The organism is Streptococcus sp. BS35b (assembly GCF_000286475.1).
Lineage (GTDB): Bacteria > Bacillota > Bacilli > Lactobacillales > Streptococcaceae > Streptococcus > Streptococcus oralis_W.
In genome coordinates this window covers 56,271-113,941 of sequence record NZ_ALKH01000008.1, presented here as the reverse complement: position 1 = coordinate 113,941, position 57,671 = coordinate 56,271, and the positions used below count along the sequence as shown (strand labels likewise).

Below are 57,671 nucleotides of genomic sequence, written 5' to 3'. Positions count from 1 at the left end.
TTAGGATGAGCCAATTCAGACAAAAGATGGATATCTCCCAAGTGATCCTGCCCCATCTCCAAGACCAACTTTTCTGTCCCTTCAGGCATGTGGAGAACTGTGTAGGGAAGTCCAATCTCGTTATTGTAATTGCCCTGAGTTTTGTAGGTCTTGTAGGTTGTTGATAGCAAGTGCGCCAGCATATCCTTGGTCGTTGTCTTGCCATTTGAACCTGTGACCGCAAAGACATCAACTGCCGTTTTTTCAAGATAGTAGGCTGCGAGGGTTTGAAAAGCAGTCAACACGTCGTCTACTAAAATGTAGGGATGACCTTCTACTCCCTTCTCAGACAGGGTTACTGCTGCACCATTTTCAAAAGCTGTTTCGATAAAGTCATGACCATCACGCGCACCTTTGAGTGGCACAAACAAATCTCCCGTCCCAATCAAACGACTGTCAAACTCAGCCTTTTCTAACTGGGCATCCTCAAAGATACTGACATCATTTTTAGCTCCAACAGCTTGGGCAACTTCATGGATTGTTAATTTCATTTCTACTCCTTTAAAAAGGGTTGAAGTCCGAGAACTCTAATCACCTACAGTGACGGTTCTGGCTTCTACCCTCTCTTTCATTTTTATAGCAAATGCGCTTCGTGCTTATTAAAACTTTCCTTGGCAAAGTCAACCAAATGCTCGATTAGGTCTGGGTAACTGATTCCCATATTGTCCCAAAGTAGTGGGTACATAGACCACTGGGTAAAACCTGGCATGGTATTGAGCTCGTTTAGGAAAACCTCGCCCTTATCTGTATAGAAGAAATCACAACGAGATAAACCAAGGCCACCGATCGCACGGAAGGCAGTTTCTGCATTTTGACGCATGACAGCTACTACATCATCACTAATCTTGGCTGGGATATCCATTGTAATCTTGTTGTCAATATACTTGGCATCATAGTCATAAAAGGCAACATCCTTGACCACTTCACCAGGAAGTGTACTCTTGACATCGTAGTTCCCCAAGAGACCAACCTCAATTTCACGAGCATTCACTCCTTGCTCAACCAAGACACGGCTGTCATACTGGAAGGCAAGTTCCAAAGCTTGACGGAGTTCTTCTTGGTTTTCAGACTTAGAAATACCGACACTTGAACCCATGTTTGACGGTTTCGTGAAGACTGGATAAGTCAATTTTTCTTCAACTTCAGCGATTTTAGAAGTCACATCATCACCTTCAACGATGGCCACATAAGGAACTTGGGCAATCCCTACAGATTCTAAAACTCGCTTGGTCGTGATTTTATCCATGGCAAGGCTTGATGACAAGATATTGCAGCCGACATAGGGCATTTTCAAAACTTCCAAGAATCCTTGAACAGAGCCATCTTCTCCCATTGGACCATGAAGGACTGGAAAGACTACTGCACCTTCTTCGTAGATGGCACTTGGCGCTATTTTCTTGCCCCAGTCAATAGTCGCATTTGTCATGAGACGATCCTCTTGACCTGGAGTCCGGCTAAATTCCTGTGTTTTGATAAAGTCACCTGACTGGCTGATAAAGAAAGTCTTGACTGTGAAACGGTCGTAGTTGACCGCACGCATAACACTTTCAGCTGACAATACAGACACTTCACGTTCTGCACTGCGTCCGCCGTATAAAAGAATAATTGTTTGTTTCATATTGTTTGTCCTAATTCTAATAGAATATTCGTTCTTTAGTATATCATATTTACTTTTTTTTTAAAACTTGAAGCTAATACTGATCTTCAAAAAACATAAAAAGAGACCGATAAAAACAAAGTCGGCCTCCTTGATTTTTTGTATAGATGAATGGAGTTAGTAAATTGCTCTACACTTACAACTCTGTCCGATTTTCAATGGCTCGTAAGAGTGTGACTTCGTCCGCATACTCGATATCTGCTCCCACGGCTAGTCCTCGCGCTAGGCGAGTGACCTTGATACCAGCTGGCTTGAGGAGACGAGAGAGGTACATGGAGGTTGCTTCCCCATCTGCTGTCGCATTGGTTGCCACGATCACCTCTGAAACCTCACTATCCATGAGACGGGTCATGAGACTCTTGAGGTTGATATCGTCTGGACTGATACCATTCATAGGAGAAATGAGACCGTGCAAGACATGATAGAGTCCGTGGTATTCTTGGATATTTTCCATAGCAGCCACATCGCGACTATCCTCTAGCACCAAGATGGTTGTCTGGTCTCGAGTCGGATCTGTACAGATCGAGCAAGGGTCATCATCCGTCAAGCGACCACAGATGGAACAATAGGTCAATTCCCGCTTGGCAGATAGAAGGTTTTTGGCAAATTCATTGACATCGTCATCAGACATTCCAATGGTATAAAAGGCGAGACGAGTAGCCGTTTTGATCCCGATACCTGGTAACTTTGAATAGCTATCAATTAACTTGGCAATAGGTGTTGGATACAGCATAAGTTCCTTTCTAATTCATTGGATGTTGTTGATTATAAAGATTGATGATATCACGCGCAATTGAAGGTCCGACACCATTTGTTAGGTTGGTGTTGTGAGGAAAGACGACTGCGACCGCGATTTGAGGATTATCAGACGGAGCATAAGCAACTGCGTTGGTATTATTGGCTTTTTGACCACCATTGACATAACTTTCGGCAGTACCTGTCTTCCCACTGATGGAAACGGATGAGCCATTTGAAAAGGCACGACCAGTTGTTAGAGCGCTCGTTCCATGCGAAACTTGATAGAAACCTTGGTGCAAGAGAGCCATATCCGCTTCTGAGATATTGATCTTGTTCAGTTCCTTGATGGCTGTTTCTTGAACTAGATTTCCTAAGCCACCTTGTTCATTGTTTCCATAAACTCCCTCAACGATGTGAGGAGCCAATCGTACGCCATTGTTTGCAATGGTTGCGACATACTGGGCTAACTGCATAGGTGTGTAGTTATCAAACTGGCCAAAGGCGTTATTAATATAGTTGGCTAAATCAAATTCTTTTGGTGTAAATCCTGTAGATTCATCTGGGAGGTCAATCTCCGTTGAAGCTCCGAGTCCATATTCCCCAAAAGTTGATCGCAATTTGCCCATTGCAGTCTCTAACTGATCAGTTGCGACTATCATATTTGGCTGGTAGGACTGTCCCATGATCCCTAGCGCAGTCTGAACCATGTAGGTATTAGAAGAGTACTCCAAAGCTTCAACTGCTGTGATAGGGAAGGAGCCATAGGATAAGGTATACCATGAATTGATCGGAGCCGAACCTTGGAAAACAATCGGCTGATCTGTCAAGGTTTGATTGCCTGACAAGACCCCATTTTCCCAACCAGAGCTAAGGGTTGCCGCCTTAACGACAGATCCTGGAACAAAGACATTGGTTATCGTTCCAAGCGAATCTGAACTTAATTCACCGGATTCGACATTATGCTTGACACCCGACATCGCTAGAACTGCACCGGTTTTAGGATTGAGGGCTACAGCGTAGACTCCTTCAGAGTATTTAGCTCCACCGTTACCCAACTCTGAGTTGAAGTAGCTCTTGAGTAGGTCATCTACACCATTCTGGAAAGTTAGGTCAATCGTTAGTTTGATGTTGTTTCCTTTGCTTCCTTCTTCGACATTTTCTACACTTTCCATATTTCCGTGTTTGTCAAGGTGGATTTCCTTGACGGAGCGTTTGCCTTGAAGAACATCTTCATATTGCTTTTCAAGATAGGAAGTTCCCACTCGGTCATTGAGAGAATATCCTTTTTTCAAATAAGCGTCCACTTCCTCCGCTGGAAGACCTGATTTTTCACTTGATACACTACCTACAATTGAAGACAAAGAAGTGTCTAGGACTTTTCTATCCCATGAGGTTGAAATACTGATACCTGGTAATTCCTTGGATGCTGATGCAACGAGAGCAACTTGGGTATCATTCAAGGCATCCGTAGAAATGGTTCCTGTCGCAAAATTTTCAACGGCATTGAGCTGACTAAAGAGATAGATTTCCTTTTTCTGGTCATCTGTATAATTGAGTTGACTCACGTCAATACTTTCAACTGCATTATTGTAGAGAGTTGCTTCTGATAAACGATTTCCATCTGAATCCAGGCGTTTATCACTTGGCAAGGATTCGACTGTTTTTTTGTAAACGTCCTGGTCCGCCAAGTAGTAGTCTGCAATCTGACGGTCTGTCAAATTAGGGGAGGTTACATTCACATATGTGAGAAGTTTCTTGGCTGTCTCCTTCAATTCAGCTGCTGTCATTTTATTGTTTCGGGTGAAAGAAACAACCTGCTTGACAGTGTTTTCTACCAAGGGTTTCCCTGATGCATCATAGATCTGTCCACGAGCTGAACTGGTTGTTACCCTTGTCTGGCTGGCTGAAGCCAATTTTGTTTCATAGAAATCTTTATTGAGCACCTGCATGTATAACAATCGACCAATAATGGCCATAAACAACAGGATAACAATGGCAAACAGTAAATTAAGCCGAATAGGAATCGAATGGCTATTGAATTTTCTCATACAACTAAGACTCTTTTCTAGAAAAATTTCCAATTTTCACCTTTATTTACATATAAAACAATAGAGCAAACAGGTGAAGCTCAGTACTTTTCATTGTACCATATTTTACGGAGAAACTCCTGGAAAAGTCGAAGCATTTTTTGACTTTCAACTGAAAATGCCTTTTTATTTGGTTATCCTAACTTCTATGATATAATGATAGTAATAGTTAGGAAAGCGTTAACCTTTAAGACTTTGACTCATAAAAAGGAGCCTCATGAACAAGCCAGACATCGCAACCATAATCGACCTCCATTTTGAAGAATTAACCGAGCTCGAGCAAGAAATCGCTCGCTATTTTTTACAACCTGAAACGATCCAAGATGATCTCTCTTCTCAGCAAGTCACCCAGAAATTACACATCTCCCAAGCAGCGCTGACCCGCTTTGCCAAAAAGTGTGGTTTTACAGGTTACCGAGAATTCGTCTTTCAATACCAGCATCAGGCTAGTAAACCGGACACTCATTCCCACAAACATAGTCCTTTGACCAAACGTGTTTTGCGAAGCTACAGTATCATGCGAGAACAAACGCAGGATTTGATTGACGAAGAACAACTGGAACGAGTTGCCCAGTTAATCGAAGATGCTGAGCATGTCTACTTCTTTGGAACAGGCAGTTCCGGTCTTGTCGCTCGTGAAATGAAATTGCGTTTCATGCGTCTGGGTGTGGTCTGTGAAGCCTTAACCGATCAGGACGGCTTTGCATGGACGACCAGCATCATGGATGAAAATTGTCTAGTACTCGGTTTCTCACTTTCTGGTACAACTCCTTCTATTTTAGACAGTCTATTAGACGCAAAAGAGATGGGGGCTAAGACCATCCTCTTTACCAGCGCTCCAAACAAAAATAGTCAGGCCTATACAGAGACCGTTCTTGTTGCTAGCCACAGCCAGCCTTCCTACATTCAACGGATATCTGCTCAACTCCCCATGCTCTTCCTTATAGATTTGGTTTATGCCTACTTTTTGGAAATCAATCGTGAAAGCAAGGAGAAAATCTTTAATAGCTATTGGGAAAATAAAAAACTCAATGGCTATCGTAGACAAAAACGCGTTAGAAAATCCTAGTTTGGTTGAACCAAACTAGGATTGTTTTGTTTTGAAATGATAATAGGCTCCCAACATCCCTGCTGTATTTTGGTGATGGGCAAATTCTAATCGTGTTTTTTCAGCTAGGCTTGGCACCAAGGCCGCCTTCAAGGCTGTGCGGATCTTCGGTTTAAGGATAGCCTCTTGCCCCATGATACCGCCACCGAGAATGACCACTTCTGGATTGGCAACGTAGCAAATATTTGCCAGACCTTTTCCTAGATAGTCTACCATGCGGTCAATCCCAGCCATACAGATCTTGTTACCTTCAGTAGCTTCCTTGAAAATGCGCCGGCCATTCCACTGATCAACTGAATCTCCATGAGCTGTTGCTACATACTCCACCAAGGCTGTCGTAGAGGCGAGGTCTTGGAAAGCTCCATCCTGCATGTGCATATAACCAACTTCGCAAGCTGAGTTGCTAAATCCATGGAAGACTTTCCCATCCATAATCAAGCAACCACCGATACCGGTTCCAATGGTCAAGCAAAGTGTGACACTCGCTCCCTTGCCTGAACCAGATACTGCCTCAGCCAGACCTGCACAGTTGACATCATTTTCAATCTCACAAGGAATAGCAAAACTCGTCTCGATTTCCTTCTTGAACTGGGTTCCTGCATAGTTAGGGATTTGCGGTCCGGCATAGAAAATCTCACCCTTATCAGGATCCACCATCCCTGCTGAAGAAATGGCAACACCTGCTACTGGACCTTTTTCTAAATAGCTGGCTACGATATCTTTTGTCTTTTGTAAGATATGAGGTCCACCCTTATGCGCCTCTGTTGGCATTTCATGCGATTCAACAAGTTGGCCTTCTTGGTCAATCAAGCCATATTTGATATTGGTTCCACCGATATCAATTGCAACGTAGTGTGTCATAAATACCTCCTTATGGATTAGAGGAAGCGCTCCTTGGTTTCACGAATCAAGGCTGCAGCTGCTTCTACAACTGGTCGATCTTCTTCAGTCACTGGTGTCAATGGTGAACGAACAGAACCAATATTCAAGCCTTCATTAATTTTCAAGACTTCTTTGATCACACCGTACATATTTCCATGTGCAGAAGTGAGTTTACCGATGATTGCATTGATAGCGTATTGCAATTTACGCGCTGTTTCCAAATCTTTCTCTGCAATCAACTCATTGAGTTTCAAGAAGAGTTCTGGCATCGCACCATAAGTACCACCGATACCAGCTTTAGCACCCATGAGGCGTCCACCTAGGAACTGTTCATCTGGACCATTAAAGACGATGTGGTCTTCTCCACCAAGGCTGACAAAGGTTTGGATATCTTGAACTGGCATAGAAGAGTTCTTAACACCGATAACACGAGGATTCTTCAACATTTCTGTGTAGAGACTTGGAGTCAAAGCAACACCTGCCAATTGAGGAATATTGTAGATAACGTAGTCTGTATTTGGAGCTGCAGAACTGATATCATTCCAGTATTTGGCAACTGAGTATTCTGGCAAGCGGAAGTAAATCGGTGGAATCGTTGCAATGGCATCTACTCCCAAGCTTTCTGCGTGGCGGGCAAGTTCCATACTATCTTTGGTATTGTTGCAAGCAACGTGAACAATGATGGTCAATTTCCCTTTAGCAACTGCCATGACTTCTTCCAAAATCAACTTGCGGTCTGCCACACTTTGGTAGATACATTCACCAGAAGAACCGTTGACATAGAGACCTTGAACTCCCTTATCAATAAAGTATTGAACCAAGGCGCGCGTACGCTCTGGACTGACTTCTCCTTGATCATCATAACATGCGTAGAAGGCTGGAATGACACCTTCGTATTTTTTTAAATCTGACATAGATTTTCTCCTAAGATTTCTTTTTTCTGCTAAGAGCAGTTCTATTTTTTACAAGTTTAGTATACACCTTGTGAAAATCGCTTTCAATATCTTGTATACACTTAGATTTTAGTTTCTACTTGTATTTTAGAAACTGTAACGATTGAAAGTAGTTTCAGAAACGAGCCATCCTACTGGTATTTGGCGAAGATTTTCTCCATCAATCCTGCTTGGAGAAAGACCAGCAAACCAAAACCAAAGAGGATAAAGGCCGATCCACCCAAAAGGAGAGTGAAGGCGGATAGATAAAGAACCATCACTATGAGAAAGAGAATGGCTAACATGAGGAAGAACCATGGAAAGTTAAAACTTGCCAAGATAAGCCCTTTTTGCAGCACTTCTTTCCAAGACAAATCATAGCGGGCAGCGATGGGATAACTAGCCAGCATCACGAGAGTGAGGAAGATGAGAATCCCCAAACAAATAGCTTTCACAATCTGGAAAGGCAAAGCTGTCTGTCCCCAGAAGAGATAGAGATCTAAAAGGCTTAATGACACAATGCCCAACTCTAGCAAACCTAACTGAAGCCCCAGTTTCAGATTTTGCTTGACGGCTCTTAGATAAGTTCTAAAGACTGGTACCCGTCTGCTTCTCTTAATCTCAAACATGGTTTCATAGAGGCTGATTTTCGCCACTCCAATCGTCACAATGGGCAAACAAGAGACGACAAAAAGAAGATTGACTGTCACAATATCCAAGACCTTCTCACTGAAACGCATGAGAAAATTATCTGTATCAAATGCTGCCTTGATAAGGCTTACTCCTTTTTGTGCCATGTTTGCTCCTCCTGATTCTTTTAATCAATCAAAATTTTAAAGAGATATTTGCGAACTTTTTCTTCCATCCCTGCGTAGCCATTTGGCTGGTGTGGTTCTCCTGGGAAGAAAATTGCAAAATTGTGATAGCCCAACAAGAGTGGGTATTTTTCATGACAATGGACAAAGCCAATGTCGCTCGCTTCGTCGAATGCTACTGCTTCGTCTTTGATACGTGAACCGTAGCTCGAATATTCATGTCCTTCTACCAGCAAATGCAAGTCTGCATAGTTCTTATGGTGTTCAAATTGATCATTTTCAGCTTGATTGAGGACATTTTCCTGAACAACTAGAAAGACCTTGTCCCCGTCAATCTCATACTTACCGAGTTCGAAAGAATCCTTACGGTGCTGATAGAGATAGTCGATAGCCTTGTCTAGATTGGGATGAATTCCCCTGTAAAAGGCGATGTTTTTCAAATCGTCAAAAATCATACTGTTTCCTTCGTTTCTGATAGTTAACTAAAATCATAAATTAAGTTGATAAGTGTCTGACAAAACTTCACGAAGTAACTGCATACTCTCCATTTTGTAGACACTTATAACTCTATATTCTCTTATACTTAATGAAAATCGAAGAACAAACTAGGAAGCTAACCGCAGGCAATACTTAAGTATGGCAAGGTGATGCTGACGTAGTTTAAATTCGATTTTCGCAAGATCTTAACCTTTGACAGCTCCCATAGTGATACCCTGAGTGAAGGATTTTTGGAATACTAGGAAGACGGTTACGATTGGCACGGCTGCAAGAGCTGCACCTGCCATGATCAAACCATAGTTGGTCGCCATTTCGGCCTGCATGGTCGCAACCCCGAGTGAGATAGTCAAGTTTTGACGTGAAGTCAACATAACCAACTGCATAAAGTAGTCGTTCCAAGTATTGATGAAGGTAAAGATCGCAAGAGCTGCAAATCCTGGTTTCACGATAGGGAAGGCTACGCTCCAGAAGGTACGAATCTCACCACAACCGTCGATTTTGGCTGATTCAAGCAATTCTGTAGGGATATTTTCGCTGAACTGTTTCATGAGGAAGACCCCGAATGGCCATCCGATCAAAGGCAAGATAACTGCCCAGAGAGTATCGTGAATTCCCATGAAGTTGACGATACGTACCAATGGTACAAGGACAACTTGTTTTGGAAGTGCCATGGCAGCGATAAAGACTGCAAAGAGGATGCGTTGACCATAGAAACGTTTTTTAGCCAAGACATAACCTGCTAGAGAAGAGGTTGCACAGACTAGGAACATGGTTACCAGTGAGATAAATACAGAGTTCCACATCCACTGCATAGCAGGGTTTTGCACCATGAGTTGTTGGAAGTTTTCCATGGTTGGCATTTTAGGGAACCACTGTGGCGGAATCATAATGGTATCAGGCTGTGATTTGAAGGCCCCTGTCAAGATCCAGTAGAATGGAAAGATGAACAGTACGGTCAACAAGAGCAAGATAATCGTTGAAATAACAGTGAAAGCTGTTAAAGGTTTCTTTTGTGTAGGTTGCATAACTGTCTCCTTTCTTTAGTATTCTACGTCGTTTCCGAGGATCTTGAATTGAGCAAAGCTGACAATGGCAATCATCACTGCCAAGAAGACACCGATAGTATTGGCATAGCCGTATTCTGTCAATTGGAAGGCTTTTTCGTAAAGGTAGTACATCAAGGTACTTGTTGAATAGTTTGGACCACCAGAAGTCAAGAGCTGAATCAAAGCGAAACATTGGAATGAGTTGATGGTTGTAATAATCGCGATGTAAAGAGTTGTTGGAAGAAGGCTAGGCCATTTGATCTTCCAGAAGACTTGAAATTCAGTCGCACCGTCAACACGCGCTGCTTCAACAAGTGAGTTGTCAATATTTCCCATGGCAGCGATATAAAGGATAATCGGTTGACCAACAGATGTTGTCAAAAGGATAATCATAATCGCTAGCAAGGCCCAGTTTTTGTCACCCAACCAAGAAATATTTTGGCTGATGATGTGGCTTGACTTAAGGACAAAGTTTAGAATCCCTGATAGGGGGTCATAGATCCATTTCCATACAACCGTTACGGCAACACTACCTGTAACTACAGGCAGGAAGAAGACGAAACGATAGAAAGAACGGGCAATAGCATTTTGATGATAGGTTTGAGATGCTACAAAGAGCGAGAAGAGAACCACAATCGGAACAGATCCAATAACCAGGATAACGGTATTGATTAAAGACTTCATAAAGACAGGGTCTTTAAACATGCGAATGTAGTTGTCCAAGCCCACAAACTCAAATTTAGTCATGGAGTAGTTAAAGAAACTTGTAATGAATCCCATAATCATAGGAGCCAAGACAAAGATGACAAAGAAGAATAACACTGGTGCTAGGAAAGCGTAGGAAATCACTGTTTCCCGCATACGAATTTTATTGACTTTCACAGTCGGCACCTCTCTTTCAAATAGAATAGTTTTTGATTTTCTTGAACTGTTTTAAAACCAAAATGAAATTTTTTAAGATTCGCTTATGTAAGAACTTCATTTTAATTTCGTGACAGTTCCTACCATTTCAAACAAAAGTCCCCCTTTTCTTACACCGTGGTGCTCAGGGAAAAGGGGGGAATCAATCTGACTTAGTGCTTATTGTTTTGTAGCTTTTTTGATGGTTTCATTAGCTTTTTCAGTGAAGGCTTTCAAAGCATCCGCTGGTTTTTCATCACCATTTGATACAGATTGCAACATTGGGAACCAAAGTGTTCTCATTTCAGCAAATCCATCGATAGTGTTGTAGTATGGTGAGTAGTATTTAGTCCAGCTGCTGATTGTTTCCATACGTTTGTCATCATAAAGTTTGCCAAATGATGTACGAACTGGGAAGGCACCTGTACGAACAACGTCTTTAGGACCCCATTCTTTGTCATCTGCGATGAATTGAACGAATTTCTTAGCAGCAGCGATTTTCTTATCGTCTTTGTTGTTAAACACTGCAAATCCGTTTACAAGGTATTCAAGAGATGGTTTACCAGAGTCTGATGGGAATGGTACTTCTACCACGTCTACCTTACTTGCTTCCAAGAGTTTCGCTTGGATACCGTTTTGAGCTGGTGCCCAAAGAATTGTGTATGAAGTTTGACCGTTCGCAAAGTTTTGGATGTCTGCTCCACCGTCAAATTGTGAACCATTGTTCAACAAACCGTCTTTAATCCAGCTAGCAGCTTTTTCAAGACCTTTGACGAATTTAGGATCGTCTGTTGTGTATTTGGTTACGTCTTTGTCTGTTACAGAACCGCCATAAAGGTTTGCGATGAAGGCACGTGTTCCTTGGTCTCCCCCTTGACCAGAACTGAACAATGAACCTGGTGTATAGCCTTTATCTTTAAGCGCTTTCAAAACTTTTTCAAAATCATCAGTTGTCCAACCTTCTTTTACAAGGTTTGCAACTCCAGCATCTTCCAACATTTTCTTGTTCATAGCCATGTAGAATGGAGCTGAACTGATTGGATACATGTAAGCTTTGTCACCAGCCTTACTTGCTTGTACGATGTTTTCGTTGTTGACATCTTTGACAAATTCGTCTGTGAAGAGGTCGTTCAACTCAGCCAATTTACCATTTTTACCATATTGGATGATACGTCCTGGTGCGTCAAAAAGTACGTCTGGCGCTGTTCCTGCTTCAATGGCTGTTGTGATCTTTTCAGGTCCTGACTTGAAGTCGATGGTTTCCAATTTCACTTTTACATCTGGGTTTGCTTTTTCGAAAGCTTCGATGATTGATTTTTCATAAGTTCCAACACCATCGCCAGTCTTTTCTTGTGTGAAGACTGGGAATGCCCACCAAGTGATTTCTGTTTTTCCACTATCGCTACCAGAATTTCCAGCATCTTTACTTCCACCAGAGTTACCACAAGCTGCAAGGCCAAGAATCGCAGCACCCGCAAGTACTGTACAAGCTAGTTTTCTAAATTTCATTTGTATTCTCCTAATTGATAAGCGTATCCATATTGGATAATGAGCAAGTTTATATTTGTATACATTTTCATTTTATCCGACGCATCGACCACTCTCCTCTGTTTTGAGATTGTGTTATTTAAGACCGGCAACAAAGCGTTCCGTAATCTCTTTTGGTCTAGTAATCGCTCCACCAACAACGATACCTCGCACCCCATATTCAAGGATTTGCTTAGCTTGTTCTGGTGTGTGAATTTTCCCTTCAGCGATGACATCCACACCGGCATCGCAGAGTTTTTTGATCAGTTCAAAGTCTGGACCATCTACTTTGGGACTATAAGAGGTATAACCTGATAGGGTTGTTCCAACAAAATCAACACCTGCCTCAACTGCCGCTATTCCTTCTTCAAACGTGCTGGTATCAGCCATTAAGAGTTGATGCGGATATTTTTCTTTGACTTGTCGGATAAAGTCTTGGATTTCCAAACCGTCGTAACGTTCACGTTTTGTACAATCCAGAGCAATGACCTCAATATCTAGTTCAGCCAGTTCATCAACTTCTCTCATCGTAGCTGTAATGAAAGGCTCCTGTGGCGGATAGTCACGTTTGATAATCCCGATAATTGGGAGTTTCGTGACCTCCTTAATCTCCTTGATATCGCGAATACTGTTTGCTCGGATACCGACTGCTCCACCTTGCTCAGCCGCTTTGACTAGCAAGGGAATGACTCCTCCCGCTTCTGTATAAAGCGGTTCGTGAGGAAGTGCCTGGCAAGAGACAATGATTCCATCTTTGATTTGTTCAATCAAGGCTTCTTTGCTGATCTGTGGCATCCTCTTTCCTCCCTTTCTTGTTCTTATGGGCTTATTATATATTATTTGTTAAGCGCTTTCAATAGCTTGTAGTAGAATAGATTTCAGTTTCAAAAGTATTTTATAGAACAGCCGTTCCTGAAAGTAGTTTCAGGCCTCTTATGATTTCGAATCAACCTGAATGTCATCAAAAAAGATAGCAGGCTTAAAAACCTGCTATCTCTTCTGAGACTTGCTATAATAGCTTTTGCTTATTATTCTCTTCTCTTCTTTCCAAATGCAAAGAGTGATAAAAGGACGCCCGCAAGGCCAAGGGAAATTAGTGAGCTGGTTTCCTTGCTTCCCGTATTTGGAAGTTCATCTTGTTTAGCTGCTGGCGCTTGATAGGTCACATCTTGGCCTAGAGACAGTTTGTTGTCTGCAGCTGCTAATACTAGATTGGTGTCTCCCTTGTACTCTGGCACTTCATGGACTGCTGCCTCAGCGCCATTGACTCCACCCTTATAGTCTGGAAGGCCATTTGAAGCTGCCAAGACAAAGTTAGCACCTCCGCTATATTCCGGAACCTCATTTGAAGCCGCTTGAACTGCATTGACACCACCCTTGAACTCTGGAATCTCATGGACTGCTGCCTCAACTGCATTGACACCACCTGTGAATTCTGGTTTTTCTACCGTTGGAGCCGGTTCTTCACCTACCGTTGCCAATGGATCGGTGTACTCTGGTACCTCTGCTACAGCCGCTTCTTCTGCATTGACACCACCCGTAAATTCCGGTTTTTCTACTGTTGGAGCTGGTTCTTCACCTGCTGTTGCCAATGGTCCCGTGTACTCTGGTACCTCTGCCACAGCCGCTTCTTCTGCATTGACACCACCTGTGAACTCTGGGACTTCATGGATAGCAGCTTCACTGCCATTAATACCATCGCTTAGTTTAGAGCCAGCTAAAGAAACTGGTAAATTGTGCATGCTTTCAATTGCACCCTCAGCTAGACCTGTAATCCTTTGTCCCATATCCTCTGGATCTATTGTGAATAAGAGAGTTTTTGTATCGTACTGGGTCATAAAGGTTGCTGTCTTGCCATTTGCCAATTGAAGGGTCGGAGCCTTGTTTACCAATACTTCCGAATCGAACTCCATGGCAATGATACCTGGCCATTTTTGGATAGCATATTTTACTTTTGCTTCTTTAGGAGAAATTCTTTCCTTAGTCAAGAAATCCCAGTTAAATTTCTTAAAGGAAAGTGTGTACGGAACTCCTCCAGGAGCATGGTGTTCATATAAAAGTCCAAATTCATCTGGCCCGATTTGTTGAAGTGAGTTATAAGCATACTCACCTTCTTGAATCAAATGGTGGTGCAACCAAGTTAACTGGCCATCTTCTTCAACACGAGCCACTCGAATATACCCATTTTTACGACCTGGACCGTTCGCATTTGCCAAGAGAATATACTCTTTACCATTTTGAACCGTGTGAGTCGCAGCCATTTGAACATAAACGTCTGGCACGTCGTAACGTTCAACGTTATTGTCCCAAGTTAGACCACCGTCATGACTGGTCGCAACCTGTAGATCCTCAGTCAAACCACGCATAAAGAGTTTGAGGTCCCCATTGTTTAACTGAACAACAGAAGCCTCTGTATTTTGAGCATAATAATTGCTCATGGTGCTTGAATCAACTACTGTACCATCATAAAGTGTACGATTGTCGTTGACACCACCACCCATATGCCAAGTCTTACCATGGTCGTCTGAGTAGATGATTCGAGATGATTGAGAACCATTGAGGTGGTTAGCCCGGTTGGTCGTATAGACAGGAACGACGATTCGACCTTTATGCGGTCCAGTACGAAGGGTAATCCCCACTCCAGGCCCAACACCTAAAAATTTCATCCAATCGGCTTTGACCATCGGAGTAATATCTTGAGGCGCTGACCAGGTCTTCCCGTCGTCATCACTATAGGACATCCATAGGTAGCTATCCTTCGCAATTCTAAATGGAGAAGTTTTGTTTGTTGTGAAGTAGATATTGCCTAGTAGCTGATCACCTTTGTATAGATCACCCTTGTCACTATAGGCTGGTTTAACAGGATCTACAACAACGCGGTAGTCTGTTGCCTTGCCATCTGGAGTGTAAACTGTACCATTTTCTCGAATAGTATAGGCTCCCTGTTCACCTTCTCGATAGAGGAGTTGATAGGTTTTACCATTGATTTCTTTATAGGCTTCTTCTTTTTGTGAAGACATTCCAAAGATCCCTTTTCCTTCTGGGAACATGTCATAAATGGCAAAGATGCGTTTGGTTTCAGGATCTTGAGTTAAGGTCATATCAATATTCACTGGTGAACCGATTGATGGGTCAGAAGCTTTTGGATTGTCCCGTAAGTTGGTAATGGTTACTCGGTCTCCCCATGTATTCCCATTATCTTCGCTACGTCTGATGACCATACCGATATCTCCCCAGTCACTTGAATGGAGACGGCGTTCATCTGCACCAGCAATTAAAGTTCCTTTATCTGTCTTGAGAAGAGCTGGGATACGATAACTCTTGATACCATCTTTATTTGGTTGATTGTTCCTACCACCTTCAAAGACATCTTCTTTCTCAGAGATTTTCGCACCTTCTGGAAGTTTCTTTTCCAAATCACCTCTTTCAAATAGTTGACTCCGTGTTTGAACTTCATCTGGGCTTAAGGCACGATCATAAACGGTTAGGTTTCGAACTTGTAGATTTGATGCCCAAACTGTTTTATTGCCCCGTTTGGTTGCTCCAAGTTGAGCTTGATTAACATCTGGCATATCTTTGATAAAGTTACCAGATTTGAGGCTAGTTCGAGATAAGACACCGTTCACATAGAGACGAACTCGACCATGAGGTAACTCCGCTGTCGGTTGTTCGACAGTAAAGGTCACGGAATTCCATTGTCCTGGGCGAACTTTCAAAGGAGCATCTGTATACTTATCATAGAACTGCTCTCCATTAGCGCCACGCCCTTCAATAAGAGCTGTATTATCAAGGACCGACATAGTAAAGTACTCATTTTCCTTGGTGTCACTGGATACAGAGAAGAGATTGTAAAAGCGTGGAGCTGATGCATCTGGTTTGAACTCCATGTGAACTGTAGCATTTTTTAGTTGCTTTAGTTTGTCTAGTTCACTTGATAAATCAACTCTCTGACCATTTGCTGCATTGGTTTCAACATCTTCTTTTTCAAGGACAGGATTGGCATTTTTTAAATCTCTTGAGTAATAGTCACGAGGAATAGCCCCCTGATCCTCTGATTTCTCTTCCTTATTTGCTTCTTCTGCAGGGGTTCCCGTAGAGGATGGGGTTTCTGACTCTGCACTCTCATTTTTTTTCAAATGGTCTTGGTCCACCTCAACGCCGTTGTCTTGAGCTGCTGCCAATTTACCAGCCAAATCCTTATCCAAATGAGCAAGATCTCCCGAGGACGCTTCTTTTGGCAATTCTGATAAACCTTGACCAGGTTCGACAGTTTCTGTATTGGCTCCTGCTGCATTGGCTTGCTCTTGAGCTAAGACTGGATTTGCTCCAAATACTACTGTACCAATCACTACCGATGCTGCACCAACTGCAAATTTTCGAATTCCGTATCGCTGTTTCCGATCTAAAGATTTGTAATTCATGTTTGTCCTTTCATTTTTCATAAAATAAAGCGCTTTCTTTTTCTTTAAAAATTTTTATTGTCTCCCAAGAGACAAGTTTTACAAGAAAGTATCCAACTTAATGAGAGCTCCCAATCCTCTCCCATTTTCTGCTGAGCCCGAGTTTTTAATCCTCCAGCAGCCTTTTTCCTCCTTTCACAAGTGACTTTTCCTTTATTATACAACAAAGTCTTATATTTATATCTGTGTTCCCACAGAATAGATTTTACTTTTAAGAATATTTTAATATTTTAAATTTTCTAAAAGTACTTTCAGATTTTGGACATAAAAAGAGAGCTCCTGGGCTCTCTCATTCATTATCTTACGTACTTAAAAGGAATCTCACTGCCACAGAGCCAGTTATAGACTTGGTCATTGACAAAAACATTCATGGCTTCGTGAGCATACTCTGGCATGATGCGATAGGCCTTGTCGCAAGTTAGGCGGTTGTAAATCGCAAACTGGGTAATAGGATAGCAGACATCGTCATCCAAGCCCGTAATCATCTTGACCTCACCTTGAATGCGATGGGCAAGATTTTTCACATCGATATAGGCAAGGGTCGCCATGATTTCCTCCTCTGTTTCATGGAAGGGATCGTGAAACTTGAAATAACGGAAGAGTTCATCATAGGCCTCACTGGTATTGCCAATCTCAAGCACTCGTCTAAAGTCAGACAAGAAAGGATAGATGGCAACTGTTCGCCGAATCCGAGGATTGAGCGCTGCTGCAACTAGTGCTAGAGCTCCTCCTTGTGAGGCACCATAGCTAGAAAGTCGCTTCTCATCCACCTGAGGCAGACTAGCAACAATTTCAACCAACTGGTAAATATCCAGATAAACATCCTTATAAAAGAGATGATTCCGACCTTCCACAGCACCACGGATGATATGCCCCTTCACCGTATTTCCTAGTGGAGAACGCAAGCCGTCTTGTGAATAGCCCGACTGGCCACGAACGTCCATGGAAACAACACCGTAACCAGCCACGGTGAAGGCCAACATGTCGGCCCAGTCCCAGCCACGTCCCATATAACCATGAAAGTGGAAGATTACCGGAACTTTCCCTTCACTTTTTGGAAGGACGACGCGTGCATAGACCTTGCCTTCATTGGTTCCTTCAAAAGTGAGTTCATAGCACTTGACTTGAGAAATATGGAAATCTCTTTCCTCCAACTGGTAGGCTGGAAGAGATGAAACTTTTTTCACTTCCTCATCCCAGAAAGCATCAAAATCTTCTGGCACCTCATCCCGTCCTAGATAGGTCTTGATTTCTTCTAACAAAGCTGGATTTTTCATAGCATGCTCCTTTTATTTTGTAATCGCTATCATAACTCTAGCATATCTAGGAAAGCAATGCAAGAAAGAACGGTAAACAGAAAGTGATTTTAGATTCTCTTTCCTCAAACCTATTGTCTGAAAGTAGTTTTAAAATCTTAAACTTCTAATCTTCCGTTTTACATATGATCCTTCACAGCAACTGCTACCATTTTGGCTTTGGCACGGACTTTAGTAGCCACTGTCATCTCCATAGCAATAATTGCTTTTCTTTCCCCTAATTCCTCCAGAGTAGAAGTGACCACAATTTCATCTTCAATTGGACTAGGACTAAGGTAATCAATCTCCAAGTGAGCAGTAATAAAACGTCCTATCACAGTTGATTTCGTCAGTTCCAACCCTTTTTGATGATGGGCAAACCAAGCTGCTGAGGCCGTGCCATGGCAATCAAAAATAGTCGCTATCATTCCTCCAAAGACATTTGATGGAACTCCACCAGTATAAGCATTTTCAAGCTTTATCCGACTAATACAACTCTTTCCATCTATATTTGGATAGGTTTTTAAATGTAAGCCTAAATCATTCTTGGGACCACATCCCCAACAATGCTGAAATCGTTCTCCATACCTATCTTGGATAGCAATCGTTCTTGTTTCTAACATTCTTTTCACTCCTCTTTACTCATATGGGGCAATTATATCAAGCTTCAGTCAAAGAGTAAATAGGCTTGGAGACTAATATCTTTTTATCACTCGACTAAGTTTGATTTATAGTCGACTATTTTATAAAAATAAAAAAGAGCGTTTCCGCTCTTTGGTTATCAATAGGTGCTAACTCCTTTCTCTAGTTTGACGGTTTGGAATTTCTTTTGGTAGGTCACTTTAATCGTCATATGAGAGTCCTCGTTTCTTTTTGATGACTCTAGTATAAGAACCAAATCTAAAAGCTAGCTTATAGATTTCTTAGAAAAGGCTTAATCCAGATGTTCTCTCTTTTCTAAGTGGAGAGCAATCATGCGCCACTCCGGATCCTCTTGCCAACCTTCTATCGAACTAATGTAGCTGGCAACCTTTCTGGCTTCTTCTAAAATCGGAAAATCTTCGATAATATCCGCTACTTGGAACTCTGGTAACCCAGACTGTCTGGTTCCAAAAATCTCACCAGAACCACGCATTTTCAAATCTTCTTCGGCCAGGACAAATCCATTGGTCGTTTCTGTCATGATACGCATGCGATCTTTCCCAGAATCCGTCTTGGGATTAGCCACGAGAACAGCATAGGACTGCTTGTTACCCCGACCAACACGACCTCTGAGCTGGTGAAGCTGACTGAGACCGAACCGGTCGGCATCCATGATAATCATGACGGTCGCATTGGGAACATTGACCCCAACCTCAATAACCGTCGTCGAAACCAGAATATCCGTCTTTCTCTCTTTGAAATCCTGCATGATCTGGTCTTTTTCATCACTCTTCATCTTACCATGTAGAAGAGCTACTTCAGCCTTGCCGGCAAAATGAGCTGTCAACTCCTCAGATAAGGCAATGGCATTTTTCAGATCCAGAGCTTCAGATTCCTCAATCAAGGGAGAAATGACATAGGCTTGAGAACCTTTTTGAATTTCCCCCTCTAACCAAGTCAAGACCTGAGGCAGCTGCTCATGTTTGATCCAACGTGTCACAATGGGTTTCCGACCCGCAGGCATCTGGTCGATAATGGAAACATCCATATCGCCAAAGGCTGTGATAGCCAATGTTCGCGGAATGGGCGTCGCCGTCATCATGAGAACGTCAGGATTATCTCCTTTTTCTCGCAGAATACGCCTTTGCCCCACACCAAAACGGTGCTGCTCATCGATGATAATCAAGCCAAGACGAGCATAATCCACTCCATCTTGTATCAAAGCATGAGTCCCGATAATAAAGTCGGCCTCACCCTTGGCAATGGTCTCCAAGACTTCTCTTTTTTCTGCAACTTTTAAGGAACCTGTCAAGAGAGCTAGTTTCAAGTCTGGAAAAAGGTTCTGTAAACTCTCAAAGTGTTGCTCTGCTAGGATTTCTGTCGGTACCATGAGAGCAGCCTGGTAGCCAGCTGTCACCGCCGCAAACATGGCCAAGCCAGCGACTACCGTTTTTCCGCTCCCCACATCTCCTTGCAGGAGACGATTCATGTGGTGGTCGGACTTCATGTCGATCAAAATTTCCTGTAAACTCTTTTCCTGAGCTTGAGTCAAAGCAAAAGGCAGGTTTTCTTTGACTTCTGTCACTTTTTCTTGAGACCAGTTCAGAACCAGACCACTTCCCTGAACTCTATTTTCAGACTTGAGCGTCTGCAACTGCATTTGGAAGTAAAAGAGTTCCTCAAACTTGATACGACGAAGGGCCTGCTTGTATTCTGCCAAATCCTTAGGAAAATGCATAGCGCGAACAGCCTGGCAACGGGACATGAGTTTGTATTTATCAAGTAAAGACTGGGGAAGGTTTTCCTCAATCAAGAGGTCCAATCCCTGATCAAAGGCTGTCTTAATGACCTTAACCAAACTGGCCTGACTGATTCCCTGAGCCAGACGATAGACAGGCTGGAGGTCATCTTCCACCTGAGCTAGAACCTTCATCCCAGTCAGACTAGCCTTGGCACGGTCCCACTTCCCAAAAACAGCAAGGGTTGCTCCCAACTCTATCTTGTCTGCTAGATAGGGCTGGTTAAAGAAATTCACCGCAAAAACGACCTCTCCCTGCTTAAGGCTAAAACGTAGGCGATTGCGCTTGAAACCATAATACTGTACACTGGCAGGTGTCACGACTTGACCAGACAGGACCGCCTTTTCGCCATCTTCCAGCTCCAGCACCCGCTTGGTTTTGAAGTCTTCGTAACGGAAAGGAAAGTAGAGCAAGAGGTCTTGCAAGTTTTCAATTCCTAGTTTGGCGTATTTCTCGGCTGACTTTGGTCCCACACCAGGCAAGACATGCAAGGGTTGATGTAGATTCATGCTCCACTCCTTTCTTTTTTAATAATATTCTCTCGGAATGCGATCGCTGAGGAGGCAAACCACCTCATAATTAATGGTTCCGCGGTAGGTCGCTACCTGAGTTGCTGTGATTTCCTTGTCACCGTTGGAGCCAATCAAGGTTACTTTTGTTCCTAGCGGATAAATCTTAGGCAAGCGAATGGTGATTTGGTCCATAGAAACCCGTCCGACGATTGGGCAAGCTTGTCCATCTACTAAAACAGAGAAATTCTGCATGTCTCGTGTCCAACCATCCGCATAGCCGATTGGCACGGTCGCGATGACTTGCTCGCTATCCGCCTGATAGGTGGCTCCATAGCCCATGCAAGCTCCAGCTGGCACTGTCTTGACATGGACCAGAGCAGACTCCAAACTCAAGGCTGGTGTCAAGTCATAAGGCAAGTCTAAGACATCTCCACTTGGATTGAGACCATACATGGAATCTCCCATACGGACCGCATTGAAAATAGTTTCAGCATGCCAGAGGGTCGTTGCCGAGTTGCTAGCATGAACCAGCTCTGGAACTTCCTTCATACTTGCCAAAATAGCTTTAAAGCGTTCTAACTGGGCATTAAAATAAGTATCTGATTCCTCATCTGCAGTAGCAAAGTGGGTAAAAATCCCCTCAACACGAGCACCATGTTGCTTGAGCAAGTCTTGAGCCAGATCAGCTTCACTGGCCCCTCTAAAACCAATCCGTCCCATTCCTGAGTCAATCTTGAGGTGAACAGTCAAGCCAGTTAAATCTGCTTCCTTGTCTAACAGCGCTTGAATCCACTCCAACCCTGCCACTGTCAAGGTGATGTCGTATTCTTTAGCTAGGGAAACAGCTTCTAGCTCAGAAACTCCTAAGATGAGGATTTTCTTGTTTATACCTGCTTGACGCAACTCGATAGCTTCATCAATATTGGAAACGCAAAATCCATCAACAACATCCTGGATCGCCGTTGCAACAGCTACCGCCCCATGTCCATAAGCATTAGCCTTGACTACTGCAAATTTAAGCGTACCATTAGGGATATGACTTCCCATTTGTTGTATATTTTGTCGAATAGCTCCCAAACGAATCAGAGCCTTGGTTGGTCTATGTAGACTAGCTTTCATGATTTTCCTCCAAAATGACACTTGCTGTCACAAACTGATCTGTATGGCTGATCGACAGCCAAATCTTTCCTGAAAATGGCGACTGACTAAAATAGGGAGCCCCTCTTTCATTGTTCAAAACTTCCAAATCCTGAAAGGTCAGTTTGCCAATTCCTGTCCCCAAAGCCTTGGAAAAGGCCTCCTTAGCCGACCAGCGACCAGCTAAATATTCTATTTGTCTGCGCCCTTTGAGATTGGCAAAACGCTCCATTTCTTTAGGGGTCAGCACGCGCTTGGCAAAGCCCTCACGTCGTGTAACTGCGTTTTCTATCGAAGCCAATTCTTCGATGTCAATTCCGTGTCCAACTATCATACTCATAAAAGGAGCTGAGATTCCCCCAACTCCATCCTTTTCACTTATTTTGTTAAGGTAGTATAAATTTCTTCTACCAAGGCTACTGTATTTTCCCAACCTAGACAAGGGTCAGTTATGGAGCAACCAAAGACCTCTGGTTGATTTTGACGACCATCAGCTAGGTAAGATTCGATCATAAAGCCTCGAACTGTCTTTTTAATCTTTTCATTCCAGTCACGATTCAGCAAGGCTTGGCGAACAATGCGAATTTGTTCCATATACTGCTTGCCTGAATTGTCATGATTGGTATCGATGATAATGAAGGGATTTTCAAGTCCCATGGTCTCATAACGATTGATGGCATTTAAGAGGGTTTCATAGTAGAAGTTGGGTTCATTTTTACCATATTCGTTCATGGCGCCACGAAGGATAACGTGGGCCAAAGGATTTCCTGAAGTTTCCACTTCTTGCCCATGGTAAAGGAAGGTTTGCTTGTTTTGAGCCGCATAGATGGCATTAAACATGACCCCGAGATTTCCAGATGTTGGATTTTTCATCCCAACTGGAGCATCAATCCCAGACGCTACAAAGCGGTGTTCCTGGTCTTCCACCGAACGAGCCCCAACAGCATGGTAGCTGACCAGGTCATCAACCAAAACGAGATTTGACGGATAAAGCATCTCATCAGCTGTTGTCAATCCCGTTTCGGTAATCACACGGTAGTGGAGCTGACGAACAGCCTGCAAACCATTGATGAGACTAGGCGCTTCGCTGGTATTTGGTTGATGAATCATGCCCTTATAGCCATCTCCATTAGTACGAGGTTTAGCCGTATAGACACGCATCACGATAAAGATTTTATCCGCAACTTTTTTCTGCAAGTCTGCTAAGCGACGAGCATATTCAAGCACTGCTTCTTCATTGTCTGAAGAGCACGGCCCCATCACCAAAAGGATACGATCGTCCTCACCCGAGATGATGGCTGCCAGCTCTCTATCGCGGGCTTCTTTTTTTCGCAAGGCTTCAGGTGACAACTGGGTCGCAGCCTTGATTGCTTCAATATCAATTTCTTGACCTTTTTCGATAAATGCCATCTTACTCTCCTAGCGTTTGGTAAATTTCGCGAACAAGTGCTTCTGTGTTGTCCCATCCGAGACACGGATCTGTAATGGACTTACCAAAAACTTCTGGCTCATTTTGACGTCCATCTTCTAGATAGGACTCAATCATAAAACCACGAACATATTTTTTGATCTTCTCATTCCAGTCACGGTTAATCAAGGTCTGACGAACGATACGGATTTGCTCCATATACTGCTTGCCTGAATTGTCATGATTGGTATCGATGATGATAAAGGGATTTTCCAAGCCCATCTTTTCATACTGGGCAATGGTATCTATCAAATTGTCATAGTAGTAGTTGGGAATATTCTTGCCATATTCATTCAAGGCACCACGAAGAATGGCATGGGACAATGGATTCCCAGTCGTTTCCACCTCTTTACCAAGGAAGAGGAAACTCTGCTTATTTTGCGCTGCGTAAATCCCATTAAACATAACATTAAGATTTCCTGAGGTTGGATTTTTAAATCCTGTTGAAAAATCTGCTCCACTCGCTACAAAACGGTGCTGTTGATCCTCTACAGAACGAGCTCCAACAGCCATATAAGAAATCAAATCATCCACCAACGGAAGATTTTCAGGATAAAGCATCTCATCTGCTGTTGTCATACCCGTTTCAGAAATAACGCGGTAATGTAAATGGCGAACAGCCTTGATTCCATTGATCAAGCTAGGTGCTTCTTTAGCATTTGGTTGATGAATCAAGCCCTTATAGCCATCTCCATTGGTACGAGGTTTAGCCGTATAGACACGCATGACCATAAAAATACGATCTTTGACCTCTTCTTGCAAAGCAGATAGACGCTTGGCATACTCGAGAACCGCCTCTTCATTATCAGATGAACATGGTCCAATCACCAAGAGAATACGCTGGTCTTCCCCACGAATGATGGCTTCCAATTCCTGATCACGTTGTTTTTTTCTCGCAAGAGCCGCCCCCTCTAATTTAGACAAGGCGCGAACTTCTTCAATGTTAATTTTAGGACTTTTAGCTGTAAATACCATGATTCATCTCCTTATAAAGCAAACGGACACCAAGCAAAAAATGACTTTTACCAGGTATCCGCCTGTATCTTATCTCATATTATTGTCTCTTACCATGACAGTTCTTGAATTTCTTACCTGATCCACATGGGCATTGGTCATTTCGTCCGATTTGGCTCAAGTCCACATCTTCTGGAAGACTTGCCTGCTGCGCTGCGATATTACGAGTCGCAGTTGTACTGATATTGTGTTCAGTTTGAGGACGTTCCTGTTCGTGAATTTGTGCTTTCATCATCAAGCGGGTCACATCAAATTCAATTGATCCAATCATGTCGTTAAACATGCGGAAACCTTCTGCTTGATATTCTACAACAGGGTTGTTTTGGGCATATCCACGAAGACCAACAGCATTTCGCAACTGGTCAAGAGCATCGATATGGTCTGTCCACTTGTTGTCTACAACACGTAGGATCAAGACTTTTTGGAATTCTTTCACTGCATCTTCGTCACGAAGCTTAGCAACTTGGCTATCATAAACTTTCAAGGCACGTTGGAAAAGTTCATCTTTGATGGCCTGATCTGACAGACCTGCAAGATCTGAACGGCTGATTGAATCTTCTGGAAGTAAGTTATATTTAGCAAAGTTCAGGATTGCTTCCAGTTTTTCATCTTCCTTAGAGCGTGCATGTGCATCTACGATACGTCCAATGGTACGGCGGATCATAGCATGGATTTCAGGTGCCAAGTCACGGTCTGCAGTGATGACATCATAACGTTGTGCATAGATGATCTCACGTTGTTCACGCATAACATCATCGTATTGAAGGACTTGTTTACGAGTGTCGTAGTTGTTTCCTTCGACACGTTTTTGAGCTGCTTCAACTTGACGCGTTAACATACGAGATTCAATGGCTTCATCAGACATGTTGAGACGTTCAAAGACACCTTTCAAACGTTCTGAACCGAAACGTTTCATCAAATCATCTTCAAGAGACAAGTAGAATTGTGACTCACCTGGGTCTCCTTGACGCCCTGAACGTCCACGAAGCTGATTATCAATACGGCGACTTTCATGGCGTTCTGTACCAATGACACAAAGTCCACCAAGTTCACGAACCCCTTCACCAAGCTTGATGTCGGTACCACGACCGGCCATGTTGGTCGCGATAGTAACTGCACCACGCTGACCAGCGTTCATGATGATTTGCGCTTCTCTGTAGTGGTTCTTCGCATTCAAGACTTCGTGAGGAACACCTGCCTCTACCAGTTTCTTAGACAGAAAGTCACTCGTTTCAACTGCAACTGTACCTACCAAGACCGGCTGACCTTTTTGGTGACGAGCTTTTACATCTTCAACTACAGCCTTAAACTTCGCATCAAGACTGGCATAGAGAAGGTCTGAGTGGTCGATACGTTGGATTGGACGGTTGGTTGGGATTGGGATAACACGAATGTTGTAGATTTCGCGGAATTCTTCTTCTTCTGTTTTACCAGTACCTGTCATACCTGCCAATTTCTTATACATACGGAAGAGGTTTTGGTAGGTAATAGAAGCTGAAGTCTTGGTCTCATCTTGAATCGGCACGCCCTCTTTTGCTTCAATCGCTTGGTGCAAGCCGTCAGAGTAACGACGACCCTCCATGGTACGACCTGTAAATTGGTCGACAATCAAGATTTCTTGCTCTTCACTAACTACATAGTCGATATCGAGAATCATGATATAGTTGGCACGGAGGGCATTGTCGATAAAGTGGGTAAGAGCCACATTTTCGACATCATAGAGATTTTCCAGTTTGAAATAGCTCTCAGCCTTGTCAATCCCAGAATCAGACAAACCAATCGTCTTAGACTGAATGTCAATAATATAGTCATCCTTGTCCAAAGACTTCACAAAATGATCCGCCATGTGGTAGAGTTGGCTAGTCTCAACTGCATTGGCACCTGAAACGATCAAAGGAGTACGGGCTTCATCGATCAAGATCGAGTCAACCTCATCGACCAAGGCATAGTTAAGCGGACGTTGTACCATGTTTTCTGCACGAACGACCATATTATCACGAAGGTAGTCAAAACCAATCTCTGAGTTGGTTGAGTAGGTAATATCACAGAGGTACGCTTCTTTTTTCTCCATTGGAGATTTGGCTGCTAAGTTGATTCCTACTGACAGACCAAGCCATGAGTACAATTCACCCATTTCAGTCGCGTCACGTTCTGTTAGGTATTCGTTGACTGTAACTACGTGAACCCCTTTACCTGCAAGGGCATTGAGGTACACTGGCATGGTCGCTGTCAAGGTCTTCCCTTCACCGGTACGCATCTCTGGAACGTCACCATGGTGAAGAACAATCCCACCCATGACCTGAACCTTATAAGGGAAAAGTCCAAGGACACGTTTTGCTGCTTCACGGACTACCGCAAAAGCCTCATATAACAGTGAATCAAGTGATTCTCCCTTATTGTAGCGTTCTTTAAATTCGTCAGTTTTTGCTTTTAGTTCTTCGTCCGACATTGCGGCCATTTGGCTCTCATAGTTAAGAACCTTATCAGCCATCTTTTCTAGACGACGAAGTTCCCCTTTATCATTTTCGATAATTGTTTTTAAAATATTAGCCATGATTTTCCTTACTTTAGATTCTGAATATTTTAGAATGTTCTTTTAATTTTAGCATATTTACCATTATTTTTCAAGAAAGAATCCTTGTTTCACAAGGGGAAAAAAGGACTAGAAGCCAGTCTAGTCCATCATTTTTTAATGTTTAATTTCCCAAGAATGCAGGTAATATCCCAAAATACCAAAAGAGATTAATCCAGAAGGCCAAGCAAAAGATGATGCCAAAGACGAGAAGACTGATTTTTTTAATCAATACGGAGTATAGAATGGATAAAACACCAAAAACCACAAAGAGTTTTTTCATAACGAAATAATACACTGAAACTCCTCCTATTTGCCAATCCCAAGGAAGAAAAAACATGAGGAACCAGAGAAAGCAAATCGTAAGGATATATCTCTTGTAGTGCGCTTCAAGAAAGGCTTTTGTTTTCTCCATAGCAAACCTCCATTTCAGTCACTGTCTCTTCCCTTTTATTATACCAAAAAAACCTGGAAAAAGCTTTCCAGGTTCGGGTTTGAAATCACTGTCATACTAGAGAAATTACTTTATTCATGGGCTGATTCACTTTATTGACTTGATGAAGATGTCCCAAAATCGACCTTAGGAACTGTCTTGGCTTCTTCTGTTTCTTTAAAGGTTTCAGCTTCTTTAAAGTTCATCATATTCGCAAAAAGCACAGTTGGAAAACTTCTCAACTTTTGATTGTACTCGGCTGCGACTTTATTATAATCCTTGTGTGCTACAAAGATACGATTTTCACTGCCTGAAAGTTCGACCATTAGTTGCTCAACATTTTGATTGCTCTTGAGTTCTGGATAATTCTCCGTCAAGGAAATCAAGCGGGAAAGAGCAGAGCTCAACTCTCCCTGAGCCTTTTGGTTTTCTTCCGAAGTCACTGAGCTACTACCGATTTTAGCTCTAGCATCCGCAATCTTGGTAAAGACTTCGGTTTCATGATTCATTTGTCCTTTAACGGACTCCACCAAGTTACCAATCAAGTCCGAACGACGTTGGAGGGCCGTCGAGACATCGGCCTGAGCCTGCTCCACTTTAGTCTGTTCACCAACCAGACCATTATAGGTCGTCACTGCGGAACAACTTCCCAGAACTAGTAGTCCAAAAAAGATCGCCACTATTGAGAGAATTACTTTATTTTGTTTCATATCAAAACCTTAACACTTTCTTTTATCAACTTTTCTGAGAAAATACTCAGATTTTAAATCAATTTCCCAAACTTTGTTTTTACTTTTAATTAAGGAGTGAACTCTTGCAAAGGAGTCACCTTACTGCATGGAGAAATAGGTTTGAGCTATATACGATTACTCACCAGTCATCAGACGAACCGCCACCATCAAAGCCACCGCCATCCCAGCCTCCAGATGAGTCGGAGCCTGAGTCAGACCAAGAGGAACCTGAGTCTGATGAGTCACCGCCCCACCAGCCACCGCCAGAATCATCTCCACGTGAACCGCCACCACGACCACCAAATAGAAATCCGATAATTATCACGATGAAGTAAATGAGAACTCCAAATCCAATAACTCCATCACTCGAACTGCTTTTTTGATGACGTTTTGAAGATCGACTCTCAACGGTATACTTTTCAATTTCTCTTAGACGACTAGAATTAGAAGCATAGTCGTAGCTACTTTTAGAACTTGAAGCAGTTGTACTCGATCCACTATAGAACATGTAGTTTAGATTGTTTACTATTGAGAGAACACCCTTATTATAGTCACCATTTTTAAAGTAAGGACGTGCTGTTGTCAAGAACCTGTGAGTCTGATAGTCAGTGATCTTACTGGCCACATTATTACTGGTTTCAATCCGTGATTTTCTATCTTGGACTGCTACCACAATCAAGACACCGTGATTGTCTCCCGAGTAGCCAATTTTCCAAGCCCTAGCTGTTTCATTGGCTACAGTCTCGATTGTTTCTCCATCTAGGCTTTTCACAACGTAAACACCCATCTGGAATTTTTCTGATTTTTTACTATTTACATTATTCAATTCCCGAATCTGACTTATAGTCTCATCCGTTAAATAATGATCCGGGTCATAGATCCCGTACTCAGGTTTTTCAGGTGCTGTGAATGCTGACAAGAAGAGAAAGACCATCAGCAACCCAAGCAAGCGAACCAACAAACTATTTTTAAATAATCTGCTTCTTTTCATAATAACCTCCCTGATAAAGGAAAATTGATTGAAGGAATTATAGCATTTTGATTTTTACAAAGAAAGTGCATTTTCATTACAAATAGATTACAAAAGCTAGGAAAATGATTGAAATTTGATGACAGATTCTCCTCCAATTTGATAGGTTATTTTCTCCCTTTTTAGATAGAAAAAAAGAAGACTATGAAGTCTTCTTTTAAGTTATTCTTATTGGAAAATAAGCAAGGGTTACTTGCGTTTTCTTGCAATCAAGTGAATCGGTGTTCCTTCAAAGACGAAGGCCTTGCGGATTTGATTTTCCAAGAAACGCAGGTAAGAGAAGTGCATGAGTTCTTCTTCATTGACAAAGATGACAAAGGTTGGAGGCTTGGTTGCCACTTGGGTTGCGTAGAAGATCTTGAGGCGTTTTCCTTTGTCTGTCGGTGTTGGATTGATAGCAATGGCATCCATAATGACATCGTTCAAGACCGCTGATGGAATTCGGGTGTTTTGGCTTTCACTGATTTGCTTAATCATCTCAGGCAGTTTATGTAGACGTTGCTTGGTAAGAGCGGATACAAAGACAATCGGTGCGTAAGGCAGGTATTGGAACTGCTCACGGATATCTTCTTCCCAGTTTTTCATGGTGTGGTTGTCTTTCTCAAGGGTATCCCACTTGTTGACCACGATGATCATTCCTTTACCCGCTTCGTGGGCGAAACCTGCGATACGCTTGTCGTATTCACGGATACCTTCTTCGGCATTGAGGACCATCAAGACAACATCGGAACGGTCAATGGCACGCATAGCACGCATGACAGAGTATTTCTCTGTATTTTCATAGACCTTACCAGACTTACGCATACCAGCTGTATCAATCATGGTAAACTCTTGACCATCCGCATCTGTAAAATGGGTATCAATGGCATCGCGCGTTGTCCCAGCTACTGGACTGGCAATCACGCGGTCTTCTCCCAAAATGGCGTTGATCAAACTTGATTTTCCAACGTTTGGACGGCCAATCAAGCTGAATTTGATCACGTCTGGATTTTCTTCTTCAACTTCATTTGGTAGATTTTCCACGATGGCATCCAGCACATCACCGGTACCGATACCGTGGACAGACGAAATTGGCAACGGTTCGCCCAATCCTAGCGCATAGAAATCAAAAATATCATTTCGCATTTCTGGGTTGTCAACCTTGTTAACGGCAAGGATAACAGGTTTATGGGTTTTATAGAGTTTGCGAGCTACGTACTCGTCCGCATCTGTGATTCCTTCTTTCCCAGACACCACAAAGACGATGACATCAGCTTCTTCCATAGCGATTTCTGCTTGGTGCCTGATTTGCTCCATAAAGGGAGCATCGACATCGTCAATCCCTCCCGTATCAATCATACTAAAGGAACGATTGAGCCACTCACCCGTTGCATAGATACGGTCACGTGTCACACCCTCGACATCTTCTACGATTGAGATTCGCTCACCAGCGATCCGATTAAATAGGGTCGATTTCCCAACATTGGGACGTCCCACAATGGCAATAGTTGGTAAGGCCATGTTTTCTCACTTTCTACAATAACTTTTTCTGTTCTAGATTTTTTCGAGTTGAACGAGGTTCGGCTTGACCAAACTGCTCTGCTAAACGCTGACTCCAAGAGGTCGTCGCACGCGCACCAGCATAGTCTGCCTGTACTTGGTCATAGTCCAAAATCGCTTCAACTGGCTGTTCCTGGTATTCTTCCTCAAATACCACTTGGCTCAAAGGCAGTCTCGGTTTGACATCATGTTGTTGATTTGGTACGCCAAGGGCAATCCCAAAAACAGGGTAGGTATAGTCAGGCAGGTTAAAAAGCGCTGCCACTTCTTCCGACTTGTAACGGACTAAACCAATGATAACACCACCATATCCCAGACTCTCTGCTGCAAGCAAGGTGTTTTGACCAGCAAGCGCAGCATCCACAGACGTGATAAGGAGACCTTCCACTCCTTGAGGTTGGAAAGTGCCCGTATGAAGACTTGCTCCCTTTTCAGCTCGGTTCAAGTCGCCGACAAAGAGCAAAAAGGCAGCTGACTGGCGAATAGCTTCCTGAGGAACCAGTTCATATAGTGCATCTTTTTTCTCTTGACTGCACACAAGAATCACAGAGTAGGATTGGAAATTTTTCCAGGACGACGCCATTTGTCCAGCAGTCAAAATCTCTTCCAAGTCTGCCTGAGGAATCTCTTGCTCCTTAAAGCGACGAACCGAAGTATGAGCTTTCATCAGTTTAATGGTTTCTGTCATCGGCGATTTTCTCCTTCTAGTCTTGTCTCCTCAGCCAAATAACGGATTCGTTCCATGACCCGTCTAGCTTCCCAAGTCTCGTCATTTCCATTCTTTCCTTTGGCAAAATGTTTTTCCAAATCTTGGAAATTAAAGTTAGAAGTAAAGAAGGTTGGCAAATCTTCCTGCATGCGGTACTGAAGAATGACTTGGAGAATCTCATCACGTACCCAAGGTGTCGACTGCTCTGCTCCAATATCATCTAAGACTAAGACCTCAGCTAACTTGATGTCATCCACCAAGGTCTTCACAGTTCCTTCACCGATGGCATTTTTCACATCAATGACAAAGCTTGGATAGTGGATAATGGTCGTTGATGCCCCACGCTTTTCAGATAGGTCATGAGCTAAAGCTGCCATCATGAAACTCTTTCCAACACCAAAATCTCCGTAAAGATAGAGTCCTTTTCGGATGCTTGGGTAAAGGTCAACAAAGGAATAGAGTCTCTCAAAAATCGGCAACCGTCCTAGATCATCCAGGTCAATCTGAGCCAACTTCGCTTTCTTGAGACTTGCTGGTAGATTGATCAACTTAAGACGATTCTTAATTGCAGCCTCTTTTTCTGCCGCGATTAGTTCTGGTGTTTCTTCATAAGACACATCCGCATATCCGTGATTCATAACCAAGATGGGCTTGTAGCCACGCGCTATATAGTCCGCATCCCCACGAAGAAACTTATCCCGTTCTGTGATATATTGATTGAACTTGGAGATGCTACGATTTAACTCCTCTTGACTGAGGGATTCTTTCTGGATAAAAGCCGCCACATCTGGGTCTTTCATGATCTGCTGGACTAGGTCCTGATACTGAAAACGACTCGTCTGACGTTTGATAACGTCACCAACACTTTCCATCTAGTCTCCTCCTTCTTCTAATCGGGCTAACATTTCTTGTTTTTTACGTTCTAGTTCCAGACGAGTTTCTTCGCTGGTTTGATTTTTATATTCTGGGTTACTCCACTTGGGAACATTTGTCTTAGTCGAGCTAGTTTTCGATTTTTGGTCTTCATGGCCTTTTTGCTGACGCTCTCGAATCCGAAGCACAGCCTCTTCTGCTGTCCGAATTTTTTGATAAGCATAGTCATTTGCGACCTTCATGGCATATTTCTCATTGACATTAGCCGAATCAACCTTGTTAAAGGTTAGAAGCAAGACGATATTGATGACTTCATCCAACAAACCTAAAGACGCCATCTGGTGAAGGAGTTCTCGCTCACTCTGAGTGATGTTTCCCTTACGCGTTTGCTTGATTTCCGCTAAAAATTGTAGAGGAGTTTTATTTTTGGCTTCCCTGATAATGGTCATTTCTTTGGGGCTAAAGTCAGAAGTCGCTGGTTTTTGTGCTATTTTTTCACGCATGCGTTTGACTGAAATAACCTGAGCCACAGCTGTCGTCTTGGCTAATTGATAGGTTTCAAACCAGGTCCATTTTTTTTCATCTGCAATGGCAAACAATTCCAAAACATCCGTCTGCTCGTTTTCAAAACGCATACCATCTCGAGCCATCAGGCGCTGAAAATGTTCCAAATCAAAATCGTTTTTTAACTTGCTTTTTGACTCGGTTGGTGTCACTTCTTCAGTCAGGGTTGGAAAGACTTGGCTCAAAGAAACCGAGAGTGCTTCTCCCTCACTTGGAGCCTGCTTCATAGCAGAAACAGCTGTATCCCCAATCTTTTTCTCTAATAATCTGCTATAGACAGAATGGCTTAAAAATTCCTGACTGGAGAGGGGAGGATGAAGCTGTAATTCATAGGTTTCTCCCCTTTGATAAAGGGTCAACAAATCCAAAGCAGATAAGATTTTAAAGGATTGGAGCAAGGTCGGCATGCCAAAGTTTAAGTGGTTGAGGATATGGGAAAAGAGGTGTTCCTTTTGCCCACCATCCCAAAAGGTAATGGCGTATAGATAGAGGCTCAGTGCCTCCTGACCGATAATCGGGAGGTAGCACTGCACCAGAGAAGAGGTATCTTGCGACACCCGATTATTCTTTAGAAAAGAAAAACGGTCATTTGGCTTCATCTATTTTTCCTTTTTCTTCTTAGAGGACTGGGTAATTTGCTGGAGCAGACTCTCCAACTCACTCACATCCTTAAAGCTACGGTAAACACTGGCAAAACGAACATAGGTAATCTCATCCAGCTCCGCCAATTCTTCCATGACTAAAGACCCAATATATTCACTTTGGATCTCATTCTCACTGCGACTACGGAGTTTTTGCTCAATACGATTGACCACCATGTTGATTTCATCACTTGACACAGGACGCTTCTGGGCTGAGCGGATAATCCCATTAAAGATTTTATCTCGCGAAAACTGTTCTCGCGTACCGTCTTTTTTGACGACAACCAGCGTTCTTTCTTCTACTCGTTCATAGGTTGTAAAACGATGCTGACACTCGTCGCACTCACGTCTTCGACGGATGGTATTTCCTTCTTCGGCTTGTCGACTATCAACAACACTAGACTTGGTAGCCCCACATTTTGGACAACGCATGCATTTCCCTCCTTGTCGTTTTCTTTTCATTATACCATTTTTTGAGCAATTCCCAAAACAATTCTTATTTTTACTTGACAAGTTTTTTGTTTTATTGTATTATTTAATTAGAACAATAAAGATAAAGAAAGGAGACTATGATGTCCTGGTCATTTGATAATACAAAACCCATTTATTTACAGATTATGGAAAAAATTAAACTACAGATTGTTTCCCATAAACTGGAACCCAACCAACAGCTCCCTACCGTAAGAGAACTGGCGAGCGAGGCTGGGGTCAATCCCAATACCATTCAGCGCGCCTTGTCTGACCTTGAACGCGAAGGATTCGTTTATAGCAAACGAACAACTGGTCGTTTTGTCACCGAGGATTTGGACCTCATCGTTCAGTCCCGCAAACAACTTTCCGAGGAGCAACTGCAACACTTCGTCTCTTGCATGCTTCAATTTGGCTACAAAAAAGAAGAACTGCCAAATGTATTAAGCGACTATATTAAAGGAGTTTAAGACTATGACACTACTAGCACTTGAAAATGTATCAAAATCATATGGAGCAACTGCGGCACTTGACAATATCTCACTAGAGATCTCAGCTGGAAAGATTGTCGGTCTCCTTGGACCAAACGGATCCGGGAAAACAACCTTAATCAAACTGATCAATGGCCTCCTTCAGCCAGATAAAGGACGTGTCCTCATTAACGGACAGGATCCAAGTCCTGCTACCAAGGCGATCGTCTCTTATCTACCAGACACAACTTATCTCAATGAGCAAATGAAGGTCAAGGAAGCCCTAACCTACTTCAAGACCTTCTATCAGGATTTCAATCTTGAACGCGCCCAACATCTGCTTGCAGACCTTGGCATTGATGAAAATAGTCGCTTAAAGAAATTATCAAAAGGAAACAAGGAAAAGGTCCAACTAATCCTCGTTATGAGCCGTGAAGCCCGCCTCTACGTTCTGGACGAACCAATCGGAGGTGTGGATCCAGCTGCTCGTGATTATATCCTCAATACCATCATCAACAACTATTCCCCAACTTCTACGGTCCTGATTTCAACCCACTTGATTTCAGATATTGAGCCAATCTTGGATGAGATTATCTTCCTCAAAGACGGAAAAGTCGTTCGCCAAGGAAATGTTGATGATATTCGTTACGAGTCAGGTGAATCAATTGACCAGCTCTTCCGCCAGGAATTTAAAGCCTAAGCAAAGGAGATTATTATGTTTTGGAATCTAGTTCGTTATGAATTTAAGAATGTCAATAAATGGTATTTAGCGCTCTATGGAGCTGTGCTTGCAATTTCAGTTTTGATTGGAGCTTTTCTTGGTAGCCTTAGCCAGAGTTACAATTCTAACAATGCTGTTTATTTCATCTTCTTTTTGGTACTAGTCTTTGGAGGACTTAGCGTCACTCTTTGGATTGCAACAATCTTTTTAATCATCCGAAGATTCAAGGGGAGTGTTTATGACCGCCAAGGGTATTTGACCCTGACCTTGCCTGTCTCTGAGCACCAAATCATCATCGCAAAACTTTTAGGTGGTCTTGTCTGGTCCATCTTAAGCTATATCGTCTTTATCTTGAGTGTATTGATTATCTTCTTCTTAGCACCAATAGAAAAAGACTTCACTGTCCTCTATAACTTCATTTCCCCTTACCTCAGCTACGGCTGGCTGTATGCCCTATCACTATTTGTCGGTTCGATTACATGGATTTTATCCATTTACCTTTCCATCTCAATCGGGCAACTCTTTAACGAGTATCGAACAGCTATGGGAATTCTAGCCTATATCGTCATTGCCATCGTCATTGGTTATGTTTCTATCTTTTTCCGAATTGAAAATAACTTTAACATGATGATTGGTACAGAAATCTTGCGCGATCTCTTTTTATCAGCTATCTACTATCTCGGTACCTACTATATTTTGAAAAACAAGGTTAATTTGCAATAAAAAATGCCCAGCTAGAAAGCTGGGTTTTTCTTTAACTCAATATCAAACTGGCTACAATAGGGCTAACAAAAACATAGAGAATACCGGTGACACCGATTGCCAAGCCACCCATAGCTCCTGCTACAGACCCGTATCGAAAGGCCGTACCCGTTCCGACAGCATGACCTGTCCCTCCAAGGGAAAGACCTACAGCCACTGGATCATCAATTTTCAACCACTTCAAAAGAGTTGGTCCGATCACACTAGTTAAAATCCCAGTTGCCACTACGACGACCAAGGTCACAGTCGTCAAACCCTGCAATTTTTCTGTAATCCCCACTGCCATAGCGGTTGTCACTGACTTGGGAAAGAGAGAAATGGCTAGGAAAAAGTCCATGCCAAATATTTTCGCCACTATAGCAGTGAAGCTAGTATTGACAACTACTGCTAACAGACTACCAAAGAGAATACTCCGAGCATGGTGCTTCATCAAGTGAAAACTCTTATAAAGCGGAATCCCTAGAGCCACTGTCGATGGGACAATCAAATTATTCAGATAAACCCCACCTTGGTAATAATCTTGATAAGAAATACCCGTCGCCTTAAGGAAAATAATGATAAAAATAGCCGACAAAAGCAAGGGCGTTGTCAATGGATGGGGAAAACGTCTGTAAATCAACATCCCCATTAGATAAGCTAGGATAGATAATGCGATTCCAAACAGAGGATTGGAAACAAATTCGCTCATTTGGCATCTCCTTTCTCATAATCTCCCTCAAACCGTCGCTTGATAAACTGAACCACTAGGGCGATAAGGATAATATTGATGACAGCCGCAAAAAAGACAATCAAGACAATGGGCAAGAGATAGGGTGCAATCACATCAAACTTTTCCATGATACCCACTGCTGGCGGCAAAAAGAGAATGGTCATATTGGCCAGCAAGAAATTCCCGACCATATTGACATGCCTTGTTCTCAGCCACTTGAACTGCAGGGCTAGAAAGAGAATAATCAAACCGATAATACTGCCTGGGATGGGCAGATGAAAGAAACTGGAGATTCCCTCACCGATTAGAGAAATCACAAAGAGAATCATTAATTGAACATATAATTTCATCCTAAACTCCATGAAATAAACTTCTTGCATACCAGTTTACTCTTTTTTCAGAAAATTTCAAGGAAATATTGAAATTCTTCTTTCTTGCAAGGATTAGCTAAAAGTAGTATAATCATTGCATGCGCAATCATCTTGTGTTAGAGAGACAGTCAGTAATGATTTTGTGATTTTTACTTTGAAAAGAAAGGAGAAAGCAATGACCTACTTAGAAAAATGGTTTGACTACAACCGCCGTCAAAAAGAAATGGAATCCTTGTTGGAAGAAACTATTGCCCAGCAGAGTGAACAAAGGCTGAATTTAAAAGAGTTTTACCTGCTCTACTATCTGAATCTAGCCCAAGAAAAATCTCTACGACAGATTGACCTGCCAGATAAGCTCCATCTCAGCCCAAGCGCTGTTTCTCGAATGGTGGCTAGATTAGAAGAGAAAAACTGCGGTTTGCTTAGTCGCAGATGTTGCGATCAGGATAGACGGGCCAGTTTTATCTGTCTGACTGACGAGGGACAAACAACCCTGGCTTATCTACAAAAGGCCGTCGAAGAAAGATTGGAAACCAGTCTTGATTTCTTGCCTTAATGAGTATTTTTAAAAAAGTTGCGTGCGCAATCATTTTTCTTGACATTCCTCTTTTCAAGGAGTACAATAAAGTCAAGATTGAACAAAGGAGTTTAATATGATCGAAATTACCTATCTAGACACCAGCAAACAAGAGAGAATCATGACGTTCGAGTCTTACCAAGACTTTGAACGTTCTCAACAAGCTTGCCTTATCGGTGTCGCAGACTATTACCCCGTTCAAAAATTGACCTATAATGGTCATGATTTGGACTACCATGGGACTTACGGAGATGTCTTCTTCTATCTCATGAAACAAGATTTAAGCCAATATAACTAAAAAAGGAGAAATACAATGGCAAAAGCAATTACAGATGCAACATTTGAACAAGAAACAAAAGACGGTTTGGTCTTGGTAGACTTCTGGGCAACTTGGTGTGGTCCATGTCGTATGCAAGGTCCAATCTTGGATAAATTGTCTGAAGAACTTTCAGAAGATGTCTTGAAAATCGTTAAAATGGATGTTGATGAAAATCCAAACACAGCTCGTGCTTTTGGAATCATGTCTATCCCAACTCTTCTCTTCAAAAAAGACGGCCAAGTGGTTAAACAGGTTGCAGGTGTTCATACTGCAGAACAAATCAAGGCCATCGTTGCTGAATTGAGCTAATCAAACGAGAGACCAAGTACTTTATTTGGTCTCTTTTTTCTTGCCCTTTGCCATTTTTCAAAAAATATGCTAAACTGTAGGTAGAATATTACGATGTTTGGGACATGCCATCGCTAAAAAAAACCTCTACTTGGTATTTTTTAGCTCCCCTCAAGGGAGCTTTTTGCGTGCTCTGAACATTTCCCATTTTGGAAGGAGTACTATGAAACGTCAATCAGCCTTGGTCGTCTTTAGCGGCGGTCAAGATTCCACAACCTGCCTCTTTTGGGCTAAAGAACACTATGAAACAGTCGAAGCCGTCACCTTTGCCTACGGCCAACGCCATCATCTCGAAATTCAAGTTGCTGAAGAAATCGCTAAGGAACAAGGCATTCGTCATCACTTCTTAGATATGTCTCTGCTAGGGCAAATCACTGAAAATGCCCTGACCTCTGATCTGGAAATCGAGCAAAAAGAGGGAGAGGTTCCCAATACTTTCGTTGACGGCCGCAACCATCTCTTTCTGTCCTTTGCAGCAGTTCTTGCCAAGCAACGAAGCATTAAAGACATCGTGACAGGTGTCTGCGAAACAGATTTCTCAGGCTACCCTGATTGTCGGGATGTCTTTGTCAAATCTCTCAATGTTACTCTCAACCTTGCCATGGATTACGACTTTGTTATCCAAACACCTCTCATGTGGCTAGACAAGGCTGAGACTTGGGAGTTAGCCGACCAACTCGGTGCCTTTGACTATGTTCGTGAAAAGACCTTGACCTGCTACAATGGGATTATCGGAAGTGGCTGTGGAGATTGTCCAGCCTGCCACCTACGCCAGCATGGCCTTGATGTTTATCTCTCACAGAAAGGAGAGAGCTAATGTTTTTTGCTCCCAAAGAAATCAAACAGGAAACTGGGGAATCTCTTATCTACAATCCTCACAGAACCTTGGTATCAAAAGAGTTCACCTTCGATGCTGCCCACCACCTCTTTCACTATGAGGGAAAATGCAAGTCCCTGCACGGCCACACTTATCATCTGCAAATTGCTGTCAGTGGATTTTTAGATGAACGGGGTATGACCTATGACTTTGGAGACATCAAAGCTATCTACAAGAACTACTTAGAACCCCACTTGGATCATCGCTATCTCAATGAAACCCTGCCTTATATGAACACGACTGCTGAAAATATGGTTTACTGGATTTTCCAAACTATGAGTCAAGAGTTGCCCGACGAGCGCGGTCTCCGTTTGGAATACGTTCGCCTCTATGAAACTCCGACTGCCTTTGCGGAGTTTAGACGGGAGTGGTTAGATGACTAGGGAACGTGTCCTCAAACTACCGGTTCTGGAAATCTTTGGTCCAACCTTTCAAGGTGAAGGTCGTGCTATTGGGCAGAAAACCATGTTTGTCCGCACTGCTGGTTGTGACTACCACTGCGACTGGTGCGACTCTGCCTTTACTTGGGATGGTTCTGAGAAGCCTACTCGCATGACAGCTGATGAAGTCATCGCTGCCTTAGATAAGCTAGGAAGCTACGACTATGTAACCCTATCTGGCGGAAATCCTGCTATCCTAGCAGCCAACATGGCTGAACTGGTCACTAAGCTCAAGGAACGTGGTGTCACTCTGGCAGTTGAGACCCAAGGCTCCCGCTGGCAAAATTGGTTAAAAGATATCGATCAGGTCACTCTGAGTCCCAAACCTCCTTCATCCAAGATGGAAGTCAACTTCGAAACCTTGGACTTTATCGTTTCCCAACTAGATCCAGACAAGGTCACCTTTAAAATTCCTGTCTTTGACGATGGCGATTTGGCCTTTGCCAAAGGGATTCAAGAACGCTACCAACCAGATGTCCTCTTCTTATCAGCAGGAAATCCTGAGCCCAAAGCTACAGGAAATATTGTCCAAGACCAACTGGATCGCCTCAAAGAACTCTGGGAACGCGTCGCTGCTGACGATAGCTGGGGCAATGTCCGCGTCCTTCCTCAACTTCATACCCTCCTCTACGACAACCAACGTGGTGTTTAAGATTAGAAAGAAAAAATCATGTCAAAACAAGAAGAAATGAAAAACCTAAGCCTGCTGGGCAACAAAGAAACCAACTACATTTTTGACTATCAACCAGAAGTCCTCGAATCTTTTGACAATCGTCATGTGGAAAATGACTATTTCATCAAATTCAACTGTCCTGAATTTACCTCGCTTTGCCCAATCACTGCTCAGCCAGACTTTGCGACCATTTATATTTCCTACATTCCTGACAAGCTCTGTGTCGAGTCAAAATCTCTCAAACTCTACCTCTTTAGCTATCGAAATCATGGAGATTTTCATGAAAACTGTATTAACACCATCGGAAAAGACTTAATCAACTTGCTTGACCCTCGCTATTTGGAGGTATGGGGAAAATTCACTCCGCGCGGTGGCATCTCAATCGACCCTTACTACAACTACGGTAGACCTGGAACCAAGTATGAAGGCTTGGCAGAACAACGCCTCTTCCAACACGACCTTTATCCAGAGAAAATTGACAACCGTTAATACTCTTCGAAAATCTCTTCAAACCGCGTCAATGTCGCCTTGCCGTAGGTATGGTTACTGACTTCGTCAGTTCTATCCACAACCTCAAAGCACTGCTTTGAGCAACCTGCGGCTAGTTTCCTAGTCTGCTCTTTGATTTTCATTGAGTATAAACAGATACGAAAAAGCCCTGTTCCTCAAACTGAGGAGCAAGGCTTTTTAAGTTTCAATTATTCTTCTGTTTCAAGGAAGTTTTTCGCAACAAGGGCTGCAAGAACGCCACCAACGATTGGGGCAAGGATGAAAATCCAAACTTGTTGAAGGGCTGCGCCACCTACCAAGACAGCAGGAGCCAAGCTACGAGCTGGGTTTACTGAAAGTCCAGTGATGTTCAATCCCACAAGGATCAAGGCTGTCAATGACAAACCGATTACCAAACCAGCGATTGCGCCATTACCTTTGCTTGCTGAAGTGACAGTCATGATAACTAGGACAAACAAGAAAGTTGCGATGACTTCAAACAAGAATCCACCAAAGACAGTGACACCGTTTGCCAAGGCATTTTCGCCAAGACTAGCAGTCGACATACCTGAGTTAGACAAGAGGAAGAATACTGCAGCTGACGCAAGGAAAGCTCCAACTACTTGTCCAAGGATGTAGTTTACAAGTTCTGAAGATGACAAACGTTTGTTTACAAACATAGCGATCGAAACAGCTGGGTTCAAGTGAGCACCCGAAACAGTTCCGATTGAGAAAGCTGCGACTACGATTGCCAAACCAAAGGCAAAAGCAATTCCAAGGTGTCCAAGGCCATCAAGACCATTCCCAAAAACAACAGCTCCTGTTCCGATGAACACAAGCATAAATGTACCGATTAATTCAGCAACAAATTTTTTCATGATAAGTCTCCTTTTTTTCGAACTATGTATTAGTCTATCAAAAGAAGGAAAGGGTTTCAAGAAAATTGACTGGAAAGTTATTTGAAAATCATGAAACGACTCGCTTATCCTTAGTACTGAAAAGATTGAATAGCTTCTTTCAAGTCATCTTGTAAAAGTTTATGACAGTCTAGTTGAAGGTAAATTTCCAGCAAACAAGATCTGAAATTGGAAAATTTATGGAAATCATTTACTTCTTTCAAGGGAAATTCGACTGTTTGCAGCCAAGCAGTGAGGAGGGACGGTTCGATTTTCCCTCGTAAGATTGGTTCATAAAACGCTCTGGCTAATCGCCAATCTTCATCATTTGTAAAACGAATCTCAACACGTTTAAAGATTTTCCCAATGATTTCAAATGCTTCGGCTATATCTGACTTTGGAAAGCTAGGGTGGCATATAACTTCCGTCAAGAGATCCGCTCCATGCGCAAAAGCGTGAACCCAACCATACTGATTTGAAAAACCTGTCGTATCCTTTTCTTTTTTTAGGTAATACAAACCTTGAGACAGCATAGCATTTCTTATATCAGCTTTTAAACCTTTATAGAAAAGAGAGTGCTCGTTACCATCTGCAGACAAAAGATTGGCATAAATAAGCGCCCTAAAAGAACGTTTAAGAGCCGAAACTCCTCTACTATCAATCCCTTTGTATAGACCTTCATCAGAGGAGACCTCTTCTGAGATAAACTGAAACTGCTCAAGGGAAAACAGTTCTTCTTGAATCCCTCTAGCCAAACTCGTAAAAACAAGTTCGTCTCGAATTTCTGGAGAGGGATCTCCCAAATGCTCGATCAACCACTGAATTTCTTCTCGGCTATAGCTTGGTTTTTCTTCTGTCACTTTTCTTTGTAATTTTTTACGCATCTCAAGTACCTCTACATTTCTAGCAACTGTTCAAAAAACCAGCCCAAGATAACTTTCTGTCTTATTCTCTTTTAGATGGACGTTTCCCTGCTGCAATCGCATCTGCTTCTGTCATCTCAACAACGTTAGCTTTATTCGTTTTTGAAGGCATTCTATCCTTACTATACCAATAAACTTTTGATTTCCCATGGTCTGCAACATAGACAATTCTATCTTGCTGTTGAGCTTTGGTTTCAGCTTCACGCGCAGCTCTTTTTTCTTCTTCTTTTTGAGAAATTAACGACTCAACTGCACCTATTCTATCAAGCAACTCTGTCTTTTTATCATTATTTTCAATCTGATTAACTGTCTCTTTAGCAGACTTCACTTGACTCGCATCTTGACTGTCTTCCAATTGTTTGACTAAGGTTTCACCTTTTTCTTGCAACTCCTTTGCAGCTTTTTCTTTGGCAATTCTCTCTTCTTCTAGTTTTTCTTTAGCTTTTTTCTCTTCTTCGATTCGTTTTGCTTCCTCTATACTAGATGAAGTATCTGTGGTTGAAGCTGTCGAAGTAGTAGATGTCGCAGTCTGCTTAGTTTCTGACTGAGAAGATGAAATTTTCTTTGTGACTGTCGGAGTTTGAAGAGCAACTGCAACAAAACTGACAATGAAAATCCCGATCATTAGATTTCTTTTTCGAATATCTGGTGCTTTCTTTACAAAATACCAAATACCAACTCCGCTCAAAACAAGATAGAGAGTAGGCAAAGCAATCAATAAAATGATTCCCAACAAAACTAGACCAATTTTGATAAAATGCATTCTTTGGGGATCTTGCTCTAGCCATTCTTTGATTCTATTCATATTATTCTCCTAAAATTTGCCCATTTCCCTACTCTCCCAACTGGGCACTGTAGGCTATAATCTGGTCAACTGTGTCAGACAAGAACTGGATGGTATCACGTAATGGTTTATCTGTTGAGATATCGGCTCCGATAATCATGGCTGACTCAAGCGGTGTCTTGCTGCCACCTGATTTGAGGAGATTGAGCCAGTCTCTAGCTCCAGTTTCAGAGTTTTTCAGATGGAGGTAACCTGCAGTAGAGATAACAAGGCCTGCTGAGTATGTGTAGCTATACAAGCCCATGTAGTAGTGAGCTTGACGCATCCAAGTCAAGGCTGCATCATCGTCAATTTCAATGGCATCTCCCCAGAAGTCCGTCAAGACTTCCTTCATAATGCTGTTGAGTTTGCTTGCTCCAAAAGTTTCCCCTTCTTCAATCAGTGTATACACCTTACGCTGGAAGGCAGCTTCCAAGAGGTGGGTGATAAAGTTATGGAAGTAGGTGTCTGTCAAGCGGTGAGCAAGAGCGAAGCGTTTTTGACGTGGGTCGTCAGATTGGTGTTCCAAGTAATCACTTAACAGCAATTCATTGAAGGTTGACGGCGCTTCGACATAGTAAGTCGACATGTGGGCATTGAAGTAGCTTTGGTGATTATCTGAAAAGATAAATTGACCAGAATGCCCAATTTCATGAATCAAGGTATAGACATCGCTCAAACGACCAGTCCAACTCATGAGGACATAAGGGTGCACGCGATATGGATCTGTAGCATACCCACCAGAATCCTTGCCACTATTAGCAGCAAAGTCCACCCAGCGTTCTTCTTGATAGCGAGCAACTTCCTGACAATATTCTTGTCCCAAAGGTTCTACTGACTTCATGACCAAATCATAGGCGTCGTCAATAGTCACTTCAGGATTGAGGGCACTGTCCAAGTCCAATTTCCAGTCTGCAAAGGTCATCTTTTCAAGACCATTAACCTTGGCAACATGCTTGAGGTATCTCTGAGCAACTGGCGCAAAATCCTTCATGATGAGGTCAATTTGACGGTCAAACATGGCACGATCTACTTCTTGCTCAGCTAGGAGATAATCAAAGACTGAGTCATACCCCTTCATATCTGCCAACAATTTCTCAGACTTGACCTGAGCTAAGTAGGCTGCCGCAGCTGTATTCTGGTGCTTACGAAGTCCTTCTGAAAAAGAACGGAAGGATTTTTCACGCACCTCTGCATCCTCATGATTTTGGTAGAAATTCTCATAAGTTACAAAGCTGTTTTTGTAGGTCTTGCCATGGGCTTCAAAGTCAGCCATTTCAAAATCCCCAGCTCGCATCTTAGTATAAATGTCCTGTGGGCTGTAGAAAACTTCACCCAGATTGGTCAAGGCCTTCTCCACATCCGCCCCTAGGTAGTGGGCTTTTTTGATTTTGGCCTGACGAATGGCTGCCGTTAAGTGTGGCAGCTCACCCAGACGATCCAAGACTTTCTCGTCTGCTGCCACCAAGGCGTCGTCAAAGAAGGTCAAGGCTACGCTGGCATCTGTTTCAAATTCCATCCCAGCTTGAGCGATATTAGCAAACTCTTCATTGCTATAGTCTGTCGTCTGAGGCATAAAGGCGTAATTGCCGATATGACTCATCTGGATATAGATTTGCTCCAATTCCGCAAAGGCCTTCTCGAAATCTTCAAAAGTATGAAGATTACCCTTGTAGTCACGGCTAAATTGATTGATGTCTTCGCGCGTTTTCTCGATTGCACGCAAGAAATCCTCACGGTCTTGATATAGGGCTGTTAAGTCCCAAAGTTCCTTTTCTGGAAATTCTGAACGATGTTTTTGTTCCATTTTCTTCCTCTTATTTCTCTAATTCTACTAAAACACTAAGGGCTGATAAGGCGTAAAGTGGCGCTGTTTCTGCTCGCAAAATCCGAGGACCAAGGCCTGCCAAGACGGCTCCTTTAGCTTCAAAACTTTCAATTTCTGCTGGTGAGAGACCACCTTCCGGACCAAAGATAAAGAGCAATTTGGCTCCTTTTTCAAGACCAGCAACTGCTTGTAAGAGCGCAGCGGCTTCTCCTTCTTTCGCTGACTCTTCATAGGCCACTACGATAGAGTCAAACTGGTCCAGCTCTGCTAGAAAATCTGCTTTTTTCTCGAAAAGCTGGATACTTGGGACCAGATTCCGCTTGCTTTGTTCTGCTGCTCCAAGGGCAATTTTTTCTAGTTTTTCGGCTTTCTTGCCCAACTTCTTGCCGTCCCACTTGGCGACTGACCAATCGGCAGGAAAGGCCCAGATTCGACTAGCTCCTAGTTCTGTTACTTTCTGAGTAATAAACTCCAGCTTGTCTCCCTTGGGAAAACCAGATGCGATGGTTACTTGAACGGGCAGTTCCACATTGTCAGCTAATTCTTCAACCAATTCAAACTGACGATTTTCCACATCCAGCACGCGCGCCAAACGCTTGATGCCATCATCAAAGACCAAGGTCACCTTATCATCTTCTTTCAAGCGCATGACCTGAAACATATGCTTGCCGGTTTCCTTATCTTCGATAATGACAGGAGAGATTGCACTGCCCTTGACAAAATACTGTTGCATGCTAGCCTCCAATCACACCTGAAATATCCTTAGTCTTCTTAAAGACACAGGCATTCCATTCCCCTTGCATCATGTGGGTTTCAAGGAAAAATCCAGCTGACTCAACCGACTCGCGCACCATGTCCCACTTTTCCTTGATAATCCCACTCATGATCAGGTAGCCTTCGTCCTTGACCAAACGATAAGCATCCTCTGTCAGATGAATGAGAATATCCGCTAAGATATTGGCCACAATGACATCTGCTTCAATCTCCACACCCTTGAGCAAATCTCCAGTAGCAACATGGATGTTTTCCATGCCAGGGTTGAGCTCGATATTTTCCTGAGCGACACGAACCGCCACATCATCCAGGTCATAGGCGAAGATTTCCTTGGCACCCAGAAGCGAGCTGGCAATAGAAAGAACACCTGAACCAGTTCCTACATCAAGCACCGTTTCGCCGCCACGAAGAACCTGCTCCAAGGCGAAAAGGCTCATCTTGGTCGTTGGATGCGTTCCAGTCCCAAAAGCCATGCCTGGATCCAGTTTGATAATCTTTTCTCCAGCAGCCGCCTCGTAGTCCGTCCAGGACGGCACAATGGTCAAGTCGTGAGTGATGCGAGCTGGCTCATAGTATTTCTTCCAGTTGTCTGCCCAGTCTTCCTCAGCCAAGGCAGTCGTCCCCATCTTGACTTCTCCTAAGTCCATAAAATCTGCCAATTCTGCCAGACGTGCCTGCAAGTCTGCCTCAACCGTTGCTACATCAACCGTTTCGGGATAATAGGCTGTCACCACGATTTCTTCTTGCTGCTCGACCTCTGGGAAAATCTCACCAAATCGGTCAACATTTCCCACATAGTCCATACTATCCTCGATCGCAACACCTTGCGCTCCTAGCTCAATCAAGAGATTAGAGACCAGCTCCTCCCCCTCACGCTTCACTGTAACTTTTAACTCTTGCCATGTTTCCATTTATATTGTGCTTACCTTTCCATCAGGTCAAAAATAGTCTTTCCAATAACAATAATAAGATTATCTCTTAATTTCTTCTCTAACTCTAAGTCAATACCACTATTCTGTATGAATTTGTTTTCTACCATTTTATATAAGCGTCTCACTCTATTAGGATTTCCTGCAGCAAAATTAGGAGCATAATGATAAACAACTACTGGGACCTTATCATCAATTGAGCGTTTAGCAATCTGATTCCACAGATATTTATCAGTAATACCAAGAGACACTCCGTAAAGAATAATTATGTCAGAATTTTTAATTATCTCGCTATTCCTAACATCCATATTTTCTCTATATTCTTTCAAAATATATTCTTTTATAAGAAAACTTTTTTGCTCATCACTAAATGTAGCTGATATTTGTGACTCGTCACTGACCCCTAAAATTGTACAAGCATCTAAAATACCATGCACATGGATTGGTTTTGATATTTGAAAACTATAAGCATTATGCCTCAGAGCATTACTAAATGTTACTGTTGATGATTCATATAACTTATCAAGTATACCAGTATAGTTTAAACTAAGAATATTTACATGATCATTTCCAATTGGCTTGTCATTATACTTTTGGCTAATAACTTCTTGATTTGATATAGGACAATCAGTCTTAATTCGATTTAGAGTGTTTTCAAAATCAATTTTATAATTTTCAACATTAAAGGTTTCATCTACCATCCTTAAATAAGCAATTAAATCATCGATTATATCAGTAAAATCATCAATGAATTTATCCTTTGATTCTTTGCTTAGAATAATTCCAGAATTCTTTTTTGTTAATTCTCCAATTGATAATTCAAAATCTGACCAATTTTTATAATCATTTACTTTATCTGTAAATAACGATTCATAGATTAAATTTGAATATCCTTCTTTCTCTTTCCTTTCCATATAAACTTTATGTTGAAAATCATAGAAATCCTTGTATTTTGTTTTTAAACCATATTGCAAATCTAAACCATTCCCAACAATATATGTAATATTCATTACTTAAATAATTTCCTTCCAAATGACTCTTCCTAATCAACCAGCATTCCACTATTTTGAAAAAGTTTTTACCGTCCCTTAAATTCTTCAATCACATCTGTGTAGTGTTCTTTCATTGCACTATGAATCTGCTGTTTAAAAATACCAAACATAAGATAATAAACAAATAGAACAATTCCTGCTAACAGTATCAATAATAAAAAATATACTGAAAGAGGCAGTACGAGACCTCCATCACTCAGTAAGGGTATAACAAGCATCAATACCCAAATAACAGCCGTAGAAATCCCAGCTACTTTCATACCACTTTCTCTCTGCTTCTTTAACTTTAAATATTCCATATAGATGAATGTAGCTTCTTCTCTAGAATATTGTCCAGTTTTTAGTTTGCGTTTAACTTCCTTATTTAACGTCGTTGTTGCAATTGCAAAAATCATTTTACTTCCTCCATATAATCCCTCACTCTATCCTGCAACTGGGGCACGACCTTATCTGAGCCAAGAAACTCATCAGTGCTCATCATTCTATATCCCTGTCCTTCATCGCCAAAGACGATACTATCAAACTGTTCCTGCGTTAACTTACCAACTAGAAAGACGGATTCCTTCCCCTCGAAAAGCATGCTTGGGTACACCTTACTCCAAAGCAGACAATCTTCAGTCAGATGAATTCCCAGTTCTTCATAAACTTCACGCGCCGCGCACTCAAAAGGACTTTCATCGCCTTCTCGCCCACCACCAGGCAGTTCCCAGGTATTAGGGTATGGAATGTTTGATTTGTCATCACGTAAGATAGTTAAGAGCTTATCACCACAAAAGAGGGCAATTTTGCAACCTGTAAAATCAGAAATTTCTATTTCCATATTAGACTCCTAATATCTCGGATAAGGATAAAACTCTCCCTCTTCCAAGCCGACTTTCCCCTCTTCAAAGACTTCTTGGTTCCATTCCATGACGAACTCTTCTGCTTCTGGGTCCTCCAAAAAGTCCATAAGGGCATCCAGTCCAACCTCGGCAGTATCTTTGAGGAAAAGTGCAAAATAAGCTAAAAATTCACGAGAAAATCCTTTTTTAGGCAGGTAAGGGATGACCGTCAAATAGTCTTCTGCATTAACCGTTGACTTGGCAGGATTGTAGAAAAGAACCGCTTCCTCAAAAAGGATATCGTCTGACGAAACCTCTCCGTCCTCATCCACCATCTCCACACCAGCAGCGTTTTGCGCTTCTAGTAAAAAACTCACTTCTACCGCGTGATTGCGCTTGTCCCAACTAATCTCAAAGTCAAAGGGAAAGTTCTTGTCCAACTCCTCCTCTAAAACATCTAAAAATCCGTATGTTGCCATTTTGTCCTCTTTCTATGCGACTCTTTAATCGCCCCGAATACTCGGAATTATGCTAAAATAGATACTACCATCTTACCACATATACATCAGAAAATCCATGTTAGAAAGGACTGCTATGCCAGACAATCTCGCGCTTCGCATGCGCCCAAAAACCATCGACCAGGTCATCGGTCAGGAGCATCTGGTCGGACCTGGAAAAATTATCCGTCGCATGGTGGAAGCCAATCGTCTGTCTTCCATGATTCTCTACGGACCTCCAGGTATTGGCAAGACCAGTATTGCCTCTGCCATCGCTGGAACGACCAAGTATGCCTTTCGGACCTTTAATGCGACAGTCGATAGTAAGAAGCGACTCCAAGAAATCGCTGAAGAAGCTAAATTCTCAGGTGGACTAGTTCTGCTACTGGACGAGATTCACCGACTAGATAAAACCAAACAAGACTTTCTTCTTCCCCTCTTAGAAAGTGGTCTGGTCATCATGATTGGGGCTACGACTGAAAATCCTTTCTTTTCTGTCACTCCAGCCATTCGTAGTCGTGTTCAGATTTTTGAGTTAGAACCCTTGTCTAATCAAGATGTTAAACAAGCCCTGCAAATTGCCATCAGCGACCCTGAAAGGGGATTTGACTTCCCAGTTGAGCTAGATGAGGATGCCCTTGATTTTATCGCAACTTCTACAAACGGAGATCTTCGCTCTGCCTTCAACTCACTTGACTTGGCTGTTCTTTCTACTCCCGAAAATGACAAGGGCATCCGTCATATCACTCTTGATATCATGGAAAACAGCCTGCAGAGGAGTTACATTACCATGGATAAGGATGGGGACGGTCACTACGATGTCCTTTCAGCACTGCAAAAGTCCATCCGTGGCTCGGATGTTGATGCCAGTCTCCACTACGCGGCCCGCTTGATTGAGGCTGGGGATCTGCCTAGTCTCGCTCGTCGCTTGACTGTTATTGCTTATGAAGATATCGGTTTGGCCAATCCTGAAGCTCAGATTCATACCGTAACTGCTCTAGATGCTGCTCAAAAGATTGGCTTTCCAGAAGCTCGCATTCTCATTGCCAATGTCGTGATTGATTTGGCCCTCTCTCCAAAATCCAACTCAGCCTATGTGGCCATGGACAAGGCCCTTGCTGATCTCAAAACATCAGGGCATTTGCCTATCCCTCGACACCTGCGCGATGGCCACTACAGTGGAAGCAAGGAACTAGGGAATGCGCAAAACTATCTCTATCCGCACAACTATCCTGGACACTGGGTCAAACAAGATTACTTGCCAGAAAAAATTCGAGATCATCACTACTTCTCTCCAGAAGATACTGGCAAGTACGAACGGGCCTTGGCTCAAAGAAAGGAAGCTATCGACCGTTTGCGAAAAATCTGAAATCCTTTTCAAAAAATTGCACTTTCCTCTTGATTTTTTTTGAAAAAGTGGTATCATATAAACATAGAAACGCTGTGGTGTACGACTTCACACTTAAGTGTTGACCGACTATTTTTTGTATTATTAGGGAAACAAAAGTCTTCTAACAGCATGTAGGCCGTCTCACACGGAAACAGCTTCAGTTAGAGCGAGTTGCCCACCTGCTTAATTGCGCGGGTTCAATACAAACCGTGAAGTTTCGGCACCAATACAGCTTTTTTCTTTGCCTCCTTAGCTCAGCTGGCAGAGCAGCGGACTCTTAATCCGTGGGTCACAGGTTCGATCCCTGTAGGGGGCATCTAAATCAACAGGAAAAAGCCTTGAGTTCCAAGGCTTTTTTGCTTATCTATAACTGATTTGCCTCATCATTTGTCCCACATTTTAAATCTATCTTTTCTTTTTGAATCAAATTACATCTTTACAAATAGTGTAAAGCCAGTTACTTTTGCTTTGATGCCATACAATATTTTCATGTAGAGAAGACAAATTTTATCTTCTCTTTTTATTTTCAAAATAATAAAAACTGATTTTCTTTTCATAAATCAGACTGAAACTTCCAAATTTTCCATTTTGTTTATTGACATTTCCTCTAAAAAGGTGTATAATATTTTTATTATCAAACTATACTATATAGGGGGTATTGAAATGAAATTTTCTAATCGTTTACTGCTATTCCTTGCAGGAGTTGTTTTTGTCCTTTTAGGACTTTTCCTATTTACAAACCCAGTAGCTAATCTTGTTGCTTACAGCTGGTGGATTGCATTTGGTTTACTGGTTTCTTCTATAGCAGCTATTTTAGGCTATTTCTCTGTACCAAAAGAGCTTCGCTCACCAGCTCATCTTTTCCAAGGGATTGTTAATCTTCTCTTAGCTCTTTACCTCGTTGCCTATGGCTTTGTGACGCTGCCAGTTGTCATTCCAACTATTTTAGGAATTTGGTTAATTGTAGAAGCCATTATAGTTTTCTTTAAAGGCAATCGTTTGGGATTGATTTTCCCTATTATTGGCAACCATATCATGTGGATAGCGTTGCTTGCATTTTTACTAGGTCTAGTGATTTTGTTCAATCCAGTAGCTACAAGTGTCTTTGTCGTTTATGTCGTTGCCTTTGCATTTTTAATTGTTGGTTTCACCTATATCCTTGATGCCTTTCGTAAATAATCTAGCTGCCATTTTGGGCATATTAAAAAAGCTGGGAAGTTACATTCTCAGCTTTTTCTGTTGCTTCCTTAGCTCAGTTGGTAGAGCAGTAGACTCTTAAGCTATGGGGCGCAGGTTCGAGCCCTGCAGGGGGCACATCTAAATCAACAGAAATAAGCCTTGAAACCAAGGCTTTTTTTAACGTCTAATAGCTTTTTGTAGAAAAGTATTTAAAAATAAAAGAGAAGAGAATCTCTCACTCTCTTCTCAGTATATCTTATTAAATTTAGTTTTTCTTAATCTAGCTGATTTTCCTTTGCAACGACAAATTCCTTAACCAATCGATAGATAACAGCAAATATCGGTGTAAAGAATATCATCCCAAGTAAGCCAAAGAGATTGCCTCCAATACTAGCAGCCGCAAGCGTGAAAAGGGCTGGCAAACCAATAGATTGACCTACAACTCTAGGATAAATAAGGTTTCCTTCAATCAGCTGTATAACTTGATATAGAAGAAGAGAAAGTAAGGCTTGAGTAGGACTCACTGTGAAGATAAAAATCGCTCCCACAACACAAGCAATCATAGGCCCTACATAAGGAATGAACGATAGCACTCCTGCAAATATACCTGTCATTACCCCATAAGGTAGTCCAAACAGGCTGTAGCCAACCGCTATCATAACTCCTATGATGACTGCTTCAATCAGCTGACTCATCAAAAATTGGTCATAAGTCTCTAGTGCTACTTGTCCAATGTAAGTTAACTTTGTCACCACTTTCTCTGGAAATATAACTTTTAGAAGTCTACTCGTCATCGCTGCCAGATGTTCCTTACTGGATAAAAATAAAAAGGTAAATACTATAATCAGAAAGGCATTCATTATACTTGAAAAAATATTTCCTATATTACTAGTCAGACCGGATAAGAAGGTTATCAAAGCTTGACTAATAGAGCTAGACTGTCCCTGAATTCCTGATACGATAGTTGACAGCATGTCTTTGGTTACAAATTCCGAGCTGTCTAGCAATTTCCCAAGTTGAGTCAGGACTGTTGAAAGGACTGCTCCCAGCTGACTAATAGTCTGAGCAAGGGTTGGAAGCACCAAAACCAAAAGACAGATCACGATTAAGATAAGAGATAGGAAAACAAGCACCATAGCAATCGGACGGCGCAACCCTGCCTTTACCTTCATTTTAACTAGGAATTCTTCAATTTTTTTCATGGGAACATTGAGCACAAAAGCAATGACAGCACCATAAATCAAGGTAGAAGTTACTTCAAAGAGAGATACTGCCCCTGATATAAAGCTTGATGCATTCAGAATTACAAGAGTAACCAGCCCTATAAAAAGTATTAATGGGGTGTATTTTTTTACTAAATTCATAAATTCTCCTTAATAAACATGTTTAGATACGACTATACTATTTGGTTTTTCAAACTCTCGGTCAAGGTAAGCTTGGTAAGTTCCTGGTGCGATAAATCCTTTGGGTGAGAGGATATCGGTGCCAGCCTGACCGACTATGGTATCTGCCAAGAGCACACAATTTGTGGATAAGACAAAGTAGGATTTAAACTTAGATTTGATAAATTTATAAAGTTCCCCATCCGTCTCATGTCTGATTTTATAAGCGTAGGTGTAGTCTTCCTTACCATCACCTGTCGTGATTTTATCCGCACTTGGCTCCCATGGAATCGTCAGTTGTTTCAATTCAGTCAACTTTTTTTGAATTGCTTTTTCCATTTCAGGTGTCAAATCTATTCCATAACCAAAAAGTGTTTTTTGACTCTCACGTTTACATAGATCAATGTACTTATAGCGGTCACAGAAATATAAGACACCATCTCCTACCATACCAAATAAGGTCTCAGATGACGGATCATAGTTGCCATAAGAAATAACACGGCCCTGATAGTAGATATCCACATGACCAATAGCTGAAAACAGGGAGGTCTCAGCTGTATGAACAAAAATTTCTAGCTCTGCTGTCTTACCAGACTTCACTATTCCAAGATGGATATCTTCTTCCTCATCAGCATTTTCCAGCATAAATTTGTTAACTTTTGCTAAAGTTCTTGCAGGGATGAGAGCGGCTAGGACAATAGGTAAGCTAATTCTAATGCGACGTTTGAGATGGTTTTTCCCAATTTCCCCTTCAAATAAGAAACCGTCACGGATATTGGACAGACCATAAAGGAAAAAATAAGCCCCTAAAACAAAGAGTTGAAAGACAGAATTTCCCGTAGAGGACAAAAGACTAGCTCCACCAAGAAAAACTAGTAGAATACCATCTAGTAAGAGACGAAAACGAGGTCGAATATTATTTTTACGGTAGAGAACATAGGTGACAAGATTAATCGTGGCCCTAAAAATCTGATAAACTCCAATCACAAGAGCCAGAACATAAATCGGTATATCAGTCGCAAGATTAGAACCTAGCAAATATCCCAGCACTAACAATTTAACCAGTGCAACTCCCAAGGTATCCGTTGACTGGCTTTTTTTGAAAACTCTTAATAGCAAATCTACGACCGTTGCTATCCAAGCTAAAAACAGAACCAGGCGAATAACTGTTACTGGCAACCAAGTCCCCGTGACCATCAAGATGAGACCTAGCAGAACAAACAAGAACCCCTGAGCAAGTAATTTCTTACCTGTCAGACCTAAAGATAGAATTTTCGCCATATAAAAACCTTTCAACAATAAAAATTAAACACTCCGATTAAACTGACTAGTAAATAGCCAACACTACAAACAGCCTGTGCCAGCAACATATGGTGACTAGAAATGACTGTAGTAATGTCACCATCTTGTCTTATGCACTTCTAAAATTTGTTTTATTGATTCGAAAACAAAGCTAATAAAAATTAACTAAACTCGAGAGATAGACACAATTGCGACGAAAAAATGTATAACCAATTCAACTTGTTAAGGTAAGAAAGCATTATTTCCAATCTATTAATTATTCATCTATTACCTATTATGACACAATATTCCCTATAGTTCAACTTTTTACTTGTTTTTATATTACACGGACTAAAAAGTTTTCAACAGTTGATTGCATTTGTTTTAATAAGTTTTAACCTTTCTTGGTTAGATAAAAAAAGAACCATACAGTTTAGAATCTGTATGGTTTTTGCCCCACTTTTGTCCCATTTTTAAATCATGACATTGAAAATACCTAAAATCACTTATATTTCAATATTTTTAATTGCTCTCAATATGAAAGTCCTTTCCAAATCCCTGTAGGGGGCATCTAAATCAACAGGAAAAAGCCTTGGAATCAAGGCTTTTTTGTGTAGTCTTAGCACTAAAAAACGATAGAAAAAACACCCCTTCTGAACTGCACCCCAAAAGTTAGACAGAAAAAACCTAACTTTTGTGGCGCAGTTCATTCGCGTCACATGAAGTTATTTAAGCATCTCTTTTTTTATTGCTATTTTCTGTTATAATAAATTGTACTTCTAAAATAGAAAGGTCTTAAGATGACAACTCTTATTAAACATAAACGTGTAGAATTTTCAGAACTTTTTTATGACCTAGTTTTTGTTTTTGCAATTTCAAAAGTAACTACTTTAATTGACCATCTTCATAACGGTATTTTGACTTGGAATTCTTTCCTTGATTTTTTCATTGCTACTTTGTTTCTCATCGATTCCTGGATGATTCAAACCGATTATACCAATCGCTATGGAAAGAACTCTTTATTTAACATAGTAATCATGTTTATCAAAATGGGAATTTTACTCTTTATAGCCAATATGATTGGACCTGATTGGCAACAATATTTTCATTATCTCTGTTGGGCTATTGGTACATTAACCCTTACCTTATTTTTTCAATATTTGGTTGAATTTTTTAGAAAATCAACCGATGATGCTAATCGGGAAAGTATCAAAGGTTTTCTATGGATAACAGGTCTAGGAAGTTTAGGATTCTATCTAGCAGCTCTTCTTCCTATTTACCTTAGAGTCTATATCTTATTTGCTAGTATTCTGCTAACATTTATTATGCCAAGTATCTTGCTTAATAAAGATAAGCATTCCCAGGTAAATCTCCCCCATTTAATCGAGCGTATCTCCCTTCTTGTCATTATTATGTTTGGAGAGATGATTACGGAGCTAGCTAACTTCTTTACAATCGAGAATTTCTCGATTTATTCGGTTCTTTATTTCATTATTATGATTTCTCTGTTCTTGTTTTATTTTGGTCAATTCGACCATGCTATTGATGAAAAATCTAATCAAAAGGGACTATTTCTAATTTACAGTCACTATCCTATTTTCATTGGACTTCTTATGATGACCGTTTCGATGAGTTTTCTTCAGAATCCTGAAGCTAATCGTCTCTTTGCAACCAGCTTCTCTTATATCGGATTTGGCCTCTTTCAAGCTGCTGTCCTAGTAAATGGGCCCTATAACAAACACTATCTTCGCTATTCGAAAAGTTACTACTGTGTCCAAGCTACACTCTATCTGGCTGCCTTGATTCTCTCTTTAATCTTTGCTTCTAATCCTATAATAGTAGTAAGTATTACAACCATTTTAGCTCTAGCTATAGCTATTCATTCTATTTATTTTTATATGACACAGAATAAAAAATATTCCAAATCTAACTGGGAGTTATTTTAATGAGTTTATAACATTAAAAATCTTTGGGAACCAAGGCTTTATATGATATCAATCACCGACCACGAAAATGTTTAGCTTACAGAACTGCTAGTGAAGCTCTAGAGGATGAGTTCGAGTAAATGTTGCACTTATTCTTGCAATTTATCATTTACTTGATGCACGAACTCGATATTTTTTTCGTTAATTTGTTTTTGCCCCACTTTTGCCCCATTTTTAAATCCTGACATTGAAAATACCTAAATGTATTTCCCTAAAATCAGCTATATTTCAACATTTTTGTTTATTTTCAATATGAAAAGTTCTTACAAATTCATGCAGGGGGCATCTAAACAACAGGAAAAAGCCTTGATTTACAAGGCTTTTTTTGTGTCCTCCCTACTTTTATTCCATCAACGGATACTCAAGATGTATTTGGTGTGTAAAAAAGTTCTTTTACCCCTCAGTGATACAATCATTTTACTCAATTATAAGCAGATCGAAAGCAAAAGACTTAGCTCTATTTCATACAGAACTAAGTCTTTTATTTAAACAATCTAATATTTCCTCTTCATCTCAATCAACTCCAGACATTTATCTAGATCTACATCTCGTTCAAAATATGCAGGAGTCCAAGGGACTTCTATATCAGGAAGAACACCTTTGTCCGTCATCCCTTTGCCTTTATCTATAGCCAACCAGCGAGAAGTTGGGAACATCAAAAAGTAATCATCATAATCCACCTTGCAACAATTTGAGTAGTCTAAAATACCAAGCGTTGGACGGCCGATAACTGTTACTTTCTTAAAATTCTTCATCATCTTGACAAAATTATCTCCTGATGATGCACAATAAATATCTGACAAAACAAAAATCTGCTCTGGATAGTGACCACCCTTAACACCTGGAAAAAGTTCGTCCTGATCATCCTGATACCGAACATAGCCTTTTCCTCGATTTTGGAGTAAATTATTACGAAAATCTTCAAGCAGTTTCACCGTATCAGGACTGATATTTTCTTGTTGAAGCCATATTTCAAAGTCTTTTAAGCGTCGATCGACATTTCCTTCTGTATAGAGAATTTCCATTCCATCATCCTGTA

58 protein-coding genes and 2 tRNA genes (2 of these 60 cut by a window edge) are annotated in these 57,671 nt (G+C 41.8%); 16 read left to right on the top strand and 44 right to left on the bottom strand.

Annotation, left to right across the window (positions count from 1 at the left end; translation table 11 throughout):
* The 4 genes from HMPREF1149_RS08035 to pbp2b form a co-directional block, all read right to left on the bottom strand.
* Positions 1-530: the 5' end (the start) of a UDP-N-acetylmuramoyl-tripeptide--D-alanyl-D-alanine ligase gene (locus HMPREF1149_RS08035; protein ID WP_000778722.1), read on the bottom strand. It extends 844 nt beyond the left edge of the window; only the first 530 of its 1,374 coding nucleotides appear in the window; its start codon is at positions 528-530; its stop codon lies beyond the left edge, outside the window.
* An 83-nt stretch (positions 531-613) separates the two neighbouring features.
* Positions 614-1,657 carry a D-alanine--D-alanine ligase gene (locus HMPREF1149_RS08030; protein ID WP_000814691.1) on the bottom strand — a complete coding sequence of 348 codons (1,044 nt, stop codon included), beginning with the start codon at positions 1,655-1,657 and terminating at the stop codon, positions 614-616.
* Positions 1,658-1,832: 175 nt separating this feature from the next.
* Entirely contained in the window at positions 1,833-2,429 is a 597-nt protein-coding gene (gene recR, locus HMPREF1149_RS08025; RefSeq protein WP_000966754.1) for a recombination mediator RecR, read from the bottom strand.
* A 10-nt stretch (positions 2,430-2,439) separates the two neighbouring features.
* Positions 2,440-4,482 carry a penicillin-binding protein PBP2B gene (gene pbp2b, locus HMPREF1149_RS08020; protein ID WP_001224847.1) on the bottom strand — a complete coding sequence of 681 codons (2,043 nt, stop codon included), beginning with the start codon at positions 4,480-4,482 and terminating at the stop codon, positions 2,440-2,442.
* Between the two features lie 256 nt (positions 4,483-4,738).
* On the opposite strand from pbp2b, the gene HMPREF1149_RS08015 reads away from it, so the two are divergent.
* The gene (locus HMPREF1149_RS08015; RefSeq protein ID WP_001039483.1) at positions 4,739-5,590 is read left to right on the top strand and encodes a MurR/RpiR family transcriptional regulator; all 852 of its coding nucleotides are present in this window, start codon (positions 4,739-4,741) and stop codon (positions 5,588-5,590) included.
* A 15-nt stretch (positions 5,591-5,605) separates the two neighbouring features.
* On the opposite strand, the gene HMPREF1149_RS08010 is transcribed toward HMPREF1149_RS08015, so the two are convergent.
* The 25 genes from HMPREF1149_RS08010 to nrdR form a co-directional block, all read right to left on the bottom strand.
* Positions 5,606-6,490, bottom strand: a complete 885-nt coding sequence (locus HMPREF1149_RS08010; protein ID WP_000150245.1) for an ROK family protein — start codon at positions 6,488-6,490, stop codon at positions 5,606-5,608.
* 17 nt (positions 6,491-6,507) lie between these two features.
* Positions 6,508-7,425, bottom strand: a complete 918-nt coding sequence (locus tag HMPREF1149_RS08005; protein WP_001281475.1) for a dihydrodipicolinate synthase family protein — start codon at positions 7,423-7,425, stop codon at positions 6,508-6,510.
* Between the two features lie 170 nt (positions 7,426-7,595).
* A complete protein-coding gene (locus tag HMPREF1149_RS08000) occupies positions 7,596-8,240 on the bottom strand; it encodes a YesL family protein (protein WP_000057508.1) in 645 nt (214 codons plus the stop codon).
* 20 nt (positions 8,241-8,260) lie between these two features.
* The gene (locus HMPREF1149_RS07995) at positions 8,261-8,713 is read right to left on the bottom strand and encodes a YhcH/YjgK/YiaL family protein (protein ID WP_000575434.1); all 453 of its coding nucleotides are present in this window, start codon (positions 8,711-8,713) and stop codon (positions 8,261-8,263) included.
* A gap of 228 nt (positions 8,714-8,941) precedes the next feature.
* A complete protein-coding gene (locus HMPREF1149_RS07990; protein ID WP_001183243.1) occupies positions 8,942-9,781 on the bottom strand; it encodes a carbohydrate ABC transporter permease in 840 nt (279 codons plus the stop codon).
* Between the two features lie 15 nt (positions 9,782-9,796).
* Positions 9,797-10,663, bottom strand: a complete 867-nt coding sequence (locus HMPREF1149_RS07985) for a carbohydrate ABC transporter permease (RefSeq protein WP_161800156.1) — start codon at positions 10,661-10,663, stop codon at positions 9,797-9,799.
* A gap of 219 nt (positions 10,664-10,882) precedes the next feature.
* Complete coding sequence (locus HMPREF1149_RS07980; protein ID WP_000672112.1) at positions 10,883-12,211, bottom strand: ABC transporter substrate-binding protein; 1,329 nt, start codon at positions 12,209-12,211, stop codon at positions 10,883-10,885.
* Between the two features lie 114 nt (positions 12,212-12,325).
* The gene (locus HMPREF1149_RS07975; protein ID WP_001135639.1) at positions 12,326-13,024 is read right to left on the bottom strand and encodes an N-acetylmannosamine-6-phosphate 2-epimerase; all 699 of its coding nucleotides are present in this window, start codon (positions 13,022-13,024) and stop codon (positions 12,326-12,328) included.
* A 233-nt stretch (positions 13,025-13,257) separates the two neighbouring features.
* A complete protein-coding gene (locus tag HMPREF1149_RS07970) occupies positions 13,258-16,650 on the bottom strand; it encodes an SIALI-17 repeat-containing surface protein (protein WP_001108137.1) in 3,393 nt (1,130 codons plus the stop codon).
* A gap of 335 nt (positions 16,651-16,985) precedes the next feature.
* Positions 16,986-17,966: an acetylxylan esterase gene (locus HMPREF1149_RS07965; protein WP_000795102.1), complete on the bottom strand. Its 981-nt coding sequence runs from the start codon at positions 17,964-17,966 to the stop codon at positions 16,986-16,988.
* A 158-nt stretch (positions 17,967-18,124) separates the two neighbouring features.
* Entirely contained in the window at positions 18,125-18,607 is a 483-nt protein-coding gene (locus HMPREF1149_RS07960) for a hotdog domain-containing protein (protein WP_000894823.1), read from the bottom strand.
* Between the two features lie 311 nt (positions 18,608-18,918).
* Positions 18,919-20,934, bottom strand: coding sequence for an ATP-dependent DNA helicase RecG (gene recG, locus HMPREF1149_RS07955; RefSeq protein WP_001048792.1), 2,016 nt, complete (start codon positions 20,932-20,934; stop codon positions 18,919-18,921).
* A gap of 18 nt (positions 20,935-20,952) precedes the next feature.
* Complete coding sequence (gene alr / locus HMPREF1149_RS07950; RefSeq protein ID WP_000647928.1) at positions 20,953-22,056, bottom strand: alanine racemase; 1,104 nt, start codon at positions 22,054-22,056, stop codon at positions 20,953-20,955.
* A complete protein-coding gene (gene acpS / locus HMPREF1149_RS07945; RefSeq protein ID WP_025170451.1) occupies positions 22,046-22,408 on the bottom strand; it encodes a holo-ACP synthase in 363 nt (120 codons plus the stop codon). The genes alr and acpS overlap by 11 nt, the downstream gene beginning before the upstream one ends.
* Before the next feature lie 44 nt (positions 22,409-22,452).
* Positions 22,453-23,484: a 3-deoxy-7-phosphoheptulonate synthase gene (locus HMPREF1149_RS07940; protein WP_000864028.1), complete on the bottom strand. Its 1,032-nt coding sequence runs from the start codon at positions 23,482-23,484 to the stop codon at positions 22,453-22,455.
* A gap of 1 nt (position 23,485) precedes the next feature.
* A complete protein-coding gene (locus HMPREF1149_RS07935) occupies positions 23,486-24,517 on the bottom strand; it encodes a 3-deoxy-7-phosphoheptulonate synthase (RefSeq protein WP_000232180.1) in 1,032 nt (343 codons plus the stop codon).
* 79 nt (positions 24,518-24,596) lie between these two features.
* Positions 24,597-27,110, bottom strand: coding sequence for a preprotein translocase subunit SecA (gene secA / locus HMPREF1149_RS07930; RefSeq protein WP_001274108.1), 2,514 nt, complete (start codon positions 27,108-27,110; stop codon positions 24,597-24,599).
* Between the two features lie 142 nt (positions 27,111-27,252).
* Positions 27,253-27,543: a hypothetical protein gene (locus HMPREF1149_RS07925; protein ID WP_000415953.1), complete on the bottom strand. Its 291-nt coding sequence runs from the start codon at positions 27,541-27,543 to the stop codon at positions 27,253-27,255.
* A gap of 131 nt (positions 27,544-27,674) precedes the next feature.
* Positions 27,675-28,271, bottom strand: coding sequence for a LemA family protein (locus tag HMPREF1149_RS07920; RefSeq protein ID WP_000812472.1), 597 nt, complete (start codon positions 28,269-28,271; stop codon positions 27,675-27,677).
* Between the two features lie 160 nt (positions 28,272-28,431).
* Positions 28,432-29,283: a TPM domain-containing protein gene (locus HMPREF1149_RS07915; RefSeq protein ID WP_000830956.1), complete on the bottom strand. Its 852-nt coding sequence runs from the start codon at positions 29,281-29,283 to the stop codon at positions 28,432-28,434.
* A gap of 228 nt (positions 29,284-29,511) precedes the next feature.
* Positions 29,512-30,822 carry a ribosome biogenesis GTPase Der gene (gene der / locus HMPREF1149_RS07910; protein ID WP_001207705.1) on the bottom strand — a complete coding sequence of 437 codons (1,311 nt, stop codon included), beginning with the start codon at positions 30,820-30,822 and terminating at the stop codon, positions 29,512-29,514.
* Positions 30,823-30,835: 13 nt separating this feature from the next.
* Positions 30,836-31,549, bottom strand: a complete 714-nt coding sequence (locus HMPREF1149_RS07905; protein WP_000140831.1) for an NADPH-dependent oxidoreductase — start codon at positions 31,547-31,549, stop codon at positions 30,836-30,838.
* Complete coding sequence (dnaI, locus tag HMPREF1149_RS07900) at positions 31,546-32,442, bottom strand: primosomal protein DnaI (RefSeq protein ID WP_000446495.1); 897 nt, start codon at positions 32,440-32,442, stop codon at positions 31,546-31,548. Before dnaI ends, HMPREF1149_RS07905 begins: the two co-directional genes overlap by 4 nt.
* Positions 32,443-33,606 carry a DnaD domain protein gene (locus HMPREF1149_RS07895; RefSeq protein ID WP_000803921.1) on the bottom strand — a complete coding sequence of 388 codons (1,164 nt, stop codon included), beginning with the start codon at positions 33,604-33,606 and terminating at the stop codon, positions 32,443-32,445. It lies immediately after the preceding gene.
* Entirely contained in the window at positions 33,607-34,080 is a 474-nt protein-coding gene (gene nrdR, locus HMPREF1149_RS07890; RefSeq protein WP_001203678.1) for a transcriptional regulator NrdR, read from the bottom strand.
* Positions 34,081-34,220: 140 nt separating this feature from the next.
* On the opposite strand from nrdR, the gene HMPREF1149_RS07885 reads away from it, so the two are divergent.
* From HMPREF1149_RS07885 to HMPREF1149_RS07875, 3 genes are read left to right on the top strand one after another with little or no spacing between them, the layout of a single operon-like run.
* Positions 34,221-34,586, top strand: coding sequence for a GntR family transcriptional regulator (locus tag HMPREF1149_RS07885; protein WP_000119124.1), 366 nt, complete (start codon positions 34,221-34,223; stop codon positions 34,584-34,586).
* A gap of 4 nt (positions 34,587-34,590) precedes the next feature.
* Positions 34,591-35,286 carry an ABC transporter ATP-binding protein gene (locus tag HMPREF1149_RS07880; protein ID WP_000173183.1) on the top strand — a complete coding sequence of 232 codons (696 nt, stop codon included), beginning with the start codon at positions 34,591-34,593 and terminating at the stop codon, positions 35,284-35,286.
* A gap of 15 nt (positions 35,287-35,301) precedes the next feature.
* Positions 35,302-36,030, top strand: coding sequence for an ABC transporter permease (locus HMPREF1149_RS07875; protein WP_000498775.1), 729 nt, complete (start codon positions 35,302-35,304; stop codon positions 36,028-36,030).
* A 31-nt stretch (positions 36,031-36,061) separates the two neighbouring features.
* Here the strand turns inward: HMPREF1149_RS07875 and HMPREF1149_RS07870 are convergent, their stop codons facing one another.
* Both HMPREF1149_RS07870 and HMPREF1149_RS07865 read right to left on the bottom strand, forming a co-directional pair.
* Entirely contained in the window at positions 36,062-36,757 is a 696-nt protein-coding gene (locus tag HMPREF1149_RS07870; protein WP_001288932.1) for an LrgB family protein, read from the bottom strand.
* Positions 36,754-37,128: a CidA/LrgA family protein gene (locus tag HMPREF1149_RS07865; protein WP_000781325.1), complete on the bottom strand. Its 375-nt coding sequence runs from the start codon at positions 37,126-37,128 to the stop codon at positions 36,754-36,756. The genes HMPREF1149_RS07870 and HMPREF1149_RS07865 overlap by 4 nt, the downstream gene beginning before the upstream one ends.
* 196 nt (positions 37,129-37,324) lie before the next feature.
* Between HMPREF1149_RS07865 and HMPREF1149_RS07860 the strand changes: the two genes are divergently transcribed.
* The 7 genes from HMPREF1149_RS07860 (at position 37,325) to queF (ending at position 40,872) form a co-directional block, all read left to right on the top strand.
* A complete protein-coding gene (locus tag HMPREF1149_RS07860) occupies positions 37,325-37,705 on the top strand; it encodes a MarR family winged helix-turn-helix transcriptional regulator (RefSeq protein ID WP_000221651.1) in 381 nt (126 codons plus the stop codon).
* A gap of 97 nt (positions 37,706-37,802) precedes the next feature.
* Positions 37,803-38,024 (top strand): DUF4649 family protein, encoded by a 222-nt coding sequence (locus tag HMPREF1149_RS07855; protein WP_000570265.1) that lies wholly within the window; start codon positions 37,803-37,805, stop codon positions 38,022-38,024.
* Positions 38,025-38,039: 15 nt separating this feature from the next.
* Complete coding sequence (trxA, locus tag HMPREF1149_RS07850) at positions 38,040-38,354, top strand: thioredoxin (protein WP_001029581.1); 315 nt, start codon at positions 38,040-38,042, stop codon at positions 38,352-38,354.
* A 202-nt stretch (positions 38,355-38,556) separates the two neighbouring features.
* Positions 38,557-39,210, top strand: coding sequence for a 7-cyano-7-deazaguanine synthase QueC (gene queC / locus HMPREF1149_RS07845; protein WP_000828758.1), 654 nt, complete (start codon positions 38,557-38,559; stop codon positions 39,208-39,210).
* On the top strand, positions 39,210-39,653 hold the full coding sequence (gene queD, locus HMPREF1149_RS07840; protein ID WP_000464565.1) for a 6-carboxytetrahydropterin synthase QueD: 444 nt from the start codon (positions 39,210-39,212) through the stop codon (positions 39,651-39,653). The genes queC and queD overlap by 1 nt, the downstream gene beginning before the upstream one ends.
* Complete coding sequence (gene queE, locus HMPREF1149_RS11515) at positions 39,646-40,362, top strand: 7-carboxy-7-deazaguanine synthase QueE (RefSeq protein WP_000196465.1); 717 nt, start codon at positions 39,646-39,648, stop codon at positions 40,360-40,362. Before queD ends, queE begins: the two co-directional genes overlap by 8 nt.
* An 18-nt stretch (positions 40,363-40,380) precedes the next feature.
* Positions 40,381-40,872 carry a preQ(1) synthase gene (queF, locus tag HMPREF1149_RS11510; RefSeq protein ID WP_000043131.1) on the top strand — a complete coding sequence of 164 codons (492 nt, stop codon included), beginning with the start codon at positions 40,381-40,383 and terminating at the stop codon, positions 40,870-40,872.
* 209 nt (positions 40,873-41,081) lie between these two features.
* Here queF and HMPREF1149_RS07825 read toward each other — a convergent pair whose 3' ends face one another.
* From HMPREF1149_RS07825 to HMPREF1149_RS07780, 10 genes are all read right to left on the bottom strand, one after another.
* Positions 41,082-41,750 carry an MIP/aquaporin family protein gene (locus HMPREF1149_RS07825; RefSeq protein ID WP_000714812.1) on the bottom strand — a complete coding sequence of 223 codons (669 nt, stop codon included), beginning with the start codon at positions 41,748-41,750 and terminating at the stop codon, positions 41,082-41,084.
* Between the two features lie 110 nt (positions 41,751-41,860).
* The gene (locus HMPREF1149_RS07820; protein ID WP_001227785.1) at positions 41,861-42,652 is read right to left on the bottom strand and encodes a DUF2785 domain-containing protein; all 792 of its coding nucleotides are present in this window, start codon (positions 42,650-42,652) and stop codon (positions 41,861-41,863) included.
* 61 nt (positions 42,653-42,713) lie between these two features.
* Positions 42,714-43,496: a hypothetical protein gene (locus HMPREF1149_RS07815; RefSeq protein ID WP_001079816.1), complete on the bottom strand. Its 783-nt coding sequence runs from the start codon at positions 43,494-43,496 to the stop codon at positions 42,714-42,716.
* Between the two features lie 28 nt (positions 43,497-43,524).
* Complete coding sequence (gene pepF / locus HMPREF1149_RS07810) at positions 43,525-45,321, bottom strand: oligoendopeptidase F (protein WP_000435602.1); 1,797 nt, start codon at positions 45,319-45,321, stop codon at positions 43,525-43,527.
* Positions 45,322-45,331: 10 nt separating this feature from the next.
* Positions 45,332-46,075: a 16S rRNA (uracil(1498)-N(3))-methyltransferase gene (locus HMPREF1149_RS07805; protein ID WP_001188178.1), complete on the bottom strand. Its 744-nt coding sequence runs from the start codon at positions 46,073-46,075 to the stop codon at positions 45,332-45,334.
* A 1-nt stretch (position 46,076) separates the two neighbouring features.
* Positions 46,077-47,027, bottom strand: coding sequence for a 50S ribosomal protein L11 methyltransferase (gene prmA / locus HMPREF1149_RS07800; RefSeq protein ID WP_000451166.1), 951 nt, complete (start codon positions 47,025-47,027; stop codon positions 46,077-46,079).
* Between the two features lie 11 nt (positions 47,028-47,038).
* Positions 47,039-48,055 carry an AbiH family protein gene (locus HMPREF1149_RS07795; protein ID WP_001028047.1) on the bottom strand — a complete coding sequence of 339 codons (1,017 nt, stop codon included), beginning with the start codon at positions 48,053-48,055 and terminating at the stop codon, positions 47,039-47,041.
* A 68-nt stretch (positions 48,056-48,123) separates the two neighbouring features.
* Positions 48,124-48,492 carry a hypothetical protein gene (locus HMPREF1149_RS07790; RefSeq protein ID WP_000575305.1) on the bottom strand — a complete coding sequence of 123 codons (369 nt, stop codon included), beginning with the start codon at positions 48,490-48,492 and terminating at the stop codon, positions 48,124-48,126.
* Positions 48,489-48,917, bottom strand: coding sequence for an NUDIX hydrolase (locus tag HMPREF1149_RS07785; RefSeq protein ID WP_000401999.1), 429 nt, complete (start codon positions 48,915-48,917; stop codon positions 48,489-48,491). The genes HMPREF1149_RS07790 and HMPREF1149_RS07785 overlap by 4 nt, the downstream gene beginning before the upstream one ends.
* Before the next feature lie 9 nt (positions 48,918-48,926).
* Complete coding sequence (locus tag HMPREF1149_RS07780; protein ID WP_000257095.1) at positions 48,927-49,397, bottom strand: DUF3013 family protein; 471 nt, start codon at positions 49,395-49,397, stop codon at positions 48,927-48,929.
* Between the two features lie 115 nt (positions 49,398-49,512).
* On the opposite strand from HMPREF1149_RS07780, the gene HMPREF1149_RS07775 reads away from it, so the two are divergent.
* The 4 genes from HMPREF1149_RS07775 to HMPREF1149_RS07760 all read left to right on the top strand — a co-directional run bounded on the left by HMPREF1149_RS07775 (position 49,513) and on the right by HMPREF1149_RS07760 (position 52,119).
* Positions 49,513-50,784, top strand: coding sequence for a replication-associated recombination protein A (locus tag HMPREF1149_RS07775; protein WP_001113200.1), 1,272 nt, complete (start codon positions 49,513-49,515; stop codon positions 50,782-50,784).
* Between the two features lie 264 nt (positions 50,785-51,048).
* Positions 51,049-51,121, top strand: a tRNA-Lys gene (locus HMPREF1149_RS07770).
* Positions 51,122-51,468: 347 nt separating this feature from the next.
* Entirely contained in the window at positions 51,469-51,984 is a 516-nt protein-coding gene (locus tag HMPREF1149_RS07765) for a DUF308 domain-containing protein (protein ID WP_000672740.1), read from the top strand.
* A 62-nt stretch (positions 51,985-52,046) separates the two neighbouring features.
* Positions 52,047-52,119, top strand: a tRNA-Lys gene (locus tag HMPREF1149_RS07760).
* Positions 52,120-52,259: 140 nt separating this feature from the next.
* On the opposite strand, the gene HMPREF1149_RS07755 is transcribed toward HMPREF1149_RS07760, so the two are convergent.
* Both HMPREF1149_RS07755 and HMPREF1149_RS07750 read right to left on the bottom strand, forming a co-directional pair.
* Positions 52,260-53,348: an AI-2E family transporter gene (locus HMPREF1149_RS07755; RefSeq protein WP_001055025.1), complete on the bottom strand. Its 1,089-nt coding sequence runs from the start codon at positions 53,346-53,348 to the stop codon at positions 52,260-52,262.
* 9 nt (positions 53,349-53,357) lie between these two features.
* Positions 53,358-54,647: a hypothetical protein gene (locus HMPREF1149_RS07750; RefSeq protein WP_001062790.1), complete on the bottom strand. Its 1,290-nt coding sequence runs from the start codon at positions 54,645-54,647 to the stop codon at positions 53,358-53,360.
* 800 nt (positions 54,648-55,447) lie between these two features.
* Between HMPREF1149_RS07750 and HMPREF1149_RS07745 the strand changes: the two genes are divergently transcribed.
* Positions 55,448-56,593, top strand: coding sequence for a low temperature requirement protein A (locus HMPREF1149_RS07745; protein WP_000209244.1), 1,146 nt, complete (start codon positions 55,448-55,450; stop codon positions 56,591-56,593).
* A gap of 533 nt (positions 56,594-57,126) precedes the next feature.
* Here the strand turns inward: HMPREF1149_RS07745 and HMPREF1149_RS07740 are convergent.
* Positions 57,127-57,671, bottom strand: the end of a protein-coding gene (locus HMPREF1149_RS07740; protein ID WP_000750495.1) for a S41 family peptidase. The gene runs 715 nt beyond the window's last position; only the last 545 of its 1,260 coding nucleotides appear in the window; its start codon lies beyond the right edge, outside the window; it ends in the stop codon at positions 57,127-57,129.

Coding starts and splice junctions, on each gene's coding strand:
- HMPREF1149_RS08030 (WP_000814691.1), bottom strand. CDS start 1,657: ATGAAACAAACAATTATTCTTTTATACGGCGGACGCAGTGCAGAACGT.
- recR (WP_000966754.1), bottom strand. CDS start 2,429: ATGCTGTATCCAACACCTATTGCCAAGTTAATTGATAGCTATTCAAAG.
- pbp2b (WP_001224847.1), bottom strand. CDS start 4,482: ATGAGAAAATTCAATAGCCATTCGATTCCTATTCGGCTTAATTTACTG.
- HMPREF1149_RS08015 (WP_001039483.1), top strand. CDS start 4,739: ATGAACAAGCCAGACATCGCAACCATAATCGACCTCCATTTTGAAGAA.
- HMPREF1149_RS08010 (WP_000150245.1), bottom strand. CDS start 6,490: ATGACACACTACGTTGCAATTGATATCGGTGGAACCAATATCAAATAT.
- HMPREF1149_RS08005 (WP_001281475.1), bottom strand. CDS start 7,425: ATGTCAGATTTAAAAAAATACGAAGGTGTCATTCCAGCCTTCTACGCA.
- HMPREF1149_RS08000 (WP_000057508.1), bottom strand. CDS start 8,240: ATGGCACAAAAAGGAGTAAGCCTTATCAAGGCAGCATTTGATACAGAT.
- HMPREF1149_RS07995 (WP_000575434.1), bottom strand. CDS start 8,713: ATGATTTTTGACGATTTGAAAAACATCGCCTTTTACAGGGGAATTCAT.
- HMPREF1149_RS07990 (WP_001183243.1), bottom strand. CDS start 9,781: ATGCAACCTACACAAAAGAAACCTTTAACAGCTTTCACTGTTATTTCA.
- HMPREF1149_RS07985 (WP_161800156.1), bottom strand. CDS start 10,663: ATGCGGGAAACAGTGATTTCCTACGCTTTCCTAGCACCAGTGTTATTC.
- HMPREF1149_RS07980 (WP_000672112.1), bottom strand. CDS start 12,211: ATGAAATTTAGAAAACTAGCTTGTACAGTACTTGCGGGTGCTGCGATT.
- HMPREF1149_RS07975 (WP_001135639.1), bottom strand. CDS start 13,024: ATGCCACAGATCAGCAAAGAAGCCTTGATTGAACAAATCAAAGATGGA.
- HMPREF1149_RS07970 (WP_001108137.1), bottom strand. CDS start 16,650: ATGAATTACAAATCTTTAGATCGGAAACAGCGATACGGAATTCGAAAA.
- HMPREF1149_RS07965 (WP_000795102.1), bottom strand. CDS start 17,966: ATGAAAAATCCAGCTTTGTTAGAAGAAATCAAGACCTATCTAGGACGG.
- HMPREF1149_RS07960 (WP_000894823.1), bottom strand. CDS start 18,607: ATGTTAGAAACAAGAACGATTGCTATCCAAGATAGGTATGGAGAACGA.
- recG (WP_001048792.1), bottom strand. CDS start 20,934: ATGAATCTACATCAACCCTTGCATGTCTTGCCTGGTGTGGGACCAAAG.
- alr (WP_000647928.1), bottom strand. CDS start 22,056: ATGAAAGCTAGTCTACATAGACCAACCAAGGCTCTGATTCGTTTGGGA.
- acpS (WP_025170451.1), bottom strand. CDS start 22,408: ATGATAGTTGGACACGGAATTGACATCGAAGAATTGGCTTCGATAGAA.
- HMPREF1149_RS07940 (WP_000864028.1), bottom strand. CDS start 23,484: ATGGCATTTATCGAAAAAGGTCAAGAAATTGATATTGAAGCAATCAAG.
- HMPREF1149_RS07935 (WP_000232180.1), bottom strand. CDS start 24,517: ATGGTATTTACAGCTAAAAGTCCTAAAATTAACATTGAAGAAGTTCGC.
- secA (WP_001274108.1), bottom strand. CDS start 27,110: ATGGCTAATATTTTAAAAACAATTATCGAAAATGATAAAGGGGAACTT.
- HMPREF1149_RS07925 (WP_000415953.1), bottom strand. CDS start 27,543: ATGGAGAAAACAAAAGCCTTTCTTGAAGCGCACTACAAGAGATATATC.
- HMPREF1149_RS07920 (WP_000812472.1), bottom strand. CDS start 28,271: ATGAAACAAAATAAAGTAATTCTCTCAATAGTGGCGATCTTTTTTGGA.
- HMPREF1149_RS07915 (WP_000830956.1), bottom strand. CDS start 29,283: ATGAAAAGAAGCAGATTATTTAAAAATAGTTTGTTGGTTCGCTTGCTT.
- der (WP_001207705.1), bottom strand. CDS start 30,822: ATGGCCTTACCAACTATTGCCATTGTGGGACGTCCCAATGTTGGGAAA.
- HMPREF1149_RS07905 (WP_000140831.1), bottom strand. CDS start 31,549: ATGACAGAAACCATTAAACTGATGAAAGCTCATACTTCGGTTCGTCGC.
- dnaI (WP_000446495.1), bottom strand. CDS start 32,442: ATGGAAAGTGTTGGTGACGTTATCAAACGTCAGACGAGTCGTTTTCAG.
- HMPREF1149_RS07895 (WP_000803921.1), bottom strand. CDS start 33,606: ATGAAGCCAAATGACCGTTTTTCTTTTCTAAAGAATAATCGGGTGTCG.
- nrdR (WP_001203678.1), bottom strand. CDS start 34,080: ATGCGTTGTCCAAAATGTGGGGCTACCAAGTCTAGTGTTGTTGATAGT.
- HMPREF1149_RS07885 (WP_000119124.1), top strand. CDS start 34,221: ATGTCCTGGTCATTTGATAATACAAAACCCATTTATTTACAGATTATG.
- HMPREF1149_RS07880 (WP_000173183.1), top strand. CDS start 34,591: ATGACACTACTAGCACTTGAAAATGTATCAAAATCATATGGAGCAACT.
- HMPREF1149_RS07875 (WP_000498775.1), top strand. CDS start 35,302: ATGTTTTGGAATCTAGTTCGTTATGAATTTAAGAATGTCAATAAATGG.
- HMPREF1149_RS07870 (WP_001288932.1), bottom strand. CDS start 36,757: ATGAGCGAATTTGTTTCCAATCCTCTGTTTGGAATCGCATTATCTATC.
- HMPREF1149_RS07865 (WP_000781325.1), bottom strand. CDS start 37,128: ATGAAATTATATGTTCAATTAATGATTCTCTTTGTGATTTCTCTAATC.
- HMPREF1149_RS07860 (WP_000221651.1), top strand. CDS start 37,325: ATGACCTACTTAGAAAAATGGTTTGACTACAACCGCCGTCAAAAAGAA.
- HMPREF1149_RS07855 (WP_000570265.1), top strand. CDS start 37,803: ATGATCGAAATTACCTATCTAGACACCAGCAAACAAGAGAGAATCATG.
- trxA (WP_001029581.1), top strand. CDS start 38,040: ATGGCAAAAGCAATTACAGATGCAACATTTGAACAAGAAACAAAAGAC.
- queC (WP_000828758.1), top strand. CDS start 38,557: ATGAAACGTCAATCAGCCTTGGTCGTCTTTAGCGGCGGTCAAGATTCC.
- queD (WP_000464565.1), top strand. CDS start 39,210: ATGTTTTTTGCTCCCAAAGAAATCAAACAGGAAACTGGGGAATCTCTT.
- queE (WP_000196465.1), top strand. CDS start 39,646: ATGACTAGGGAACGTGTCCTCAAACTACCGGTTCTGGAAATCTTTGGT.
- queF (WP_000043131.1), top strand. CDS start 40,381: ATGTCAAAACAAGAAGAAATGAAAAACCTAAGCCTGCTGGGCAACAAA.
- HMPREF1149_RS07825 (WP_000714812.1), bottom strand. CDS start 41,750: ATGAAAAAATTTGTTGCTGAATTAATCGGTACATTTATGCTTGTGTTC.
- HMPREF1149_RS07820 (WP_001227785.1), bottom strand. CDS start 42,652: ATGCGTAAAAAATTACAAAGAAAAGTGACAGAAGAAAAACCAAGCTAT.
- HMPREF1149_RS07815 (WP_001079816.1), bottom strand. CDS start 43,496: ATGAATAGAATCAAAGAATGGCTAGAGCAAGATCCCCAAAGAATGCAT.
- pepF (WP_000435602.1), bottom strand. CDS start 45,321: ATGGAACAAAAACATCGTTCAGAATTTCCAGAAAAGGAACTTTGGGAC.
- HMPREF1149_RS07805 (WP_001188178.1), bottom strand. CDS start 46,075: ATGCAACAGTATTTTGTCAAGGGCAGTGCAATCTCTCCTGTCATTATC.
- prmA (WP_000451166.1), bottom strand. CDS start 47,027: ATGGAAACATGGCAAGAGTTAAAAGTTACAGTGAAGCGTGAGGGGGAG.
- HMPREF1149_RS07795 (WP_001028047.1), bottom strand. CDS start 48,055: ATGAATATTACATATATTGTTGGGAATGGTTTAGATTTGCAATATGGT.
- HMPREF1149_RS07790 (WP_000575305.1), bottom strand. CDS start 48,492: ATGATTTTTGCAATTGCAACAACGACGTTAAATAAGGAAGTTAAACGC.
- HMPREF1149_RS07785 (WP_000401999.1), bottom strand. CDS start 48,917: ATGGAAATAGAAATTTCTGATTTTACAGGTTGCAAAATTGCCCTCTTT.
- HMPREF1149_RS07780 (WP_000257095.1), bottom strand. CDS start 49,397: ATGGCAACATACGGATTTTTAGATGTTTTAGAGGAGGAGTTGGACAAG.
- HMPREF1149_RS07775 (WP_001113200.1), top strand. CDS start 49,513: ATGCCAGACAATCTCGCGCTTCGCATGCGCCCAAAAACCATCGACCAG.
- HMPREF1149_RS07765 (WP_000672740.1), top strand. CDS start 51,469: ATGAAATTTTCTAATCGTTTACTGCTATTCCTTGCAGGAGTTGTTTTT.
- HMPREF1149_RS07755 (WP_001055025.1), bottom strand. CDS start 53,348: ATGAATTTAGTAAAAAAATACACCCCATTAATACTTTTTATAGGGCTG.
- HMPREF1149_RS07750 (WP_001062790.1), bottom strand. CDS start 54,647: ATGGCGAAAATTCTATCTTTAGGTCTGACAGGTAAGAAATTACTTGCT.
- HMPREF1149_RS07745 (WP_000209244.1), top strand. CDS start 55,448: ATGACAACTCTTATTAAACATAAACGTGTAGAATTTTCAGAACTTTTT.